The 57671-nt window shown below is 71.4% G+C and carries 17 protein-coding genes (1 of these 17 running past the window's edge); 12 read left to right on the forward strand and 5 right to left on the reverse strand.

All coding sequences use genetic code 11. The annotated features are described in order from the left end of the window. Positions 1–607: 607 nt before the first annotated feature. Positions 608–1003 (reverse strand): hypothetical protein, encoded by a 396-nt coding sequence (locus tag U8525_RS25950; RefSeq protein WP_374269089.1) that lies wholly within the window; start codon positions 1001–1003, stop codon positions 608–610. 216 nt (positions 1004–1219) lie between these two features. Here U8525_RS25950 and U8525_RS25955 point away from each other — a divergent pair, with 216 nt between their 5' ends. After that, positions 1220–5536, forward strand: coding sequence for a protein NO VEIN domain-containing protein (locus U8525_RS25955; protein WP_374269090.1), 4317 nt, complete (start codon positions 1220–1222; stop codon positions 5534–5536). Between the two features lie 603 nt (positions 5537–6139). Here the strand turns inward: U8525_RS25955 and U8525_RS25960 are convergent. From U8525_RS25960 to U8525_RS25975, 4 genes are all read right to left on the reverse strand, one after another. Beyond that, positions 6140–7330: a hypothetical protein gene (locus U8525_RS25960; RefSeq protein WP_374269092.1), complete on the reverse strand. Its 1191-nt coding sequence runs from the start codon at positions 7328–7330 to the stop codon at positions 6140–6142. 321 nt (positions 7331–7651) lie between these two features. Further along, on the reverse strand, positions 7652–8029 hold the full coding sequence (locus tag U8525_RS25965; RefSeq protein WP_374269093.1) for a DUF2019 domain-containing protein: 378 nt from the start codon (positions 8027–8029) through the stop codon (positions 7652–7654). Continuing rightward, entirely contained in the window at positions 8026–9582 is a 1557-nt protein-coding gene (locus U8525_RS25970) for a hypothetical protein (RefSeq protein ID WP_374269095.1), read from the reverse strand. The genes U8525_RS25965 and U8525_RS25970 overlap by 4 nt, the downstream gene beginning before the upstream one ends. Further along, positions 9572–10954, reverse strand: coding sequence for a hypothetical protein (locus U8525_RS25975; RefSeq protein ID WP_374269096.1), 1383 nt, complete (start codon positions 10952–10954; stop codon positions 9572–9574). Before U8525_RS25975 ends, U8525_RS25970 begins: the two co-directional genes overlap by 11 nt. A gap of 991 nt (positions 10955–11945) precedes the next feature. Here U8525_RS25975 and U8525_RS25980 point away from each other — a divergent pair. From U8525_RS25980 to U8525_RS26030, 11 genes are all read left to right on the forward strand, one after another. After that, positions 11946–12989 (forward strand): patatin-like phospholipase family protein, encoded by a 1044-nt coding sequence (locus U8525_RS25980; protein ID WP_374269098.1) that lies wholly within the window; start codon positions 11946–11948, stop codon positions 12987–12989. 77 nt (positions 12990–13066) lie between these two features. Continuing rightward, complete coding sequence (locus U8525_RS25985; RefSeq protein ID WP_374269100.1) at positions 13067–14248, forward strand: ArsA family ATPase; 1182 nt, start codon at positions 13067–13069, stop codon at positions 14246–14248. Between the two features lie 75 nt (positions 14249–14323). Next, on the forward strand, positions 14324–14563 hold the full coding sequence (locus tag U8525_RS25990) for a hypothetical protein (RefSeq protein ID WP_374269102.1): 240 nt from the start codon (positions 14324–14326) through the stop codon (positions 14561–14563). Between the two features lie 43 nt (positions 14564–14606). Continuing rightward, on the forward strand, positions 14607–22289 hold the full coding sequence (locus tag U8525_RS25995; protein WP_374269103.1) for an SDR family NAD(P)-dependent oxidoreductase: 7683 nt from the start codon (positions 14607–14609) through the stop codon (positions 22287–22289). Further along, positions 22289–26497, forward strand: a complete 4209-nt coding sequence (locus tag U8525_RS26000) for a beta-ketoacyl synthase N-terminal-like domain-containing protein (RefSeq protein ID WP_374269104.1) — start codon at positions 22289–22291, stop codon at positions 26495–26497. Before U8525_RS25995 ends, U8525_RS26000 begins: the two co-directional genes overlap by 1 nt. Continuing rightward, a complete protein-coding gene (locus U8525_RS26005) occupies positions 26494–31323 on the forward strand; it encodes an SDR family NAD(P)-dependent oxidoreductase (protein WP_374269106.1) in 4830 nt (1609 codons plus the stop codon). Before U8525_RS26000 ends, U8525_RS26005 begins: the two co-directional genes overlap by 4 nt. A gap of 9 nt (positions 31324–31332) precedes the next feature. After that, a complete protein-coding gene (locus tag U8525_RS26010) occupies positions 31333–35958 on the forward strand; it encodes an SDR family NAD(P)-dependent oxidoreductase (RefSeq protein ID WP_374269108.1) in 4626 nt (1541 codons plus the stop codon). Positions 35959–35965: 7 nt separating this feature from the next. Further along, positions 35966–41950, forward strand: coding sequence for a type I polyketide synthase (locus U8525_RS26015; protein ID WP_374269110.1), 5985 nt, complete (start codon positions 35966–35968; stop codon positions 41948–41950). Between the two features lie 32 nt (positions 41951–41982). After that, positions 41983–46821, forward strand: a complete 4839-nt coding sequence (locus U8525_RS26020; RefSeq protein WP_374269111.1) for a type I polyketide synthase — start codon at positions 41983–41985, stop codon at positions 46819–46821. Positions 46822–46838: 17 nt separating this feature from the next. Then, positions 46839–53468: an SDR family NAD(P)-dependent oxidoreductase gene (locus tag U8525_RS26025; protein WP_374269113.1), complete on the forward strand. Its 6630-nt coding sequence runs from the start codon at positions 46839–46841 to the stop codon at positions 53466–53468. Next, positions 53465–57671, forward strand: the 5' portion of a protein-coding gene (locus U8525_RS26030; protein WP_374269114.1) for a type I polyketide synthase. Its footprint extends 1418 nt past the window's final position; only the first 4207 of its 5625 coding nucleotides appear in the window; its start codon is at positions 53465–53467; its stop codon lies off the right edge, out of view. Before U8525_RS26025 ends, U8525_RS26030 begins: the two co-directional genes overlap by 4 nt.

A 57671-nucleotide genomic window follows, 5' to 3' on the forward strand; every position in this document is an offset into this window, starting at 1 on the left:
GACCGCCGCTACCTCGACATGTCTCTGCTGAAATCACCCCCTGACACTGCCGCTGCTTGATACCGCCAAGGAGCCTCCCTCCCCCGAACCCCCTCCGAACCAACTACACAAGATTCGGGACTTGACCCGGAGCTGCGGGCCCTCCGCATAGAGGTCCACGCCCAGCGCCAGGAGCTGCTGGAACTGCGGCATCAGGTCGGGGCCCCACTCCCAGTATCCATCCCTGTCGAGGAGGCTGCTCGGCGCCTGGGTTGCGCCCGGACCCAAGTTTTCAAACTGCTGTGCCGGGGACAGCTCCAGCGTGGGAAATCCGTAGGCAGGCGAACCATGATCTCAGTGGCCAGTCTGGAGGCACTTCAGGCTGGCGAGTCCCAGACGCGGTCCCGACGGCGTACTGCCCAGCCCCGGCGAGCCCAGGACCAAGCCCAGACGCTGGCTGCCGCCATTCGTGACCTGCGCATCTAAGCCCCGGACATAGTGTCCACCCCGACCAGGAGACTGCTGAGGGGCGAGGCGATGCGTGAGCAGATCCTCGCAGCTATTCGGCGGACGCTCGCGCTACCACCAGGGGCCTGTTCCGACATGGATACAAACCACGTCCGACGGCTTAGTAGAACCCAACTCGGTAGCTGTTCTTGTCGAGCCAAGATACCCCTTGTGGATGCCGCTGGATGAACCCACGAACGGCATCGGTCGGTATGACTAAACGGGTCTGCCCCTTGGGGTGAAAGCAGTTCTTGCCGCTGTAGTAGAAGGATCCACTGCTCCCCACCCCGAAGCGACCCTTACCGAGGTAGTCCACCGAGGCTATGGTGTAGCGAAGGTGGTATCCCTGCGTCTCCCGCACCGCGACCTCAGTGCCCATCTTCACGTTGGCTCGGAGCCATGCCTCGATCTGTTCCTCGGTCTGATCGAAGCAGGGTGAGGGCTGGCGGTCATCCACGTAAGCGGGGCGAGGGTTCCTCTCGGCCTCACGCTGCATTCTCTCGATGTCACGACGCATCCACTCCTGTATCGACTCGCCACGTCGGGGTCCGTCGTGTTTGTCGGTGGGGCCGTAGCTCCTCTTGCGCCTCGGCATCGCGTGTCCTCCAATGAGGCAAGAGTCTAGCGGTGCGGCCAGCTTCCGCCACCACGTCGCCCGCGAAGGAGCCGGGACGGGGCACGCCCCGGTCGCTGGTACTGATAGAATCCACGCCCAGCAGAGGGGCCCTCAAGAATGCAGATCAATCCAACGCAGGAAGCGTTCGTCCGGCAAGTACGTGAGGAGAACGAGCGCGACTATGGTCTGAAGGCCCGTGAGATGGCGCGGACGCTCCTGTCTGCAGGCCTTCCTCACCCTTGGTTGTATGTCTTCGAACTTTCGCAGAACGCGCGAGACGCCGGCGCTCGTTGGGTGAAGTGGACCGTGACGGACACCGGCGATGTCGTGCTCCAGCACGACGGGCTTGAGCCGCTCGAAGAGCGCCACGTGCGTGGCCTCGCTTCCGTCGGAGCGTCGACCAAGGGCCTCACTTCGGTGGGGTTCATGGGGGTCGGGTTCAAGGCGGCGTTCTCCCGCTTCAAGACGGTTGGCGTCAGCGGGTTCGGCTGGAAGTTTCGCTTCGACGTGGGGACCGAGCATGGAGACCTCGGGGCGGAACGGCCTGACTTGTTCGACACGTTGCTTCCGTCGTGGGCTCCGGACCTCCCCGATCCCGAACCCGGCTTCACTACTCGGTTCGATCTCCGCGCTCCACGGGGGCCGGCCGGAGCCCCGTTCGAGGATCTCGAGCACCTGTGCTCCGTGGACGATCCGACGCCGCTTGCCGTCCTGGCGCTACGAGGACTCGAGCGCGTATCTATCGGAGAGCGGACCTGGAGTTTGCACGCAACGGACGGTATTGCCGAGGTCTACGACTCCGCCCGTGATGCTCCCTGGAGGTGGGCGTGCTTTCGGGCGAGCTACCGTCCGGACGACGCTGCCATGCGGAGATTTCTGGAGGTCCGGAAGGCTCTTCGCGACCAGACGGACAGTACGGGCGAGCGTCCATCTCGGGAAGTGATTGCCCTCCTGCCGATTGATGGCGCGGGTCGCCCCGTCCCTCCCGCCCGCGGTCACGTCTACGCGACGCTGCCTACGCAGGTGGAACTCCCGTTTCGCTTCCACCTCCAGGCGGACTGGCTCGTGAACCTGGACCGCCAGAACCTCCGGGATGTCGTCGGCGACCCGTGGCATGAGGCCATCCTGAAGCGGGTACCGGAGCTCATTCGACAGCTGCTCCTCTGGGTTGCCGAGCGGCCCGAGGTCCGACGCTCCGGGTGGGAGGCCCTGTTGGTTCCGCGCTCCGATGAGGGAACGCTTGGCGCCGCGTTTGAGAACCTCCGCTCCGCCATTGGCGCTGCGATAGGTGACCTTGCCGTTGTTCCGGTCCACGGCGCACCGGAACAGGAACTGCGCAGGCCCCCGGACGTCTGGCGCCTTCCCTCCGAGTTTCGCGCGGAGTTCGGCCGGCGGGCGGGCTGGCGCCCCGACCTGCTCTTTGATCGCGACGTCATGGACGAGGCGAAGCTGGGAGACTCCGCCACTCAGTTCTTTCTGTGGCTCGGCTACGGCCCCGAGATCGTTCCCCCCATCCACGCGTGGCCGGCGGCACTCCCCCGCTGGTGGAGCGGAGTCCCGGAGGACGAACGCCATGACGCGCTGTTCGCGCTGTGGAACTCGGTGGCGGCTCCGCCGTGGCAGGAGTCTCCGGTTGTTCGTACCGAAGACGGAGCCTGGGTTGGGGCGGGGCGGATCCGGTGGCTAAACGAGGAGCCGCCGTCGCCGGGGGAGAGGTCCGGCGAGGTCATCGCGGCCGCGCTGGCCGACTTGCTCCCCATTCCGGGGGAGCGCCTAGCTCCCGGCCTCCGGCAGGTGGTGCAGAAGGCAAGCGGTCCCGGGATTGCGTGGTTCAAGCGGCTGAGGCAGGGCGTCGAGCTCACGGCCGTCATTCAGCAGGCGCTCGCGGACAAGACCCGTCGGGAAGCCTTCCCTTTGGTCCAGCTGCTCGACTTGGCGCTCAGCCGCGGCCAGCGTGCGGACCTTGTGCCGTGGATTCTCACGGAGGAGGGACCGCGGAAGCCAGCAGATGCGCTGCTCGCAGACCCCTACGTGGAAGGCGGCATGCATCGCCGCAGCCTCTTCGGGAACATCCCTGCCATCCACCGGGACTACCTCGACGTTGCCTCGGTCGAGACGCTCGTGCCCTTCTTCCGAAAGCTCGGGGTGCGCGGCGACGTCGCGCTCCTTCCTCAGAGGACGCATTTGTATCGTCGCTCGGACGTCGCGAAGGCGCTCGATATCGAGGAGAAGCTCGTCGCGAACGCCAATCGTCAGGGCTACTCGATCGTCGACATGGTCTTTACGCCGTTGGCTCCGCGGTTCCCGGCGGCGGCGCTCGCGGACTGGCTGTCGAGGGGGTATCGCGCGCTGGACGGGAAGGGCCGCGTCTTTGCCGAGAGCGCCTACTTCGTCGAGTTGGTCACGCGCGGCGCCCGCAAGGCCAACTGGGTCCTCTTCCTGGAGGCGGTGGCCTGGGTTCCTTGCAGCGACGGGGAACGGCGGAGGCCGGCCGACGTCAGGTTGCAGGCCGATCCGGACTACGAAGGCGTTCCCATCGCTGCTCTGGACTCGGAATTCGGCAAGCGGTTGCAGCAGGAGGGCGTGGAGTTCGGCGCCAACGTGTCAAAGGCGCCAGCCCTGCGCCGGCTCGCATCCCGCGGCGCCGGTGCTCTGGAGGACAAGGTCCTCGCGCAGCTCCTCCGCGACGCCCGCGCATCCGTAGGGGCTGGAGAGGCGACAGACGCGCAGATGAACGAGGCCTTGTCAGTCATCCGGGTCCAGGCGCGCCCGCTGGAGCGGATCGTCCGACGTGCCGGAGTGGGGCCAGGCCTCAGGAGCGATCTAGACGGCTGGGTGCTCGACCTCACTTCGCTAGATCCATTTCTCCAGTACGAACTCCTGCAGGTCTGGCCGTCGATGCCCGCGACGACCACCGGGTCCCAGGCGCTCGCGTTCCTGCGCAGCATCTGGGAGGAGCGTCCGAAGCGCGTCGAAGAACGCAGACGCCATCTTGCCGCTGCGTACCGGTACGTGGCGGACGATCTCGACAACGGCCTTCTGCGGCGGGAGTGGAACGAGGCGCTTCGTGGCGCATATCTGTACGGAAGCCGAGAGTGGCACCCGCTCAGCCCGAGCCTCGCGATTGATGACGTCCAGTCGCCGCTCATCCGCAGGCACCTGCCGAGCGCCGTGTCCGTCGCGAGCGCCCACCTCGGCGATGGGCGAGAGCAGGTGAAGAGGGTGGCCGCCAAACTCGGAGTCTGCCTCCTGAGCGATCGCATCAGGCTGGTTGAGGGCCAGGGGATTGCTCGCCCAACGTTTGCGTCCCGGCTTGAACGGCTCGTCGGGATGCTCTCGACGATTGAGGACCGGCGCGTCCTCGAAGCCGTCCGGTACTGTGAGCGACTTGAGCTGAACTTGGAACGGCCGGACTTGCCCTCTGCCCGGCTCCAGGTTTCGGCCTACATCGAGCGGGCGCGGCTGGTGGTGGCGGGCAGGCCGGCGCAATTTGCGACCGAGGCGGCCGATCAGCTCGTCCAGTTCTTCCAGTTGGGGCAGCGCGGAAGCGAGGTTGCCTGGCTCACGGGTGCCCTGCATCACCTCGACGACGAAACCGACTTTGAGGTGTCGCTTCGGATGCTGGCTGAGAGCCTGGGCGTCCCGTCCCCCACCGGAGACGTCGAAGTACCGAAGCCCGATTCCGGCGATGGGCCAACTCGCGCTTCGCCGTTGCTCAAGGGCGTTAAACGAGAAGACGAACTCCAGCGGCCTGATGCGATCCTGGCGCCGTTGCTCGAGCCTGACGCCGGGGCACCCGGCACCTCGCCGTCCTCCAAGGGCAACGAGCGCGCGGAGGACCAGCCCCTTCCCGCAGGCCCTGATCCATTGCCGGTTGCCAACGGTCCGGAGTCCCGGACCGGGCGGAATATCCTCAAATTCTTGGTAGTGGATCGGAGTGACGATGCGGTCGGCAACGGAGCGAGCCGACCTCGAAAAGACGATCACGCGGCCCGAGAGGCTGTGCTCCGGTACGAAGCCGCCCGCGGGTGGAGCGCTCAGGCCATGGACGACCTCCAGCCGGGCTTCGACGTCCAGAGTGTCGATCCTGCCTCAGGGCGCTGCCGTCACATCGAGGTGAAGGGGAAGGAAGGCGTGTTCCAGGAGGATGCGAGCGTCGCTCTGAGCGCGCGGCAGTTCCGGGACGCCGTGGCCGCGGTGGGATCCGATATCGAGTACTGGCTTTACGTGGTCGACCGCACGACGACCGACGAGCCGTGCGTGTACCCGATCCCCTGGACGCGCTATCTCGACCAGCTCAAGTACGGCTTTTACGCCAACGCGTGGCTGGACGCCGTCGACCGCGCGGAGCGGGTAGCATCCGAGCCCGAACGCGCCACACCGGAAGAGCTCTCAGGCGCGCTCGCCGGAATCGCTGCTGAAACGGGACGCTGAGTACGAACGCTGAAGACGGTGCCGGGAACCAGTCCATCAGCCCGGCGCGCTTCGACGAGCGGATCGGGGCGGTCACGACGGGGCACGGCGAGCTCTTACAGATGGTTCGCGACAGCTTCAATCGCTTCGTATGGCCCAGCGTCTCCAACGAGCCGCTACAGCTGGTGTGGGTGATTGGGTCTGAGGTGAATCGAGCGCTCGCCGGCCACGAGGTGCTCCACAGAGCGAGGACGATTATCCAGCCGCAGGGGGAGCGCAGCAGCCCGGGGCGACATCGGAGGGGGCTCGGCGAGATGGTGGCGTCGCTCCGACAGCTCGTGCCGCCCCAGCCGTAGCGCCTCAAGCCAGAACGCGGCCCACCGTCCTGTCGATCAAGCGGCTTTGCAACCATCGCGGCAATGCTGGCACCCTGGGCCGTGCGTTGCCGCAAGTAGTTCACCACCCGCCCCTTGCAGCCCTGCGTGAAAGCGGTGCGTGGTCCTCGCTCCTCCATCCTCTTCCCTTTTGCCTTCAACTCCGCTGCCGTCTTCTCCAGGGCCATGACGGGGACGACTTCACGATCAGTACCTCACGTCAGGACGGGGAGCGGTGACGACGTACGGTTCAACCGGCCACGACGACGAACTTCGGGACTGGCTTCGGATCTTCTGGATGATCCAAGCGCAGCGTCAGCCTGGCCATCGGCGGGATGAACGTGCCCAAGTAGAACCGCCGCGTTGTCCGCTGCGTCTTGTGCCCGACCAGCTCAGCGATACTCGCGATGGGGATGCCGCCGTCCTTGGGCTGCACGAGCGTGCCTCCGGTCACGGCCCAGGTGATGAAGGAGTGCCGCAAGCGCTCCAGCTCGATGACCTCCAAACCGCTCTGCTGTGCGGTCTTGCGCATCGCCCTCGACAGGTAGACCCGATTCGGAGCCCGACCACGGGCCTGAAGACGTTGAGCCGCAGCCAGAGCCTGGGCATCCACCGACACGACGTGCCCCTCTCCGCTCTTGTGCGGGAAAAAGAGCGTACCTACGATCTCTCCATAGCCTTCGAGGAGGTTGATGACACCCTTCCCTTCGGCCAGGCGCTCGATCTCGGTCCCGTGCATCCCACACAAAGCCCGGAGGACGAACACGTCCCGGACCGGCTGCATGTCCACGGTCTGGAACTCACCCTCCTCCGGCTGGCGGTCAACCCGGTAGCCGGTCACGTACCGGTAGCTGCTCAGAGCCGCATAGAACTTCTGGACGTGATCCATCGTGTAGGCGCGCTCATCCATGGGGCGGGCCGGCTTGATGGTCGGCGTCTTCAAATCGAGGGTCGCATCCTGCGTGCGTGTCAGTCGGCCCTGTTCACGCAGGTATGCAGTCAGGCTCTTGAGGGCGACGATGCGCTTGTGCTCCGCCCCCTTCATCTTCGCCAGGGCCTGCCGGTACTGCTGGAGCGTGACCTGTCGCAGATCCACGGCCCCCAGTCGCTCGACCCAGTCGGCGAGATAGCTCCTGATGTAGCGGATATAGGGCTCGGTCCTGCCCTTCCGCCGCAGGTCATCAAGGAAGCCAGCGACCGTTGGGGCGTCGATGATGACGGCATCGGCCCTGGCCTTGGCGGCGGCCTCCTTGGCGGTCACGTACTGGTCGGGGTCCCGCTCGAACAGCGCGAGCTCGGCGAGGGCTTGCTTCTCACTGGTGGCATCCAGCACCTTGGTGAAGCGCCGGCCCGCGACCATGCGCTCCAGCACCCACTGGGCTCGGCCCTTTCCGTCGATCTTGGTGCGTCCGCCTGCCCACTTGCCGGTCCAGCCGCTCATCAATCACCCATTACGTACAGGTTACGTATGAGCGCTGAACCCGGGTACCAGCCAGCTTCGGAAAGGCCCATAAAGCCCAGTCGCTCCAATGACTTATAACGTAACCTCTCGCACCCCAGGACTCCAGGACGCTGGCCTTTCAAGCCGGTAACACGGGTTCGAATCCCGTCGGGGACATGTAAAAACGCGGGGTTGGACGGTGCAAACCGTCCAACCCCGTTCGTTTCTGACCGCCTGCCGCTGTTAGAACGCTGTTAGCGCCGAGTTGGCACCACTGGCTCGTCCCGCTGCCGATGTCAGAGGTGACGACGGACGGATTGCTCAGCCCTCAGTGAACTTCAGGTTCCCAGCCCGCCACTCACTGAGCGTCATCTCAGCATCAAGTCTCATCGCACCGGCTGGACCTTGAGCCAGCCGCTCCAGTTCCGCCTCCGCTAGCGCAGGGGCAAACTCCAAGACGTGGGATGCGGCCCACAGGCGGACATTCGAATTGCTGTGTTGCAGCAACTCCGTCAAGGCCGAACGTCCATCCTCCCCCCTGTCCCGCAGCTCTCGCCGTGCGGCACTGAGTCTTTCGTACTGCGCGTTTGCGCTCTTGTGGGCCCCCTTGACGGTGGCCTGCCAATGCAACTCCGCCGCCTTTACGTAGGCCGCAACCAGTTCGCTAACAGAGGCCTGCTTCGACGATTCATGCTTCATGGAGTAACCCCATAATCACGGAGGACTTTCAGACCGAATGCCCGCTGCGCCTCGAACGATTGGGGGGCGAGCCATGCGCGCACGGTCTTGCCTTGGGAGAATGAACGAACCGACGAGTAATATCCGCTGATCTGCCGGTGCACTGCCTCGTCGAGCGGGATGACATTCTCCGTGTTGTGGAGCGCCTGCGGTCCGAAGCGAGCTGCGTTCCCGTCCGTCTGCTCCACGATGTGGTGCCACTCCTTCCCCTGCCCTGCCGGCCCCATGGCACGCTTGAACGACTTGAAGGACGAGTAGCCCCGCGGCCCGCTCGACGGCACGGCGCCCTGCGCACCTCCACCACTCCCACCACCCGAGCCTGACGCATTCCCTGCCTTCTGGAGGATGATGGCCGCCCCGGGCCCTCCGCTCAACACCGACGCCGCGCGCCCTGCTGGCACCGCGACGCGCTCCAGCACCAGCACGCCCTCCGCTGACAGCGAGAGCACCGGCACCGTGGCCTCCGCCCCCACCACCAGCCCCTTCAGGGTCCGCGTCGTCGTCGAGGCCGCGCCCCAGGTGGCGAACACGCTCGTCGCCAGCCGCGCCACCTCGCGAATCTGCTCGCCCTGCGTCATGAACTGGAAGCGCTCCCAGTACGCAGGCGACGAGGAGATGAGGGCCGCCAAGCCGGCCGGGAGGTGGCGCAGCCCCGCGATGCTGTCCACGGGGCGGGACAGGAGTTGTCCCAGTGCGTGGTACAGCTCCACGAAGGCGTCCTCGGCCCCGTCCAGCGAGCGGTTGATGACGTCCGCGTCGTCGTACACCTCCGCCAGGGGCCGCCAGTCCGAAGCCTGGAGCCGCGCGTCCACGGCGCGGAAGACGCCGCCCTTGCCGCTGTAGAAGCGCCCCAACTCGAAGCCGTGCGCTCGGAAGGCGCCGTCCTTCCACTCGACGGGCGCCACCTTCTGCTGGGTGCGCCCATCGAGGGCCCACACGAGGTAGCCGTCTGGTCGGAGGACGGCCACCTGCTCGCGGCTGAAACGCTTCACCCGGCGCAGCAGCTCCTCGCGCGAGACTTCGCCGCCCTCCAGCACCTCGCGCAGCAGGAAGCCCGCCGCCATGCGCGGCGGGAAGGTGCCCAGCGTCACGGGCTTCTGCATGAGCCGGCCCAGCACCTCCACCGCATCGTCCTGGGTGAAGGGGTTGTGCCGGAGGGGCAGCTCGTCCAGGTCGTCCAGGCCCGCGAGCACCAGCAACTTCTCGAAGACGTCCACCTCCAGCAGGCCCATCTGCACGGCCAGTCGCGTCTGCTCGCCGTGGCTGGTGGTGATGAGGGCCGTCCCTGCCGATACGCGCGTGGGGCGGCGGCGGTGGGTGCGCTCGTCCTCGTCGTCCTCGTCCTCGACGGACGGCGCGGCGTGCGCGGAGCCCCTTCCGTCCGCAGGGCTTGAGTACGAGGGCACAGCCCCCGCGCGTTGCTGGAGGGTGCCCCGGCTCGCGGGCCCCACCAGTCCCATGCACCCGGTGGAGAGGAGGGCCACGCTCAGCAGCAGCCACGTGTCAGCGCGCATTGTCCACCCCCAGGCCCACCGAAGCGAAGGCCCCCGGCCGCAGCGTCCCTTCCGCCGTGGGGAACAGCAGCGTGCCCCCCTGGCCCGTCGCGTACAGCTTCCCTCCGAGGAAGCGCCACCGGGCCTCACCGGAAACGAGGTAGCGCGCTCCGGGCTGGCCCACGCCCACCGCCAGCCCCTTCAGGGCCAGCTCCACGTTCCGGCGAAGCAACTGCACGCCGAGGCGCCAGTCCGCGTCCAGGCGGCCCCAGCTGAAGGCCTCCACGCCCACCGTCATGCGAAGGTGACGGTGCAGCACCTCGTCCAGCAGCTCCGCGTCCCAGGCCACCGAGGCCTCCGTCTGCACGGAGTACCCGTCCGGGAAGGGCGCCTCCGCCAGCGGCAGGCCGGAGGTTCCCGCCGCCTGGAAGCGTGCCAACTCGTAGTCCGCGCCGAAGTAGCCCTGACGGAAGCCGCCGTGTTGCCGGCGCACCTCCAGCCGCGCCAGCAAGTCCAATTGCGGCGTCACCACGTCCAGGCCGACGCCCGCCACCGCGCCCCAGGCCCCTCCTTCCCCCGGACGCCCGCCCCACCCGGCGACGACGTGCACCTCGCGGCCCTTGCGCAGCCACAGCACCGCCGTGCCGTCCAGGTGCGCCAGCAGGGCCCGGCGCGACGTCTCGGACACCCGCGCGAAGTCATGCGCGACGGACAGCGACAGCGTGTAGTGCTTGCGCTTGCGCGGCTTGCCGAAGAGGACGTGCTGCACGTCCACTTCCACCTCCGCCGCCATGAGGCGCGCGGCCAGCACGTCCGAGGCGAAGCCCTCCACGTACAGCGGGCCCGCCATGGCCGTGAGGAGGGCGCCCGCTGGGTGGTAGTCCGGATTCGTCAGGTTGGAGTAGCGCCGCACCAGGTGCCCGGACAGCAGGTGGAAGCCCTCCATCTGCCCCACCCACAACGCCACGGGCGACGAGTCGGCCCCCAGCTTCAGCGCCCTCACCAGTTGCCCGAAGTCCGAGAGGGTGTCCCAGTCCTCTTTCCGCACCCGCCCCGCGCCTTCGCCGCCCCGGAGGCGAAAGCGCACCGGGCCTCCGAGGTTCGCGCCGAACTTCTCTCCGCCGTCCAGCACCAGCATCGGCTCCACCTGCATGAAGCCCTCGGCTTCGCCCCCGCGCTGGGGCCACAGCGCCCACGGCTCCGCCTCCACGCGCGTGAGGTAGTTCCAGGGCCGGTCCTGGGACGACGTCCGGGACACCTCCTCCGGAGTCGGAAAGGAGATGTCTTCGCCAGGAGGCGCGTCTTCCTCCACGGGCTGCACTTCCGGGACGTCCTCCGCCCACGCGCCCACGGGCCACAGCAACCCCAGCCATACCGCCCAACGTCTCGCCATTCGCATACACGCCTCCCAGCAATGCCCCAGCGAGGGGAGCAAAGGACACACGTCTGACGTTCAGCTCGGCTTGGGGCCGGCCGCGCGTCATGACTCAGGATTGAAAGGAATGGGTGCCGGCCGCCTCGGGCCAGCGGGTGCTGATGCCGCGTCAGGTGCAGGGCGCCCGGTTGCGGCTCCGTTGTCGTCTCATCCGCCCCCTCAAGGGACATCTCCTCTGGGACTGCACCCTCTCTGCCATGGAGGAACTGCGGCAGGCCCTGCTGAAGTGCTCTCACAGGCACAACGGGCACTGGCAGCTGGAACGCCACAATTTCCACTCGCCGAGTCAGGCCCAGCAAGAGCTGATGCAGTCGAGACAGGCGGCCTGACTACGACCAACCCGGTGTCTCAACAATCCGGAGCGGCACAACACCATCCACACTGCCACCGCAATGAACCGCTGAATGCCTCCACTTCCGCATCGGCAACGCTTCGAGTTCGTGTTCCTCCAGTCCGTCCAGCGTCCCACCACAGACCTTCCAGGGCCACGCGCCAGCCCCTTGAACGGAGAGGTCGCAAACCTTCGCAACGAAATCTTGTCGGATGGGCGTGCCGTGGTTGCCCAAAGGCAGCGCGTCAGGCAAGCCCACGCACCCCATCCTGACAACCCACCAGGCACGCATGCCATTGATCACGCACCAGGGCGGAAACCCTGCCCATGAGTAGTCAATGCGAAGCGCGGCGACAGCTACTCACCAAGTCTGCCTCTCGCAGTTTCCCGCCACGATTCCAGGTACTTGGCGCGCCAGACGCCTCCGCGCGGCAATGATTTACCTCGGATCCAGGTCGAACGTGCTCGCGAATCCGCGCCCTCATGCCGCGTCCACCCTGACTCAACCCATGGCGTGGTCCTGAAGGGCGCGACGCGCTGCGGACTGTTCCCCACCCTTGCATCTGGGTACGAATTCCCGGGTCGGCGCTGAAACCTCGATATCTGCAAGGACTTCCAATGGCACCCACCGGTCTCAAGGTCCTCTGCCTGGACGGAGGGGGGTTGCATACCCTTATCAGCCTGCGGCTCCTCCAGCGCCTCAACGCGATGTTCCCCTTCCTCAATGACGTGGATGCCTTTTCGGGCACGTCGGCGGGCGGCATCTCCGCGCTGATCCTCGCATCGGGGACCTCTCCGGCGGAGCAGCTCCAGGTGGCCATCGATTTCTGGTCGGACTCCCGCTACTTCACGCTGAACCTTCCCCAGCATGCGTTCAGCCCGCTGTCGACCGCGACCTACACCAACCACGAGGCGCGCAGGGCCCTGGAGGCATTGCTGGGAGACGCGACCCTGGGCCAGCTCACGCGGCAGGTCGTCATCCCCACCTTCGAGCTGGACAACCAGGGCCGCGGCGGCCGCCAGCGCAGCTGGGCACCGCGGATCTTCAGCACCCTGTCCACCCGCGACCCCAACGGCGACCACGGCGAGCTCGCTGTCGACGTGGGCCTACGGACCGCCGCCAGCCCCATGGGCTTCCCCATCTTCGAGGGCTTCGTCGACGCCGGCATCTACGCCAACAACCCGAGCATGTGCGCCCTCGCCGAGGGCCTGCGCGGCGACAAGTTCGAGCCGCCTGACATCCAGCTGTTCTCCGTGGGCGGAGGCCTGAACCGCCGCTACATCGCCTCCGAGGACGGGGACTGGGGCCCTCGCCAGTGGGTGCTCGACCTCAAGCAGCCCGGCCTGCTGCTGGAGATGGTCTTCGCCAGCGGCGTGGAGGCCGTGAGCTTCCAGTGCCTCCAGATCCTCGGCGAGCAGAACTTCTTCCGGCTCAATCCCCCGCTCCAGGACGCCGTCCCCATGACCAACGCCTGGCTGCCGGTGATCCCCGTCGACCTGATGCCAAACGTGGTGGAGAAGCTGCTCGGCATCGCGGACGACGCGGACCTGAGCGGAGCCTTGCGGTGGATGCAGCACCACTGGCTCCGTCAGTCGCGCCCGCACCAGACGCCCACCGGGGCCGGCGGCTCGCTCATCGTGACCGACCTCACCCCTCCCTGACCTCGCGCCAGAGCATCGGCGCCCGGTGGCACCTCCTTCGTCTCTTCGTCGTCTCCCGTTACCCCAGGGGTATCTGAATGGCTCGCATCATCATGATTTCAGGGAAGGGCGGCGTCGGGAAGACGACCGTTGCCGCGGCGACGGGACTGGCGGCCTCCCAGAAGGGCTCCCGCACCCTCATCCTCTCCTTCGATCTGGCGCACAGCCTCGCGGACTCCTTCAACCTGGACCTCAGCCTCTTCGACCACAACAAGGGCCGGCCCACGAAGGTGGCTGACAACCTGGAGATCCAGGAGATCGACGTCGCCGAGGAGCTCGAGCGCGAGTGGAGCACCATCTACCAGTACCTGGCCTCGCTCTTCGCCTCCGCCGGCGTCGCGGACGTGGTGGCCGAAGAGGTGGCGATCCTCCCCGGCATGGAGGACGTCGTCGCGCTCATCTTCATCAACCGCTACATCAACAAGAACCTCTACGACACCATCGTGGTGGATTGCCCTCCCACCAGCGAGTCGTTGCGCTTCGTCAACATCACCGCGACGCTCGAGTGGTACGTCAAGACGCGCTTCAGCTTCGACCGACAGGTCGGCAAGCTGGTGCGGCCCCTCCTGGGCAAGAGCTCCTCCAAGATGGGCATCCCGGAGGATGACTACTTCAACAGCCTCAAGGGGATGTTCTCCGAGCTCAATGGCATCCAGAAGCGCCTGCTGGACCCCACGCAGACGACGGTGCGCCTGGTCTGCAACCCCGAGAAGATGGTCATCCGGGAGACCCAGCGCGCCTACATGTATTTCAATCTGTATGGAATGACGACGGAGATGGTGGTCATCAACCGCGTCATGCCGGCGGCGGAGGGCTACTTCTCGCGGTGGGCGGAGAACCAGGCGCGCTACTGCCAGGAGGTGAATGAGTATTTCAGCCCCGTGCCGGTGGTCCCCGTCCCCTACTTCGCCAGCGAAGTGATGGGCATGGAAAGACTGGGCGAGGTGGTGGACGTCCTCTACAAGAAGGAGGATCCCACCCAGTGCTATGTCAGCCAGCCCTCCTATGCCTTCGCCAAGGAGGGAGATGGCTACGTGCTGAAGATGAACCTCCCGTTCGTGGACAAGCGCGAGCTGACGATGACGCGCTCGGAGAACGACCTGGTCATCCGCATCGGAAACTTCAAGCGCTACGTCCCGCTGCCGACCGCGATGCTCCATTACTCGTCGGTGACCGCGAAGAAGAACGCCAACGAATTGCAGGTCATCTTCCAGAAGTAATGGAGACTCCTCCGTTGTTAGAGCTCCACGAGTCCAGCGAGAATCCAAGACACCCCACGCAGCAAAGGAGCTGTCATGACCACGCAACGCGAGCTGCCCAAGTCGTTTGGTGCCAGGCTGATGGCGGCCGTTCAAGAGCAGCTCATCGCCAACCTCGAAGCCGAGCGCACCATCTACTTCACCCTGCGCAAGAGCGTGCTGAAGGCGAACGCGGAGATGCTCAAGGGCTTCATGGAGATCGTCGACCACCAGTTGCAACAGGTGGAAGAGGCCTCCACGCCGAAGCCGCAGAAGCTCAAGATCCAGGTCGAGTAGCGGCCCCGCCCCCCCCACCGTTCCGGCCCTCCAGGGGGAGCCCATGAGTGACAGGGCTTCTTTCCTCCTGGCCGCGGCCCGGACCGGCCTTGATCAACGCGGCTACGTCCTCCGGCATCCCGTCCTGGACGACCTCCCGGCCCTGGTGCGGCTGGAAGAGGCGTGCTGGCCGGAGCCACTGCGGATGACGGTGGAGACGCTGCACCACCGCGTGGAGCGCTCGCCCCGGGAGCACTGTGTGCTCGCGGTGGACGGTCGCGTGCTGGGGGTCCTCTACGCGCAACGCATCCGGGACGCCGCCGCGCTGCGCTCCACCACCAGCACGGAGGTGTGGCGGCTGCATGGACCGGCTCATCCGGTCGTCCAACTGCTCGCGCTCAATGTCCTCCCCGAGGCCCAGCAGCAGGGCCTGGGGGATCAGCTCCTGGAGTTCATGCTGCAATGGTGCACCGCGCGCGCGGACGTGGAGCGCGTCGTCGCGGTGACGCTCTGCCGCGACTACGGACGGCACGCGGACGTCCCCCTGGAGGACTACATCCAGCGACGGGACGCCTCCGGGCTCCCGAGTGACCCCATCCTGCGCCTGCACGTCAGCCATGGCGCGGAGGTTCGCGGGCTCGTTCACGGCTACAGACCGGGCGACCTGGCCAATCAGGGCCACGGGGTCCTCGTCGAATATGACCTCTGTCACCGCCTGGAGTCGCGCCACCGCGGTCCCTCGGGGGCCGACGCTCCTGGGGTCATGGCCGGGAGCCTGGACGAAGTATCCACGGCCATCGCGCATGCCGTTCGCGAGGTGCTCGGGGAGCGCGCACGGGATCTCACTCCGACGCGCGCCTGGGTGGAGCTGGGGCTGGACTCGTTGGATCTCCACGGCCTGCGCACGCACCTGGGCCAGCGACTGGGCGCCGAGCTCGACGTGACGAGCTTCTTCCGCTTCGGGACGCCTCGCGCCCTGGCGGAGATGCTGCACCGGGGTGCCTCGGGTGGGCCCTCCCCCGCCCGTGTCGCCGGGCCCGTGGAACCGGTGCGTCCGCGCCCGGTCCCGGAGGAGGAGCGTCCGGCGCCGAGTGCCTCGGCCACCCACGAGCCGATCGCGATCATCGGCATGGCGTTCCGGCTGCCCGGACAGGTGGATGGGCCCGAGCGCTTCTGGGAGCTGCTGCGCGACGGCGTGGACGCCATCACGGAGGTTCCCCGCGACCGCTGGGACGTCGAGCGCTTCTACGCCCCAGAGCGCGACACGCCGGGCAAGATGGTGAGCCGGTACGGCGGGTTCCTCGAGGGAGTGGATCGGTTCGACGCGCGGTTCTTCGGGATCTCTCCGCGCGAGGCCTCGGCCATGGACCCACAGCAGCGGCTGCTGCTGGAGGTGACGTGGGAGGCGCTGGAGCGGGCCGGCATCGCGCCGGGCTCGCTCGCGGGCAGCGCCACCGGCGTCTTCGTGGGCATCTCCACCCATGATTACGAGCTGCTCCAGGTGCGCGCCGGCCGCTACCAGGAGTTGGACATCCACTTCGCGACCGGCAACGCGCCTTCCATCGCAGCGGGGCGGGTGGCGTACGCGCTCGGGCTCCAGGGCCCTGCCCTCTCCATCGATACGGCGTGCTCGTCGTCGCTGGTGGCCGTCCATGCCGCGTGCCAGAGCCTTCGCGCCGGTGAGAGCCGCCTGGCGCTGGCCTCGGGCGTGAACCTGCTCCTCGCCCCGGAGCTGAGCGTCACGTTCTCCAACGCCGGCATGCTCGCGGCGGACGGACGGTGCAAGACTTTCGACAGCGCCGCGGACGGCTATGTGCGCAGCGAGGGTTGCGGCGTCGTGGTGCTCAAGCGGCTCTCCGAGGCGCTCGCGGACCGGGATCCCATCCTCGCCGTCATCCGGGGCACCGCCATCCGCCAGGACGGCGCCAGCAACGGACTCACCGCGCCCAATGGGTTGTCACAGGAGGCGGTCATCCGCAGTGCGCTCGCCATGGCGGGCGTCCGCCCGGACGAGGTCTCCTATGTGGAGGCCCACGGCACGGGGACCTCGCTGGGCGACCCCGTCGAGGTCAGGGCCCTGGCGAACGTCTATGGCGAGGGGCGCTCCTATACCGCTCCGCTGCGCATCGGCTCCGTCAAGACGAACGTCGGCCACACAGAGGCGGTCGCCGGCCTCGCGGGGCTTGGCAAGGTCATCCTGTCGTTCCAGCACCAGCGCATCCCCCCTCACCTGCACCTGGAGAACCCCAACCCGCTCCTGCGGCTCGAGACCCTTCCGGTGGAGGTCTCGCGGGAGGGCGCGGACTGGCCTCGTACCTCGGAGCGCAGGCGCCTGGCGGGGGTGAGCTCGTTTGGCTTCAGCGGGACGAATGCGCACGTCATCCTGGAGGAACCGCCGCTCCTCGTGGCCGCACCGCACAGGGAGGATCGAGCACACCACCTGCTGGTGCTGTCGGCCCGCGACGCGCAGGGGCTCCGGGAGCTCGCCGGGCACTACCAGCGCCACCTGGACGCGCACCCTGCACCGTTCGCGGACGTGTGCTTCACGGCTGGCGCCGGACGTGACCACTTCGATCACCGGCTGGCGGTGGTGGGCACATCTGCAGCGGAGGTGAGCGCCCGGCTCGGCGAGTTCGCTCGCTCGGGCCGCTGCGAGGACGCGCCCACGCCCGGCCCCGCGCTGGCCCGGAAGACAGGCCGGGAGCGGGCGAAGGTGGCCTTCCTGTTCACCGGGCAGGGCTCGCAGTACGCGGGCATGGGACAGCAGCTCTTCCAGACCCAGCAGACGTTCCGCCGCGCGCTCGAGCAGTGCGATGCGCTGCTGCGCCCGCTGCTGGAGCGTCCGCTGCTGGAGGTCCTCTTCCCCCTGGACGCACCCTCGCCCCTGCTGCACGAGACGCTCTATACCCAGCCGGCCCTCTTCGCTTTCGAGTACGCGCTCGCGACGCTATGGCGCTCCTGGGGCATCGAGCCGGACGTCGTCCTGGGTCACAGCGTGGGCGAGTACGCCGCCGCCTGCGTGGCCGGGGTGTTCAGCCTCGAAGACGGGCTGAAGCTCATCGCGACCCGCGCGAGGCTGATGCAGGCGCTGCCACCCGGCGGGGCGATGCTGGCTGTGCTCGCGGAGGAAGCGCGCGTGCGGGAGGCGCTCGCCTCCATCGGGGACACCGTCGCGATCGCCGCCGTGAACGGCCCCTCCAGCGTCGTCATCTCAGGCCCGGATGCGGCGGTGGTGGAGCTGGGGCGGGACTTCACGGCTCGCGGCGTCACCACCCGTCGGCTCCAGGTGTCTCACGCGTTCCACTCCCCGCTCATGGACGCGGTGCTCGGTCCTTTCGAGCGGGCCGCCGCCGCGCTGACCTTTTCGCCGCCGCGCATCCCGCTCGTCTCCAACCTCACGGGGGAGCTCGTCGGCGAGGAGATCACTCGCGCTGCCTACTGGCGCGACCACGTGCGCCAGCCCGTGCGGTTCAAGGCGGGAATGGAGGCGCTGGGCCGGCTGGGCTGTGAGCTGTTCCTCGAGGTCGGCCCCCAACCCGTGCTCATCCAGTTGGGCCGCGCTTGCCTCCCCGAGCCCCACCGACGCTGGCTGCCCAGCATTCGCCCCGACCGCCCGGAGTGGGAGCCGCTCCTGACCAGCCTCGGCGCGCTCTATGTTCGCGGCGCGGACATCCCCTGGGCCCGACTCGATGAAGCGTCGCGCCGCCAGAAGGTTCCGCTGCCCACCTATCCCTTCCAACGCGAGCGCTTCTGGTTCGCCCGGAAGGGCCGTGCGGACGACACGCGCTCCTTGAGCCGCGCCTCCCATCCGCTGCTCGGCCGTCCCGTGCGGTCCGCGGTGCGGCGCGAGGAGCGGATCTTCGAGAGCGCGCTCTCGTCCGAGACGCTGCCACTGCTCGCGGACCACCGTGTCTTCTCCGCGCCCGTGACTCCGGCCGCCGCATTCGTGGAGCTGGCACTCGCGGCCGGCCGCATCCACCTGGGCGTCCAGCCCCTGGAGCTGGAAGACGTCACGGTCCAGCAGGCCCTGGTGCTGCAAGAGCAGCAGCGGACGGTCCAGTGCGTGCTCCGTCCCTCCGGTGAGGGCTCCGCGTCCTTCCAGGTGTTCAGCCTGGAGGGTGACGGAGCCGAGGGCGATGGCGACGACGAAGGCCGCTGGGTGCTGCATGCCTCCGGACGGCTGCGGGCCCGCGAGGCTCCTTCCGAGGAGGTCCGGGTGGATGCCTCGGCCCTGCGCTCGCGACTCGAGGCGGAGCGCTCCGTCGCGCAGTACTACTCCCGGTGCAGCGCTCGTGGCATCGACTACGGCCCGGCGTTCCAGGCACTCGACGCGCTCTGGCACCAGTCCGGCGAAGTGCTCGGTAGGCTCCGCCTGCCCGACGTCCTTGCGGGTGAGGACGCGGCGGGGCGGCGCACCGTGCTGCTCGACGCGGCCTTCCAGGTCGTGGGCGCGGCGCTTCCCAGCGACACTGATGAAGTCACGTACCTGCCCGTCGGGCTGGAGCGGCTGCGGCTCTCGGGTCCCCTCGAACAGTCGCGGTGGTGTCACGCTCGGCTGCGCGCGGCCGGGAGTCGTGAGGCGTTCTCGGCTGACCTCCGCCTCTTCGACAGCGCGGGACTCCTGGTGGCGGAGCTGGAGGGCTTCGCACTCAAACGCGCAGCTCGTGGCGCCGTGCGCTCCGCTGAACCGGAGTGGCGGCGCTGGCTGTATCAGGTGGAGTGGCGCGCGCAGGACCGCCGCCTCATCTCACGGAAGCCGGGCGGGCTGCTTTCGCCCCCGGAGCTGGAGGCGCGACTCACGGCCGAGGCCGCCCTGGCGAGCACCGTGGCAGGTCGTGCCCTCGTGCCTCTCGCGCAGCGGATGGAGGCGCTGTGCGCCACGTTCGCCCAGCAGGCCCTCGTCCAGTTGGGTTGGACGGGCGAGCCCGAGCGGCGGTTCACCCTGGACGGGCTCGCCCGGGAGTTGGGGATTGTCGCGCGGCACCACCGGCTGCTGGGCTCCATCCTCTCGCTGCTGACCGAAGAGGGCCTCCTCACGCGCCACGGCGAGGGTTGGGCCTCGCGCGTCCCCGCCGTGCCCACCGATGCGTCCGCGGAGACCACCGCGCTCCTGCGGGACTTCCCGCAGGCCTCGACCGAGATCGAGGTGCTCTCCCGCTGTGGGAACAACCTGGCGGGCGTGCTCCGGGGCGACGTGGAGCCATTGCAGCTCCTGTTCCCCGAGGCGGACACGTCGACGCTGACGCGGCTGTACCAGGAAGCGCCCACCTTCCGGGGGATGAACGCGCTCGTCGAGCGCACCGTCCAGCTCGCCCTCTCGCGCCTGCCTCCGGGGAGGCCGCTGCGCGTGCTGGAGATCGGCGCGGGCACCGGCTCCATCACCGCTCGACTGCTGCCGCTGCTGCCCCCGGAGCAGACCACCTACGTCTTCACCGATGTCAGCACCCTCTTCACCAGCAGGGCCACGGAGCGCTTCGGCGCCTTCCCCTTCGTGCAGTACAAGCTGCTCGATATCGAGTCGGCGCCTGGCGCGCAGGGGTTCCAGCCGCACACGTTTGATCTGGTGCTGGCCGCCAACGTGCTGCACGCCACGGCGGATCTGCGCCGGACGCTGCGGCACGTCCTCCAGCTCCTGGCACCGGGCGGTGAGCTGGTCCTGCTGGAGGGCACGTCGGAGCGCCGCTGGATCGACTTCATCTTCGGACTGACCGAGGGCTGGTGGCGCTTCCAGGATCCGGAGCTGCGCGGCGCCCATCCCCTGCTGTCGGCGTCTCGCTGGACGGCGCTCCTCGAAGAAGAAGGCTTCGAGCACCCCGTGGCGCTCAGCCCGGAGGACTCCGTCCTCTTCCCCCAGTCCGTGCTCGTCGCTCGGGCTCCGGCCAGCCATGCCGACGCGGAGGCGTCACGGCGGTGGCTCATCCTCGCCGGGTCGTCGAGCACCGGCCGGGCCCTCGCGGAGCGACTGCGCGCCCGGGGTGAGCCCTGCACCCTGGCCCTGCCGGGCGCGGAGTTCGCCCGGGTCGATGCCGAGACCTTCTCCGTGTCGCCCGAGCACCCTGACGACATGCGCCGACTGCTGCGCGCGCTCGGCCCTCAAGCACCGCGCGGGGTGGTCCACCTCTGGAGCCTTGAGGCGGCCGACCCGCGGTCGCTCACGCCGGAGTCGTTGGAGGCAGCGTCGCGTCGGTCCTGCGGCAGCGCCCTGCACCTTGTCCAGGCGCTGCTGGACGCCGAGCCGACCCAGCCTCCCGCGCTCTGGCTCGTCACCCGAGGTGCCTCCGCCGCGGGACCTGCTCCGGAGCTGCCGGGGCTGGCCCAGTCGCCCCTGGCCGGCATGGCCAAGGTCATCGCACTGGAGCACCCGGAGCTGCGCTGCACCTGGGTGGATCTGGATCCGCAAGCCGATGCTTCTTCCGGCGCGGAGCAGCTCGATGGGGAGCTCCGCGCCGAGGACGGAGAGGCGCAGGTGGCGTTCCGAGGGCCTTCCCGCTTCATCTCCCGGCTGGTGCCGAGCCGCCAGCCCTGGAGCCCGGAGGGCGCGCCGCGCTTCCTGCCAGATGCGGCGTATCTCATCACCGGCGGCTCGGGCGGGCTGGGGTTGCTCGTGGCCCGGTGGCTCGTGGAGCACGGTGCTCGCCACCTGGTCCTCCTCGGGCGTCGAGACATGAGCCAGCTCCAGCCCGACGTGGCGGACCTGAGGCGGGCTGGCGCACGGATCGACCTGGTGCGCGGAGATGTGTCCGATGCCTCCACGTGCCGGAGCGTGGTGAGCCGGCTGACCCATGAGGGCATTCCCCTCCGGGGCGTCATCCACGCCGCGGGCGTGCTGGAAGATGGGGCCCTGCGACAGCAGACATGGGCGCGCTTCGCGACCGTGCTTGCCCCCAAGGTGCTGGGCGCCTTCAACCTGCATGAGGCGACCCGCGACCAGCCGCTGGACTTCTTCGTCCTCTTCTCCTCCACGGCCTCGCTCATCGGCTCCGCCGGACAGGCGAATCACTCGGCCGCCAACGCCTTCCTGGACGCGCTGGCCCACGCCCGCCGTGCCCAGGGACTGCCCGCCCTGAGCATCAACTGGGGCGCCTGGTCGGAGGTGGGCGCCGCGGCCCGCAAGCAGGTGGGGGAGCGCTGGCGGGTGAAGGGGATCGGCACCATCGCCCCGGAGCAGGGCCTCGCGGCGCTGACGCACTTCTTCCTCCAGGGCGCGGCGCAGGTGGGCATCGCGCCCATCGACTGGCCGCGCTTCCTCTCGCAGCGCGCCACCTCTCGCTTCTTCTCCGAGATGACTCCGGCGACCGCTCGCGAGGAGCCCGAGGCGCGTGGGGAGGCGCTGCGCCGGATCCAGGCCGCCGCCGCGCATGAGCGCCGGGGGCTGCTCATGCAGCACGTCCAGGCCCAGGTCGCCAAGGTGCTCGGGTGGAGCGCTTCGGAGCAGCTCCCGTCGGAGCAGGGCTTCTTCCAGCTCGGCATGGACTCGCTGACCTCGGTCGAGCTGCGCAACCGCCTCCAGTCCAGCCTCGCGTGCACCCTCGCGGCGACCCTGGTCTTCGACCACCCGACCGTGGAGGCGCTCACGGGACACCTGGCGGAGCGCGTGCTCGCGATGAAGGAGCCGTCCAGTCCCGCCCCGCGGCCCTCGCAGGAACCACACGAGGCCCCGCCGCAGCTCGCGCTGGAGACGCTCTCCCAGGATGAGCTGGCCGAGCTGTTGGCCTCGAAGCTGGCGTCGATGGAGCAGGGGGGGTGATGGAAGGCAAAGCCACGGGCCCCGACTACGGGACGCTCATCAAGAATGCCCTGCTGAAGATCGAAGGCCTCCAGGGCAAGCTCACCGAGCTCCAGCAGAGCCGCACCGAGCCCATCGCCATTGTCGGCATGGGGTGCCGCTTCCCCGGAGGCGCCGATACGCCCGAGGCCTTCTGGCGCCTGCTGCGCGATGGCGTGGACACCGTCACCGAGGTGCCCGCGACGCGCTGGCCCGTGGACACGTACTACGACCCCAACCCCGATACGCCGTCGGCCATGTACACGCGCCACGGGGCCTTCCTGGAGGGCGTGGACCGGTTCGACGCGCCGTTCTTCGGAATCGCTCCGCGCGAAGCCGCGATGATGGACCCCCAGCAGCGCCTGCTGCTGGAGGTGGGGTGGGAGGCGCTCGAGCGCAGCGGCATCTCTCCCGCGTCGCTCGCCGGGAGTCGGACCGGCGTCTTCGTCGGCCTGATGAACGTCGACTACCTCCGGCTGACGAACCAGCCAGAGCTGGTCGACCTGTACTCCGCCACCGGCTCCTATCCGAGCGTGGCCGCAGGGCGGCTCTCCTATGTGCTCGGCCTGCGGGGGCCGAGCCTCGTCGTCGACACCGCCTGCTCTTCGTCCCTGGTCGCCGTGCACCTGGCCTGCCAGAGCCTGCGGGCCAAGGAGAGCCACCTGGCGCTGGCGGGCGGGGTGAACCTCATCCTCTCTCCCCTGCCCTACCTGCTCGAGTGCCGCGCCCGGATGCTCTCACCCGACGGGCGATGCAAGACGTTCGATGCCTCGGCGGATGGCTTCTCCCGGGGCGAGGGGTGCGGCGTCATCGTCCTCAAGCGGCTCTCGGACGCGCTCGCCGATGACAACCCCATCCTGGCGTTGATCCGCGGCTCGGCGGTCAACCAGGACGGGCGCAGCAGCGGGCTGACGGTCCCCATGGGACCCGCGCAGGAAGAGGTCATCCGGGAGGCGCTCGCCAACGCAGGCGTGTCGGCCGCCGAGGTGTCGCTCGTGGAAGCCCATGGCACGGGCACGCCGCTCGGAGATCCCATCGAGCTGGGAGCGCTGGGCGCCACCTACGGCCACGAGCGCCCCGTGGAGCGTCCGCTGCTCGTGGGCTCGGTGAAGACCAACGTGGGGCATCTGGAGAGCGCGGCTGGCATCGCGGGCCTGATGAAGCTCGTGGTCTCGCTTCAGCACGAGGCCATCCCTCCCCACCTGCACCTGAGCCACCCAAATCCCCGGGTCCCCTGGAGCGAGCTTCCGCTCGAGATCCCCACGACCTTGCGTCCCTGGCCCGCGGGCTCCGGGAAGCGCCTGGCCGGCGTGAGCGCCTTCGGCTTCAGTGGCACCAACGCGCACGTGGTGATCGAGGAGGCTCCGGCTCCGAAAGCCCGGGCCGTGGCCCCGCTAGGGAAGCGCACCGAGCAGCTGTTGGTGCTGTCAGCCGCTTCCGAGCCCGCGCTGCGCGCCCAGGCGGACCAGTATGCCCGGCACCTGGAGGCCCATCCCGACCAGGACCTGGGCGATCTCTGCTTCACCGCCAGCACCGGCCGCGCGCACCTGCCCTTCCGGCTCGGCGTACTTGGGAGCACCGCGGAGGCGCTGCGGTCGAAGCTGGAGGGGCTCGCTCAGGGTCGTCCCGTGGAGGGTTCGACGCAGGGGCGCACGCAGGCAGGCGCATCACCTCGGGTCGCCTTCCAGTTCCCCGACGGAGGCGCGGACTTCGCGAGCCTCGGGCGGGAGCTGTCCGCGGCCCAGCCTGTCTGCCGCGAGACCCTCGACACGTGCGACCGGGTGCTGCGCGAGGCGACCGGGCTGTCCCTGTTCGAGACACTTCAGCCCGCCTGCTTCGCCGTCGAGGTCGCGCTGGCGCGGCTGTGGTCTTCCTGGGGCGTCCACCCCTCCTTCGCACAGGGAGATGGCGTCGGTGAGTACGCCGCGGCATGCGTGGCGGGCATCTTCAGCGTCGAGGATGGCCTGCGGCTGGTCGCCGTGCGCTCCACGCTGGAGCCACGGGCGACCGGCCTCTCCTCGGATGCCCGCGTCCCCGAGCTCGCGCGCGTCGCGGCGGGCCTCTCCTTCCAGCCACCGACGCTTGGGCTCGTGCCCTCCGGCGCGGGCAGTCCCCTGGAGCACTGGTCCCGCTATCGCCCCAGCGCGGGGCTCGGGGCGCGGGGACGTGGAGCCCTGGAGCAACAGGGCGCAGGCGTCGTCCTCCAACTCAACCCCGGGTCCTGGCCGTCGCGACTTGAGCACCTGGCGGCGCTCTATTGCCAGGGTGCCCCCATTGACTGGGCTGCGTTCCATCGCGGCGAGGCACGCCGCAGGGTCGTCCTCCCCACCTACCCGTTCCAGCGCGAGCGAAGCTGGTTCCAGGAGCCCGCGCCCGCTGCCACGCACGGCTCCGCCGGAGCGGAGTCCGCGGCCGACCGGTTCCCGGCTCCTGAAGACCTCGTCTCTCGCCTGCCCGCGGACCTGTGCGAGCCCCTTGCCTCGACCGCGGGCCCCGCCGTGGATGACGGTCCCGTGGGCCAGGCGGAGGCGCTGTGCACGCGGTACATCGTCCGCGCCTTCGAGGTCCTGGGTGCGCGGCTGGAGGCCGGACAGTCGTTCACCTCGGAGTCCTGGGCGGAGCGACTGGGCGTCGTCGAGCGCCACCGCAGGCTGTTCACGCGGTTGCTCGAGATGCTCGTCGAGGACGGTGTCGTCGAGCGCGTGGGCCCGGAGTGGACGGTGCGTCGCTCCGTGGGGCTCGCCTCCCCCGAGGAGCTGCTCGGCTCGCTGCGCTCCCGCTTCCCCGCCACCGAGCCGGAGCTGGCCCTGCTCGAGCGCAGCGGCGCACGGCTGGGCGAGGTCCTCGCGGGTCGACAGGATCCGCTGGAGCTGCTCTTCCCGGGTGGGAGCCTGGAGCTGGCCTCGCGCATCTACGAGGCCTCCGACGGCGCGCGGCGGATGAACCGGCTGGTGCAGGCGGCGCTCGCCCCGCTCCTGGAGCGCGTGAGCGCGGACACCCCGCTGCGCGTGCTCGAGATTGGAGCGGGCACTGGCGGCACGACGGCCGCGCTCCTGCCGCATCTGCCCGCCTCGGTCACGGAGTACGTGGCCACGGACGTCTCCGCGCGCTTCGCCACGCGCACACACGAGCGGTTCCACGCGTATCCCTTCCTTCGCTACGCGCCGCTGGACATCGAGCGTCCTCCCGATGAGCAGGGCGTGGCGCTCCACGCGTTCGACCTGGTGGTGGCCTCCAACGTGCTGCATGCCACGGCCGAGCTGCGGCGGACGCTCGAGCACGCCCGGACGCTCCTGGCCCCGGGTGGCGTCCTCCTGCTCATCGAGGCCACCGCGCCGCGCCGCTGGCTCGACCTGACGTTTGGCATGACGCGGGGCTGGTGGCGGTTCAACGACGCCGCGCTGCGTCCCTCGCATCCGCTCCTCACGCCCCAGCGCTGGCAGGCCCTGCTCACGGAGGTCGGCTTCGCCAGCGTCGCCGGCACGCGCCCCGCGGGCAGCTCCCAGGTGCTGCTGGAGCAGACCCTGCTCTTCGCGCGCACCGCCCCCGGCGCCCGGCGCGATGCGGCTCCCGCCCGGCTCCAGGCAGGGCTCGCTCCTGGCGGCGCTGCACGCGTGGACGTCCCGGGTGGCGCCACCACGCCGCCGCCGGAGCACCTGCTGCGCACGCTCGCCGAGGTCCCCGCTCAGAAGCGACAGGCGGCGCTCTCCGCGCATGTCCGCGAGCAGGTGGCCTCGGTCCTGGGGCTCCGCTCCGCGAGCGCCATCGACACGCGACAGGGCCTCTTCGACATGGGCATGGATTCGCTCACGGCGCTGGAGCTGAAGAGCCGGCTCGAGCGCGGCACGGGTGCAGCCCTGTCCTCCACGCTGGCCATGGATCACCCGACGATCGCCGCGCTCACGGAGCACCTGTGGACCGACGTGCTCGCGGGCCAGTTGCCGGGAGATACCCGGAGCGCCCCGACGCAGCCGGCTCCCGCGCGGCACACGAAGGTGGCGGCCCCCTCGCGGGAGGAGCCCCCCATGGCCGCCGCGCTCCCCACGGACCTGGATGCCCTGCTCTCCCAGGTCGAGCAGACCTCCGAGCGCGACCTCACGCGACAGCTCAAGACCGGGCGGCGATCCACGACGGGCCCCGAGGGCGCACCACCCCCGGCGACACCGCGAAAGGGCGGGAGCGCGCCATGAGCCGTTCGCACCGTCTCGCCGCCATGTCGTCCGTCAAGCTCGCGTTCGCGGCCGAGCAGCTCCGGCCAGGGCTCGAGTTGCTCAACGCCACGCCCATCGCGATCGTCGGCATGGCCTGCCGCTTCCCCGGAGAGGCCAACACCCCCGAGGCCTTCTGGCAGGTCCTCCGCGACGGCGTGGACACCGTCACCGAGGTGCCCCGCGACCGCTGGGACATCGACGCGTGGTACTCGCCAGACCCGGACGTGCCGGGGCGGATGCACACCCGCAAGGGCGCGTTCCTCTCCACGCGCTCGGAGTTCGACGCGGACTTCTTCGGCATCTCGCCGCGCGAGGCCGCGAGCCTGGATCCCCAGCAGCGACTGCTGCTGGAGGTGAGCTGGGAGGCGCTCGAGCGCGCGGGGATGGCTCCGGACCGACTGAGCGGTTCGCTCACCGGCGTCTACGTGGGGCTCAGCACCGGGGACTACGCGCGGCTGCTGGACACGCGGCCCCCCGAGTCCTTCGACGCGTATGCGTTCTCCGGCACCGCGCACAGCATGGCCGCCGGGCGGCTGTCGTACCACCTGGGACTCCAGGGGCCGAGCGTCGCCCTGGACGCGGCGTGCGCTTCGTCGCTCGTCGCGGTGCACCTGGCCTGTCAGGCCCTTCGCGGCGGCGGGTGTGACCTGGCGCTGGCGGGCGGGGTGAACCGGCTGCTCTCCGCCCACTTCCACCTCAACTTCTCGCAGGGCCGGATGCTGGCGCCCGATGGGCGGTGCAAGACCTTCGACGCCTCGGCGGATGGCTACGTGCGCGGCGAGGGCGCGGGCATCGTCGTCCTGAAGCGGCTCGCGGACGCGCTGAGGGATCAGGACCCCATCGTCGCGGTCATCCGCGGCTCCGCTGTGAACCAGGACGGACGCAGCAGCGGCCTGACGGTGCCCAACGGCCCCGCCCAGCAGGCCGTCATCCGGCAGGCCCTCCAGAGCGCCGGCGTGAACCCGGAGCAGGTGGACTACGTGGAGGCCCACGGCACGGGCACCTCCCTGGGGGATCCGATCGAGCTCGGGGCGCTGGGGGCCGCCTTCGGCCCGCGTCCCCCCGAGCAGCCGCTGCTCGTGGGCTCGGTCAAGACGAACATCGGACACCTCGAGGCCGCCGCTGGCATCGCGGGGCTGATCAAGGTCGCGCTCGCGCTCCAGCACGGGGAGCTCCCCGCGCACCTGCACCTGCGTCAGCCCAACCCGCACGTCCCCTGGGACAAGCTCCCCATCCGGATACCGACGCGGCACCAGCCGTGGCCCACGTCCCACGGGCGCCGCATCGCGGGGGTCAGCGCCTTCGGCTTCAGCGGCACCAACGCCCACGTGCTGCTGGAGCGCGCTCCCGACGCCGAGCCCGCCCCCCAGGACGAGGAGCAGGACCGCCCGGTGGAGCGTCCCCTCCACCTGCTCGCGCTGTCGGCGCGCAGCGCGCCCGCGCTCCAGCAGCTCGCCGCGCGCTTCGCGGGCCAGCTTCGAGCGGAACCGTCGCTGCCCCCGGGCGACGTCTGCTTCAGCGCGAACACCGGACGCGCGAGGCTTCCCCACCGGCTCTGCGCGGTCGCGGGCACGGGTGAGGCGCTGGCCGACCAGCTCGACGGAATGGCCAGGGGCGCAGGCTCCGCGCTCCTCACCGGACAGGCCCTGGCGGAACCGCCCGAGGTGGCCTTCCTCTTCACCGGCCAGGGCTCCCAGCACCCCGACATGGGCCGCGCGCTGTACGAGACCCAGCCCCTCTTCCGCGAGCGCCTGGAGCAGTGCGACGCGCTGCTGCGCCCCTACCTCGAGCGCCCCCTGCTCGACGTGCTGTACCACGCGCCCGACGCACAGCCGCTGCTGCACCAGACGGCCTATACGCAGCCGGCCCTCTTCGCGCTCGAGTACGCGCTCGCGGAGCTGTGGCGCTCCTGGGGCATCGTGCCCGGGGCGGTGCTGGGTCACAGCGTCGGTGAGTACGCGGCGGCCTGCGTGGCGGGGGTGTTCAGCCTCGACGACGGGCTGAAGCTGATCGCCGAGCGCGGGCGCCTGATGCAGGAGCTGCCCGAGCGCGGGACCATGGCCGCCGTCTCGGCGACCCCGGCGCGCGTGGAGGCAGCGCTCGGAGCGGACCGGGACGCGTGTGCCATCGCCGCGCTCAACGGTCCGGAGAGCGTGGTCATCTCCGGGAGCGAGCGCGCCGTCGAGGCCGTGCTCGCGCGGCTCACGGCGCAGGGCGTCCGCTCCGCGCGCTTGCAGGTCTCGCACGCGTTCCACTCGCCCCTGATGGAGCCGATGCTGCCCGCGTTCGAGCGCGTGCTGCGCACCGCGACGCTGTCTCCGCCGGGGCTGGAGCTGATCTCCAACGTAGCTGGAGCGGTGGCCTCGGACGAGGTCACGACGGCCGCGTACTGGTGCCGTCACGTGCGACAGCCGGTGCGGTTCGCCGAAGGCATCCAGGCCCTGGTCCAGCGCGGGTTCCGGGTGTTCGTCGAGTTGGGGCCGAAGCCGACGCTTTCGAGCCTGGGGCGGCTGTGCGCGCCCGATCCGGACCTGCTCTGGCTGGCCAGCCTGCGGGGCCGTGACGACTGGCGGACCCTGCTGGAGAGCCTCGGCACCCTGTACGTGCGCGGTGCGCCGGTGGACTGGGAGGGGTTCGACCAGGGCTACTCCCGCCGCAAGCGCGTCCTGCCCACCTACCCGTTCCAGCAGAAGTCCTTCTGGTTCGAGGCGCCCGACGGCGGCCCGGCCCACGCTCGACCTTCGCGCGACGATGGGCGACCGGCGGGACACACGCCGCTGACCTCGCTGCTCGAAACCGGCGATGTGCGTGGCCTCGCCGAGCAGCTCCGCCGCGGCGGCGCGCTCAATGGCCCGGCGCTGGAGACGCTGCCGCAAGTCGCGGAGGCGCTCGTGCGCGAGCACCAGCGGCAGCGGGCGGAGGCGGAGGTGGCGTCGACGCTGTACCGCGTCTCCTGGAGCCCCGCGCCGCGCGGTGGGGTCGCGCCCGCACGGCACGCGGGCGAGTGGTTGATCCTCGCCGACCGCGGCGGCCTGGGCCACGCGTTGGCGTCCCGGCTGGAGGCGCGTGGGGAGCGCTGCCTGATCGCCACCACCGAGGAGCTGCTGGGGCCCTCACCCCATGCGCCGGACCTGGCTGATCCCGCCGCGCTCACGCGGCTGGTCGAGGGGCTCGGGGTTCCGGGCAAGCCACCGCTCGCGGGCATCGTCTATCTGTGGGCACTGGACGCTCCCGACCCGGAGGGACTGGAGGCCGACACGTTCGACCCGGCACAGCGCGCGACGTGTGACGGGCTGCTGTGGCTGCTCCAGGCGCTCGGAGGGTGGACCCAGGCCGCGCAACCGCCGCTCTGGTGCGTGACTCGCGGCGTACATGCAGTGGGCGACGAGCCCGGCCCTCGCGCCGTGGCCCAGGCCCCGCTGTGGGGCCTCGCGGGAGTGGCCAGCACCGAGCACCCGGAGCTGCGGGTGCGTCTGGTCGATGTGGGCTCCGACGCCCACGAGGAGGTCTCCGCGTGGCTCGAAGCCGAGCTGCGATCACCGGATGACGAGGATCGCCTCGCGCTGCGGCGCGGACACCGTTACGCGGCCCGGCTGGAACCGCTCCCGTCCGAGGCCCCGCCCCCGCCTGCCTTCGAGGCCCAGGCCAGCTACCTGATCACCGGTGGGCTGGGAGGCGTCGGGCTCGCCGTGGCGGGGTGGCTGGTGCGGCAGGGGGCACGGCACCTGGTCCTCATGAGCCGCTCCGGCGTCGCCACGAAGGCGGCGCGCGAGGCCGTGGAGGCCCTGGAGCGCGCGGGGGCCCAGGTCCTCGTCGTCCAGGGCGATGTCTCGCGACCCGAGGATGTCACCGGCGTGCTCGCGGCGCTGAAGGCGCGACTCCCGTCGCTGCGCGGGGTCGTGCATGCCGCGGCCGTCCTCGATGACGGGACGCTGCGACAGCAGACGCCCGAGCGCTTCCAGCGGGTGCGGCGCCCGAAGGCCGACGGCGCCTGGAACCTGCACCTCGCCACGCGCCATGAGGCGCTGGACTTCTTCATCTGCTTCTCCTCCGCGGCGGCCCTCCTCGGCGCCCCTGGACAGGCGAACTACGCGGCCGCCAATGCCTTCCTGGACGCCCTGGCGCGCTACCGGCGCGGGCTCGGACTGCCAGCGCTGACCATCGGCTGGGGCCCCTGGAAGGACCTGGGGATGGCCGCGGGGTTGGATGCGCACAGCCGCCAGCGGTTGGCGGACGAGGGGTTCGGCGCGCTCGAGACGGAGCAGGGGCTGCGGGCGTTCGGCGCGCTGCTGTCCTCGCGCGTGCCTGACGTCGCCGTGCTGCCCATCGACTGGAGCACCTTCGCCGCGCATGCACGGCCACGGATGCCCCTGCTGCGAAAGCTCGTCGAGGGAGCGGCCCTCGGCGCAGCCTCCACGGAGCCGTCCTGGGCACAGCGCTGGGAGGCGACCCCCGCGACCGAGCGCCCGGGCTTCCTGCGCGCGTACGTGCAGGAGCAGGTGGCTCGCATCCTGCGGTGGGATCCCACACAGCCCATGGACGCGCAGCGAGGCTTCGCGGAGATGGGCATGGACTCGCTCATGGCCGTGGAGCTGCGCAACCGGCTCCAGCGGGACGTGGGCCAGCCGCTGTCCGCGGCGCTCATCTTCAACTACCCGCGCATCGAGGCCCTGGCGCAGCACCTCCAGGACGTCCTGCTCGCGACCGGAAGCGGCCCGGAGGCCCCTCTCGGCGACGAGCCCCCCACGCTCTCTCCGGAAGAGCTCATCGCGCGCATCGCCAGCAAGTACCAGACGCACGGCTAGAGGAACCCCATGGGTCAAGACTCCACGCGCGCACAGCAGAAGGCCCTGGAGCAGGCGCTCTTCGTCATCGAGAAGCTCGAGGCCAACGCGCGCGCTCGCAGCGAGCCCATCGCCATCGTGGGCATGGGCTGCCGCTTCCCCGGCGCGGACGACCCCGAGTCCTTCTGGCGGCTGCTGCACCAGGGCCGGGAGGCCGTGGGCCCCATCCCCGCCGACCGCTGGGACGTGGACGCGTACTTCGACCCCGACCCGGAACGTCCAGGGAAGATGTACACGCGGTCCGGCTCCTTCCTGAAGGACGTGGATCAATTCGACCCGCTCTTCTTCGGCATCTCCCCCCGGGAGGCCGCGAGCCTGGATCCGCAGCAGCGCTTGCTGCTGGAGGTGTGCTGGGAGGCGCTCGAGGGCGCGGCCCAGGTCCCCAGCCGCCTCGCGGGCAACCGGGTGGGGACCTTCGTCAGCATCGGCCAGAGCGACTATTCGCTGTTCCAGCTCCTCTCGTCGGACCCCACCCGGATCACCGCCTGGGCGGGGACCGGGAGCGGGCTGAGCTTCGCGGCCGGACGGCTGTCCCACACCCTGGGACTCCACGGTCCGAGCCTGGTGGTGGACACCGCCTGCTCGTCGTCGCTGGTGGCCGTCCACCTGGCCATCCAGAGCCTGCGCAGCGGCGAGTGCAGGATGGCGCTCGCGGGCGGCGTGCAGCTCGTCCTGTCTCCGGAGGTGATGCTGTTCCTGAGCCGGGCCCGCGCGCTGTCGCCTGACGGCCGGTGCAAGACGTTCGATGCCTCGGCGGATGGCTACGGACGCGGCGAGGGCTGCGGCGTGGTGGTGCTCAAGCGGCTGTCGGACGCGCTCCAGGACGAGGATGAGATCCTGGCGGTGATCCGCGGCTCCGCCGTGAACCACGACGGGCCCAGCAGCGGGCTCACGGTGCCCAACGGGCTGGCCCAGCAGGCGTTGATCCGTCAGGCGCTGGAGAGCGCCCGGGTCCGCCCCGGCGAGGTGGGTTACGTGGAAGCCCACGGCACCGGCACGCGGCTGGGGGACCCCATCGAGTTCGAGGCCCTGGGCGCAGTCTTCGGCCCGGCGCGCCCCCCGGATCAGCCGCTCTGGGTGGGCTCGGTGAAGACCAACATCGGCCACCTGGAGCCCGCGGCCGGCATCGCCAGCCTGATCAAGGTCGCCCTGGCGCTGCGCCACGCGGAGATTCCCCCGCACCCGAGCTTCGAGCGTCCGAGCGAACACATCGACTGGGGACGGTTCCCGCTCAAGGTGCCCACGGCGCCCATCCCGTGGGAGACGGTCGGCAAGCGGATCGCCGGGGTCAGCGCCTTCGGACTGAGTGGAACCAACGCGCACCTGGTGCTCGAGGAGGCACCAGCGCGGCCCGCGCGCGCGGCCCAGCCTCAACGCCCCTCCCTGTTGATGTTGTCGGCGCGGAGTCCGGAGGCCCTGGAACAGCTCTCGGCTCGCTTCCAACGCCACCTGACCGCGCACCCGGAGCTCTCCGCGCACGATGTCTGCTACAGCGCGTGCACGGGACGCCCCCACTTCCCCCACCGCCTCGCCGTCGTTGGCGCTTCCGCGATGGAGCTGGCCCAGGCGCTCGCACGGCATGCCTCGCGCGGCGACGGCTCCGCGGCCGGGCAGGACGCGTCCCGACGACACTTGTCCGAGCTGGGCGCGAGGTACGAGCGCGGACAGGAGGTCTCCTGGGCCTCCGCGCAGGGCGAGACGAAGGGCCGGCGGATCCCGCTCCCCACCTACCCCTTCCAGCGCATGCGGTACTGGTGCGATCCGCCCACGCGGTCCGCGACACCTCCCGTCGCTCGTGCGTCCAGCGGGGCGTCCGTCATTCCTGGCCGGCGCGTGCACTCGCCGTTGATCGGCCAGACCCTGTTCGAGAGCGGCATCGGCGTGGCGGCGCTGCCCTTCCTCCAGGACCACGTCGTCTTTGGCGAGGTCACGGTCCCTGGCGCCAGCCACCTGACCCACGTGCTCGCCGTCTCGGAGCAGGTGCACGGCGGGCAGGGCAGCGTGCTCGAGAATGTCTCCTTTCCCCAGGCCCTCGTCCTGCCCGAAGGCACGAGCCTCGAGTTGCAGGTCGTGCTGAGTCCCGAGGGAGCCGGGAAGGACTCTTTCACCGTCCTCACGCTCGATCCCGACGCGGCCGGCGCGCGTGTGGAGTGGACCTCGCACGCGACGGGCGGGGTCCGGTCGGCCAGCGCACGGGACGCCGAGGGGACCGCGCTCGAACGCCTTCCGCTCGGGGCACTCCGCGCGGGCTTCACGGAAGCCCTCGATGCCAGCTCGTTCTTCCGGTCCATCAGCCGCCGTGGGATCGACCTGGGGCCCGCCTTCCAATGGCACCAGGAGCTGTGGCGGCGCGAGGCGGAGGCCCTCAGCCGGATGGAGGTGCCCGAGTCCCTGACGCGTGACGAGCGGTATCCGCTCCACCCGGCCCTCCTGGACTCCTGCTTCCAGCTCCTGCTGGCGGCGCTGCCACCGGACGACTCCGGCGAGCTCCCGACGTTCGTTCCCTTCAGCATCGAGCGCCTCCGCCTCCACGCCCGCCCCGCGCGCTTCCCCCTCTGGTGCCACGTGCGGCTGCGCCGGACGGAGGGCGGATCGGAGGACACGCTGCTCGGCGACCTCCGCCTCATGGACGCGCAGGGCCAGGAGGTCGCCGACGTGGAGGGCTTCGTCGGACGCCGGGTGAGCCCCGAGCTGCTGCACGGGCTCCAGGGCCGGGAGCGTGACTGGCTCCAGGAGCTGACCTGGGAGCCCGTGGCGCCGTCACCGCGACCGACCTCCCTTCGCGAGCCCGGCCGCTGGGTGCTCCTCGCGGATCAGGGCGGTGTCGGCCTCCGGCTCGCGGATGCGCTGCGGGCGCGGGGTGGGTCGTGCGTGCTGCTCTTTGACTCCGCGGGCGCTCACGCCGAGGGGCCCGATCGACATGTGCTCGACCTTTCAGAGCCCCAGGCAGCCGGCCAGCTCCTGCGGCGCCTCCTGAGCGAGACCCCGGTGAGGGGCGTCGTCCACCTCTGGAGCCTGGATGCCCACGTCGACGAGATGACCTCGATCGACACCCTGCGCGCGCTGCACCTGCGCACCTGCGGGAGCGTGCTCCAGTTGCTGCGCCTCCTGGTCGCGGGAGAGGGTCCCCCCCTGCCGAAGCTGTGGCTGGGCACGTGCGGCGCGCAGCCCGTGGGCACCATGGAGGCGCCCGTGGAGCCGGCCCAGGCCTCCGTGTGGGGACTCGGACGCGTCCTCTCCCTTGAGCATCCTGACCTGCGGTGCTCGCTCTTCGACCTGGGCCCCACACGCGCCGAGGAGGACCTGACCGCGCTGGCGCTGGCGCTCGTGGACCAGGACGAAGCAGGTCCGCTCGCCCTGCGCCAGGGCAAGCGCTACGTGGCCCGGCTCTCGCCCGTCGCCACTGCCACCACCGCGCGGACCGTGGAGCTTCGCCCGGAGGCGGGATACCTCATCACGGGCGGCCTGGGCGCGCTGGGGCTGCATGTCGCGCGCTGGCTGGTGGAGCGCGGCGCCCGACACCTGGCGTTGGTGGGCCGTCGTGCCTCGACGCCTTCGGCGGAGCAGCAGCAGGCGCTCGATGCGCTCGCGGTGGCGGGCGCCACCGTGCGGCTCTTCGACGCGGACATCTCCCGACCGGACGCCACGCAGGACCTCTTCACCCGACTGGCGACATCCTTCCCGGCGCTGCGCGGGGTCGTGCATGCCGCTGGCGTCAACGACGACGGCGTGTTGCTGCACCTGCCTTGGGAGCGCTTCGAGCGCGCGCTGGCCCCCAAGGTGATGGGGAGCTGGCTGCTGCACACCGCGACGCGGTCGATGCCGCTCGACTTCTTCGCCTGCTTCTCGTCGGCGGCCTCGCTCCTGGGCAACGCCGGCCAGGGCAACTACGCGGCGGCGAACGCCTTCCTCGATGGCCTCGTGGCCTACCGCCGTTCGCTCGGGCTGCCGGGGCTCGGCATCAACTGGGGGCCCTGGGCCGGCGCGGGCATGGCCGCGAACCTGGGCGTCCGCGACCGCGCCCGCTGGGAGCACCTGGGCATCCGCGCCCTGACGCCCACCGAAGGCATGCGCGCCTTCGAGGTGCTGCTCGCGTCGGAGCGAGCCCAGGTCGCGGTGCTGCCTCGCCAGCGGCGCCCGGCGCAGGTGCCGCGCGGCACCGCCTCGTCGCAGCCGACGCGAACGCTCGAAGCACAGCTCGCGGGCCTCGCGCCGCAGGAGGCGGAGCGGGAGCTGATGGAGGTGCTCCAGGCCGAAGCGGCGCGGGTGCTCGCGCTGTCGCCGGGCCAGGCCGCGCCCACGGACCAGAGCCTCTTCGAGCTGGGCCTGGATTCGCTGATGGCGCTCGAGCTGCGCAACCACCTCCAGGCCCGCGCCGGCAAGCCGCTCTCCTCCACCCTGCTCTTCGATCACCCGTCCCTCGACGAGCTGATGACCCACTTGAAGGAGCGGCTCCTCACGCCGGAGCCCAGGGCCGCTCCTCCGCCGGCTTCGAGAGCCCCTGCCGCGCCGCGAGAGGACGTCACGCGGCTCTCCGAGGCGGAGCTGGAGGCCGTCCTCCTCAAGAAGCTCGCGTCGCTGGAGCGAAAGAGATGAGTCGTCCGTGAACGCCCCTTCCCCCTTGCTGAAGGCCTATCTGGCCATCGAGGAGCTCGAGGCCCGGCTCGCCGCTGTCGAGCAGGCCCGGCGCGAGCCCATCGCCCTGGTGGGCATCGGCTGCCGCTTCCCCGGCGGCGCGGTGGATCCCGCCTCGTTCTGGGAGCTGCTCCGCGACGGGCGCGACGCGACGTCCGAGGTGCCCGCGGATCGCTGGCGCATCGACGACTACTTCGACGCGGACCCCGACGCGCCGGGGAAGATGTACACGCGCCGGGGCGCGTTCCTCGACCGGGTGGACGCGTTCGACGCCGCGTTCTTCGGCATCTCGCCCCGTGAGGCGGCGAGCATGGATCCACAGCAGCGGCTCCTGCTGGAGGTGGCGTGGGAGGCGCTCGAGCACGCGGGCATCGCGCCGGACCGGCTCTCGGGCACCCGGACCGGGGTCTACGTGGGGTTGATGGCCACGGACTACACCCGGCTCCAGGCGCAGCAGGTGGCGACCGTGGCGCTCGACCCCTACGGGGGCACGGGCACGGAGCTGAGCTTCCCCGCGGGCCGGCTCTCGTACCACCTGGGGCTCCAGGGACCGAGCATGGTGGTGGCCACGGCGTGCTCCAGCTCGCTGGTGTCGGTGCACCTGGCCTGTCAGGCGCTGCGCGCCGGCGAGTGCGACCTCGCGCTGGCCGGCGGCGTCAACCTCATGCTGTCGCCGGACATCTCCCTGCTGCTCTCCCGGATGCGGGCCCTGTCCGCGGATGGGCGGTGCAGGACCTTCGACGCGTCGGCGGACGGCTATGGCCGTGGCGAGGGCTGCGGCGTGGTGGTGCTCAAGCGCCTCTCGGACGCGGTGGCCGCCCGCGATCCAATCCTGGCGGTGATCCGCGGCTCGGCGGTGAACCATGACGGACGGAGCGCCGGGCTGACGGTGCCCAGCGGCCCCGCCCAGGAGCGCGTGCTCCGGCAGGCGCTGGACGCCGCGGGGCTCGGCCCCACCGAGGTCGACTACGTCGAGGCGCACGGGACGGGCACGTCGTTGGGTGACCCCATCGAGGTCCGGGTCCTGGCGGACGTGCTGTGCTCCGGGCGCGACGCGGCGCAGCCCCTGCTGCTCGGCTCGGTGAAGACGAACGTCGGGCACCTCGAGGCGGCGGCGGGCATCGCGGGGTTGATCAAGGTCGTCCTCTCCCTGCGGCACGGCGAGCTCCCCGCGCACCTGCACCTCCAACAGCCCAACCCGCACATCCCCTGGGACACGCTCCCGCTGCGCGTCCCCGTCCAGCGCACGGCCTGGCCCCAGCGGGACCGGCCCCGCACCGCCGCCGTGGCGTCGTTCGGCATGAGCGGCATCAACGCGCACGTCCTCGTGGAGGAGGCGCCAGCCCCCGCGCCCCGGCCTCCCGCCCCCGAGCGGCCGTACCACCTGCTGACGCTGTCGGCGCACTCCGAGGAGGGGCTGCGGCAGCTTGCGGACCGCTACGCGCGGCACCTGGCCTCGCCCAACCACCCGCTGGGGGAGGTGGCCTCCACCACCCGGACCGGCCGCGCGCATCTGCCGCAGCGCCTGGCGCTCGTCGCGGCATCCCGCGAGGAGGCGGCACGAAAGCTCGCGGACATCGCGACGGGAGCCCTTCCACCGGACGCACGTGCCCGGCGCACGTCGAGCGCCGACCGCCCGAAGATCGCCTTCCTGTTCACGGGTCAGGGCGCCCAGTACCCGGGGATGGGCCGACAGCTGTACGAGACGCAGCCCACCTTCCGGGACGCCCTGGAGCGCTGCGCGGGGCTGCTGGAGGGACAGCTCGGGCGCTCGCTGCTGGAGGTGCTCTTCCCCGTGAACGGTGCGCGCGCGCCGCTGGATGACACGCGCTTCACGCAGCCGGCCCTGTTCGCCTTCGAGTATGCGCTGGCGGAGCTGTGGCGCTCCTGGGGCGTGGTCCCTTCGGCCGTGCTCGGACACAGCGTCGGTGAGTACGTCGCCGCCTGCGTGGCGGGCGTCTTCTCGCTGGAGGACGGCCTGCGGCTCATCGCCGGGCGGGCGCGGCTGATGGGGGAGCTGCCACGCGACGGAGAGATGGTGTCGGTGCAGGCCTCCGTGGAGGAGCTGACGCCGAGGCTCGCCCCGCATGCGCACGCCGTCTCCATCGCCGCCATCAACGGCCCTCGCAGCGTGGTGGTCTCGGGAGAGCGCGAGGTGGTGCGCGCGCTCGCGGCGCAGTGGGAGTCCGAGGGCGTGCGCACCCGGCGCCTGGAGGTCTCCCATGCCTTCCACTCACCGCGACAGGAGCCGATCCTGCGGGAGCTCCGGCGACTCGCGGCCCAGGTCTCCTTGTCGGCGCCGCGGCTGCGGCTCGTCTCCAACCTGACCGGAGCGCTGGCGGGCCAGGAGCTCACCTCTCCGGACTACTGGGCACGCCACGCCCGCGAGGCCGTTCAGTTCGCCGCCGGTGTCCGGACGCTGCACCAGCAGGGCTGCCGCGTCTTCGTGGAGCTGGGCCCGGCGCCCGTGCTCGCAGGGCTGGGCGCAGGCTGCCTGGACGATGCCACCGTCGCGTGGCTGCCCTCCGTGAACCCGAAGCGTCCGGACTGGCAACAACTGCTGGAGAGCGTGGCGGAGCTCTACGTCCGGGGCGCGCCCCTCGACTGGGCTGGCTTCGAGCAGGATCCCGCGCCCCGCCGGGTGGCGCTGCCCACCTATCCCTTCCAACGGCAGCGCTACTGGCTCTGCCCTTCCGTGGGGGCCACCCGGAGCGCCCCGACGGACGGCGCCGGGGCTGCCTCGCAGGTCGTGCGGCTGCTCGAAGCAGGGGACGTCGCGCGGCTGGCGCGCATGGTCGAGGCGGATCAGGTCCTCGCTCCCGAGGAGCGCGGCCTGCTGCCCAGGGTCCTCGAAGCCCTGGTCGCGAAGCACCGCGAACAGCGCTCCGCGCCGGCCTTCCAGGACTGGCTGTACGAGGTGCGCTGGAAGCTCCAGGCGCTCCCGGGGACGCTGCCGCCCCCCGACTTCCTCCCGCCCATCGAGGAGCTGCGAGCGCGACTGGGCGCACAGGTGTCCACGCTCCTGGCGCAGCCGGAGATCGCGCCCTACGAGTCCGGGCTGCGAGCGCTGGAGTCGCTGAGCGCCGTCCTCATCAGCGAAGCCCTGCGCAAGCTGAGCTGGCAGCCAGCCGCTGACGTTCCGGTTCCCGCGGCGGCCCTGGCGGAGCGGCTGGGAGTGATCCCCGCCCAGCGCCGCCTCTTCGAGCGCTTGATCGACATCCTCGCCGAGGAGGGCCCCCTGCCCTCGCGCTCCGACGCGCGCGAGCAGCTCGAAGCCACAGCGTCACGGCACCCCTCGGTGGGGGCTGAGCTGGACCTGCTCAGGCGCTGCGGAACCCAGTTGGCGGAGGTGCTCCAGGGACGCGTCGATCCCCTGCACCTGCTGTTCCCCGGAGGCGACTCGCGCCAGTTGGCGGAGCTGTATCGGAAGACCCCTGCCTCGCGGACGATCCACGCGCTGGTGCAGGGTGCGCTCACCGCGGCGCTCGAACGGCTGCCCCCGGGACGCAAGCTGCGGATCCTCGAAGTGGGCGCGGGCACCGGCGCGACGACCTCCTACGTGCTGCCGCTGCTGCCCGCGGACCGCAGCGAGTACACGTTCACGGATCTGTCGCCGCTCCTGACCGCGCGGGCCTCGGAGGAGTTCGCGGCGTATCCATTCGTGCGCTACCAGGCGCTGGACCTGGAGAAGGAGCCATCGGCCCAGGGACTCGACGCGGGCGGCTACGACCTGGTGCTCGCCTCCAACGTCCTGCACGCCACGCGAGACCTCCGCGAGTCCCTGCGCCACGTGCGCACGCTGCTGAGCCCGGGAGGTCTGCTGGTGGCGCTCGAAGCCACCGAGCCGACGCGGTGGATCGACCTGACCTTCGGCCTCACCGGCGGCTGGAACGGCTTCGTCGACACCGACCTGCGCTCGCGCCACCCGCTGCTCTCCTCCGAGCAGTGGTGCAAGGTCCTGCGCGAGTGTGGGTTCTCCGAGGCTGCGGCGCTCCCCCTGGAGCACGAAGGTCTCGCCGTCCTCTCCAGGCAGGCGGCGCTCCTGGCCCGGGCCGACGCGCGGGTGGATTCAACGGTGACGCCACGGCGGCGCTGGCTGCTGTTGGTGGAGGAGGGCCCGCTCGGAGAGAACCTGGCGGCGCGGCTGCGGCAGCACGGCGACGCGTGCCTGTTCGCGCGTCCCGGTGAGCGCTTCGAGCAGGTGGCGCCAGACGTGTTCCGCGTGGACCCCACCCGTCCCGCGGACCTGCGGCGCCTCATCGAGCTCGCCCGGACAGGCCGGCCTGGCGAAGCGTCGCCCACGCCGCTGGCGGGCGTGGTGCATCTCTGGAGCCTGGAGGTCGCTTCCGTCGCGACCCTGGATGCGGCCTCGCTCGACGCGGCGGCGACCCGGTCGTTTGCGAGCACCCTGCATCTGGTGCAGGCCCTGGCTGCCCTGCGTGAGGGGACACCGCCCGCGCTGTGGCTGGTGACTCGCGGCGCGGTCCCGGCGGGCCCGTCGACGGACGTCCCGGGGCTGGCGCAATCCCCCCTCTGGGCGCTGGGCCGAGCCATCGCGCTCGAACACCCGGAGCTGCGCTGCACCCGCGTCGACCTGCGGCCGGGCGAAGCGCCTCCGGAGGAGGACGCCCAGGCGCTGTTCGACGAGCTCTTCTCGGTCCAGGACGAGGACCAGGTGGCCCGCCGCGCCGAGGGACGCTACGTGTCCCGGTTGTCCCGCCACGCCCTCGCGCCGGCCGCGACCGTGCGCTTCCGCGAGGACGCCACGTATCTCATCACGGGCGGACTGGGTGGGCTGGGGCCACTCGTGGCGCGGTGGATGGCGGAGCGCGGGGCACGGCACCTGGTGCTCGTCGGGCGCCGCGCCACCGGCCCCGAGGCGGACGCGGCCGTGGCGGCGCTGGCGCTCGCGGGCGCGCAGGCGCACCTCCTCCAGGCCGACATCTCCCGCGAGGAGGAGGTCCGCCGCGTGCTGGAGCACGTCCGGACGAACCTCCCCCCGCTGCGCGGCGTGATGCACGCGGCCGGCGTGCTCGACAACGGGCTCTTGAGCCAGCTCACCTGGGAGCGCTTCGCCCAGGTGCTCGCGCCCAAGGTCCGGGGCGCCTGGCACCTGCACGCGCTCACGCGCGAGCTGCCCCTGGACTGCTTCGTGCTGTTCTCCGCGTCGGCGGCCCTGCTGGCCAATCCCGGCCAGGGCAACCACGGCGCCGCCAACACCTTCCTCGACATGCTGGCCTGGCACCGGCGCGCACTGGGACTGCCAGCGCTGAGCATCAACTGGGGCGGCTGGTCCGAAGTGGGCGCCGCGTCCTCGGCCGAAGCGGTGGCGCTGTTGCGCAAGAAGGGGCTGGGGATGATTCCGCCAGCACAGGGGCTCGCCGTGCTGGAGCGGCTGTTCTCGTGCCCCGTGCCCCAGGTGGGCGTGGTGCCCGTGGACTGGCGGAAGTTCATCGAGGGCGCGGGCCGGCTGCCGCTGATCCGTGACTTCGCGGAGCTGGCGCCCGCCCCCGTGGGAGCACCGGTCGGGCTCCTCGAGCAGCTCCAGTCCGCTCCGCCGCACCGCCGACGCACGCTCCTCGCGGAGCACGTCCGCGGACAGCTCGCCCACGTCCTGGGCCTGGAGAGCCACCGGGTGGTTGCCGCGGATACGGGCTTCTTCGACCTCGGGATGGACTCGCTCACGTCGCTGGAGTTGCGCAACCGCCTCCAGCGCGGCCTGGGCCAGCCGCTGCCAGCGACGCTGACCCTGGACTACCCGACGCTCGACGCGTTGACGGACTTCCTGGCGTCGCTGCCTGGCGCTCCTGGGGCCGTGGCGAAGCCCCCGCCCGAGGAGCGACGTGAGGCGCATGCCGCCCCGGAGCCCGGCCCCCGGCTCGAGGTGGAGGCGCTCTCCGAGGAAGAAGCCGAGGCGTTGCTCTTGAAGCAGTTGGAGACGTTGCGGTTCTGACGCGAGCCCCGGGACGAATGAGGTCGGAGGACATGGTCGAACGAGCCAAGAAGAGCGGTGCGCTGTCTCCCGTGAAGCGGGCGCTGGGCGCCCTGGAGGACATGCGCGCGAAGCTCGACGCCGTCGAAGCGGCACGCCGCGAGCCCATCGCCATCATCGGCATGGGCTGCCGCTTCCCGGGCGGGGCGCGCTCTCCCGAGGCGTACTGGCGCCTGCTGCGCGACGGGGTCGACGCCATCACCGAGGTCCCCCCGGAGCGCTGGGACGCCGAGGCCTGGTACGACCCGGATCCGGAGACGCCGGGAAGAATCTCCACCCGCTTCGGCGGCTTCGTCGACGGCATCCAGGACTTCGACGCCCCGTTCTTCGGCGTCTCCCTGCGGGAGGCGCGGAGCCTGGATCCCCAGCAGCGCCTGCTGTTGGAGGTGACGTGGGAAGCGCTGGAGGACGCGGGCGTGCCGCCGGACTCGCTGGCGGGCAGCGCCACGGGCGTCTTCGTCGGCATTGGCGGCACTGACTACGGACAGCTGCTGCTGGCGCGCGGCCCTGAGGAGCTCGACGCGTACCTGGGCACCGGCAATGCGCACGCGGTCGCTTCGGGCCGGCTCTCGTACTGGCTCGGCTTGCAGGGGCCCAGCCTCTCCGTGGACACCGCGTGCTCCTCCTCGCTCGTCGCGGTGCACCTGGCCTGTCAGAGCCTGCGCGCGGGCGAGTGCCGGATGGCGCTCGTGGGCGGGGCGAGCCTTCAGCTCCTGCCGGAGTTCTCCGTCAACTTCTCCAAGGCCCGGATGCTGGCACCGGACGGGCGCTGCAAGACCTTCGACGCCGCGGCCGATGGCTACGTCCGCTCCGAGGGCTGCGGCGTCATCATCTGCAAGCGACTGTCCGATGCCCGGGCGGACGGAGACACCATCCTCGCGATCATCCGAGGCTCGGCGGTGAACCAGGACGGACGCAGCAGCGGGTTGACGGTCCCCAACGGGCCCGCCCAGCAGGCCGTCATCCGCAAGGCGCTCGAGAACGCGGCGGTCCCGGCCACGGCGGTGTCCTACGTGGAGGCGCACGGCACAGGCACCTCGCTGGGCGATCCCATCGAGGTGCAGGCGCTGGCCTCCGTCTTCGCGGAGCGCCCTCGCGAGGAGCCGCTGTGGGTGGGCTCGGTGAAGACCAACCTCGGACACCTGGAGGCCGCGGCCGGGATGGCGGGGCTCCTCAAGGTGGTGCTCGCGCTGCGGCACCGCGAGCTTCCTCCGCACCTGCACCTCCATCGCCCCAATCCCCTCATCGGCGCGTGGGAGCAACTGCCCCTGACGGTGCCGACCCGGCTCACGCCCTGGCGCGCCGGTGACGGCCCGCGCGTGGCCGGGGTGAGCGCCTTCGGGTTCAGCGGAACCAATGCCCACGTGGTGCTCGCGGAGGCCGGCTCGACGGAGACGCCCGCGCCGGAGGACGCGTCGCGCCCCCTCCACCTGCTGACCCTCTCCGCCCGCTCCGACGAGGCGCTCAGCGCCCTGGCGGACCGTTACGCGCGCCACCTGGACGCGCACCCCGAGCAGTCCCTGGCCGACGTGTGCTTCTCCGCCAACACGGGCCGCGCGCGCCTGTCCCACCGCGCGGCGCTGACAGCCGCGTCGCCGGCGGAAGCGCGGGAGCAGCTCGCCGCGCTCGCCCGGGGGCAGGTGCCCGTCCATGCCAGCCGCGGTCCGAGCGGGAGCCGCCCCCTCGTGGCCTTCCTCTTCACAGGCCAGGGCTCGCAGTGCGAGGGCATGGGACGCCAGCTCTACGAGACGCATCCCGTCTTCCGGAGGGCGCTCGAACACTGCGCCACGCTGTTGGAGGGACAGCTCTCCCGGCCATTGCTCGAAGTGCTCTACCCCGCCCCCGGGGAGCGCTCGCCGCTCCACGAGACCGCGTTCACCCAGCCCTCGCTGTTCTCGCTCGAGTACGCGCTGGCGGAGGTCTGGCGCTCCTGGGGCGTGAGGCCCACCGCGGTGATGGGCCACAGCCTGGGCGAGTACGTGGCGGCCTGCGTGGCCGGCGTGTTCAGCCTGGAGGACGCGCTGCGGCTCGTGGTCGCGCGAGGCCGCCTGATGCAGGCGCTCCCGGACGATGGAGACATGGTGGCGGTGGCGACCGATGCCGCGCGTGCCGCGTCCTTGCTCGAAGGATGGAAGGACTCGGTGTCCATCGCCGCGATCAACGCGCCCGCCAGTGTCGTGCTGTCGGGGCGTCGACAGGCCGTCCAAGCCCTCACCGCCGAGCTGCGAGCCCAGGGCATCCAGAGCCAGCCGCTTGCTGTCTCGCACGCGTTCCACTCGCCGCTGATGGAGCCGATGCTCGCGGCCTTCGAAGAGGTGGCGCGCGGTGTCCACTACGCCCAGCCCACCCTCGACGTCATCTCCAACCTCACCGGAGCGCTGGCGGGTCCGGAGCTCGCCACGCCCGCCTACTGGACGCGCCACGTGCGCGAGCCGGTGCTGTTCGCCGACGGAATGCGCACCCTGCACCAGCAGGGCTCCCAGGTCTTCGTGGAGGTGGGCCCCAAGCCCACGCTGCTGGGGATGGGGCGCCAGTGCCTGCCCGAAGCAGCGGACGCGCTCTGGCTCCCCAGCCTTCGTCCGGACCGCGACGACTGGCGCCAACTGCTCACCAGCCTGGGAGCGCTGCACACGCGCGGAGCGGAGGTGGACTGGCGAGGCTTCGACCAGGGCCGCGCGCGGCGCCGGGTGCCACTCCCCACCTATCCGTTCCAGCGGCAGCGGTGCTGGTACGAGGAGTCCGAGCGCCCCCGAAGACGTGAAGCCAAGGGCACGCCGCGCGCGCCTTCCTCCTCGCGCGTCGTGGCGCTGCTGGATCGCCAAGACGTGGACGGCCTGGGGCGCGAGCTGGAGCGGACCGGCCCCCTCACGCCAGAGCAGCGCGCGCTGCTCCCCGACCTCTTGCGGCTGCTCATCCAGCGGCATCACCAGCAGCAGGCCGGTGATGTCCTGGGCGACAGTTGCTACCGCACGAGCTGGCGGGAGTCCGCGCGTCCCACCGACGTCGCAGCCGCCAGCGTCCCCACGCAGTGGCTCATCCTCGCGGATCGCGCGGGCCTCGGCGAGGCGCTCGCCGACGTGCTCCAGGCCCAGGGACACGCCTGCATCCTGGCCTGGCAGCCCCCACCCGACGCCGCCGTCGAGGAGCTCGAACGGCTGCTGGCCGGGGCGCTCCAGCCCGGTCGCCCTCCCCTCGTCGGCGTCCTCCACCTCTGGAGCCTGGATGCGCCAGGACTCGACGAAGCGGGCACGACGCCGGAGGAAGACTTCGGGCAGTGCGGCGCCCGGGTCTTCGAGCTCGTGCGCGCGCTCGTCAGCGCGAAGGGCCTCGGCGTCCCTCCTCGGCTCTGGCTGCTGACACGGGGGGCCGTGTCGCCTGTGGAGCCCTCCAGGCTCTCGCTGTCGCAGTCGCCGCTGTGGGGCATCGGCCAGGTCCTCTCGCGCGAGCACCCGGAGCTGTGGGGCGGTCTCGTGGATCTGGATCCCGCGGCGCCGGCAGACGAACCGCACACCGTGTGGACGGAGGTGCAGCGCCCCAGCGGAGAGGACCAGCTCGCGTTCCGCCAGGGTCGCCGCTACGTCCGTCGGCTGGAGCGCATCCCCACGTCCGAGTCCCGCGCGCGCGCCCTGCGTGCGGATGGCACCTATCTCATCTCCGGCGGGCTCGGAGCCCTGGGGCTGCGCGTCGCGCGGTGGATGAGCGAGCGGGGCGCCGGAGCCCTCGTCCTGCTGGGCCGGGGGGCCCCTGCCGCCGCCGCCCAGGAGACCCTGGAGCGGCTGCGCGAGGCCGGCACCCGGGTGCACGTGGCGCAGGTGGACGTCAGCGATGCCGGCGCCGTGGAGCACCTCCTGGAGTCGGTGCGCGCCACCCTGCCGCCCCTGCGCGGGGTCGTCCATGCAGCAGGCATCGTGGACGACGGGATCCTCCTCCATCAGTCGGAGGAGCGACTCGCGCGGGTGATGGCGCCCAAGGCTCGCGGCGCGTGGAACCTGCATCGCCTGACGCGCGGCGATCCGCTCGACGCCTTCATCCTGTTCGCCGCGGGCTCCGCGCTGCTCGGTTCACCCGGACAGGGCAGCTACGCGGCGGCCAACACCTTCCTGGACGCGCTCGCGTGGCATCGCCGTGCACTCGGCCTGCCCGCGCTGAGCCTGGACTGGGGCCCGTGGGCGGAGGCGGGCATGGCGGTCGATGCGCGCTACCGCGCACGGCTGGAGGCCCACGGCCTCACGCCGCTGTCCACGGAGGAGGGCCTCGGCGCGCTCGAACGACTCTGGGACGAGACGGCACCCCAGGTGGCCGTGCTGCGGGTGGACTGGTCCACCTTCCGGCGACAGCTCCCCTCGGGCGGGCGCATGCCCCTGCTCGCGGCGCTGGACGCCGCCGTGCCCGGGGAGACGCCCCGCCAGGACACGCTCCTGGAGCGGCTCGAGCAGGCGCCCGACAGCGAGCGGCTCGCGCTGCTGACCCGTCACGTCCGCGAGCTCGCGGCGCGGACCCTGGGGCGCGAGCCCTCCCATCCCCTCGAGTTGGAGCGAGGCTTCACCGACCTGGGCATGGACTCCCTGCTCGCGCTCGAGCTGCGCAAGGGGCTCGAAGTCAGCCTGGGACGCTCGCTGCCGCCCACCCTTGTCTTCGAGCACCCCACCATCTCGCTGCTGGCCGCCCACCTCCATCGCGAGCTGCGGGCCAGCGCTCCGCCCTCCTCCCCCCCCGCGCCCCCTCTCCCCGCGCCGCGCGCGAGCACGCCCGCCGCCTCCGCCGCCGTCGTCGAGCAGCTGTCCGAAGAGGAAGTCGAACGGCTCCTCCTCGCGAAGCTGGCCAGGCTTTGAACTCCGAGACCCACCCCATGTCGCCACCGCAAGGCAACCTCTCGCCGCTGAAGCAGGCCTACCTGGCCCTCGAGCAGCTCCAGGGCCGGCTCGACGCCGCCGAGCGCGCTCGGACGGAGCCCATCGCCATCATCGGCATGGGCTGCCGCTTTCCCGGCGGCGCGGACACGCCGGAGCGGTTCTGGCGGCTGCTCCACGAAGGGGTGGACGCGGTCGGTGAGATTCCCCCGGACCGCTGGGACGTAGACGCGTACTACGACCCCAACCCGGAGGCGCCCGGGAAGATCTACACGCGGCAGGGCGCGTTCGTGCCCGAGCCCGGCCTCTTCGACGCCGCGTTCTTCGGCCTCTCGCCGCGCGAGGCCAACAGCCTGGACCCACAGCAGCGGCTCCTGCTGGAGGTGACGTGGGAGGCGCTGGAGGACGCGGGGTACGCGCCCCAGCAGCTCGCGCGCAGCCGGACGGGTGTCTTCATCGGCATCGGCCAGAACGACTACACGCACCTGCAACTGCTCGCGGGGGACCCGACGCGCATCAGCGCCTACGCGGGCACGGGCAACGGCTTCTGCTTCGCCTCCGGCCGCCTGTCCCACGTGCTGGGCCTCCAGGGCCCCAACATGGCCGTGGACACCGCCTGCTCGTCGTCACTGGTGGCCGTGCACCTGGCCAGCCAGAGCCTGCGCACCGGTGAGTGCGAGCTGGCCATCGTGGGAGGCGTGCAGCGGATCCTCGCTCCGGAGATCACCGTCTTCCTGTCACGGACGCGGGCGCTCGCTCCCGACGGCCGGTGCAAGACGTTCGACGCCGCCGCGGATGGGTACGGCCGTGGCGAGGGCTGCGGCATCGTCGTGCTCAAGCGACTGTCCCGGGCGCTCGAAGCCGGGGACCGCATCCTCGGCGTCATCCGGGGCTCCGCCGTCAACCATGACGGCCCGAGCAGCGGCTTCACCGTCCCCAATGGCGAGGCCCAGCAGGCGCTCATCCGCGAGGCGCTGCGGAGCGCGGGCGTCCAGCCCTCGCAGGTGTCCTACGTCGAAGCCCACGGGACGGGCACCTCGCTGGGAGACCCCATCGAGGTCCGCGCGCTGGCGGCGGCGCTGGGCGAGGGACGCTCGCTGGACCAGCCGCTGCTCATCGGTTCGGTGAAGACGAACATCGGCCACCTGGAGGCCGCGGCCGGCGTGGCGGGGCTCATCAAGGTCGTGCTGGGACTTCAGCACCAGCTCATCCCCCCGCACCTCCACCTGAAGCAGCCGACGCCGCACCTGCCCTGGAACGAGCTCCCCATCCGGGTCCCCACCACGCCCACCCACTTCCCCGTGAATGGGGAGCGGCGCGTGGCCGGCGTCAGCTCGTTCGGCATCAGCGGCACCAACGCGCACCTCGTCCTCGAGGAGCCTCCGGAGCAGGCCGCCCCGCCGCCGGGCCCCGAGCGGCCCCTGCACTTGCTGACCCTGTCGGCCCGGAGCGGGCCCGCGCTGGACGCGCTCGTCGCGCGATACGCGAGCCACCTGGAGCACGCGCCCCAGGCGGAGCTGGGTGACCTCTGCTTCACCGCCAACGCCGGACGCGCGCACTTCCGCCACCGCCTGAGCGTGGTGGTGGGCGCGTCCTCGGAGCTGCGCTCCCGGCTCTCGGAGCTGGCGCGCGGGGAGTCCGCGCCGGGCAGCCTGCGGACGCACGCCCCGGAGACCGGAGCGCCTCGGGTGGCCTTCCTGTTCACCGGACAGGGGTCGCAGTCCCCGGGCATGGGACGGGAGCTGTACGAGACACAGCCTGTCTTCCGGCGGACGCTCGAGCACTGCCAGGAGGTGCTCCGGAGCGAGCTGGAGCCGCCGCTGCTCGAAGTGCTCTACCCCGCCAACGGCGTGCCCTCGCCGATCGACGAGACGGCCTCCGCGCAGCCGGCCCTCTTCGCGCTCGAGTACGCGCTGGCGACGCTCTGGCGGTCGTGGGGCGTCGAGCCGACCGAGGTAGCGGGCCACAGCGTGGGCGAGTACGTGGCCGCCTGTGTCGCGGGGGTGTTCAGCCTGGAGGACGGGCTGCGCCTGGTGGCCCGGCGCGGGCGGCTGATGCAGGCGCTGCCCAGGGATGGGGCCATGGCCGCGGTGTTCACGGACGAGGCCACGGTGGCCGAGGCCGTCCGGCCCCACGCCCGCGAGCTGGCGATCGCCGCCGTGAATGGCACCCGCGACGTGGTCCTCTCGGGCCGCCGCGAGACGCTCCAACAGGTGCTCGTGGAGCTCGATCGTCGCGGGGTGCGCTCGCAGCCGCTGAACACCTCTCACGCCTTCCACTCGCCGCTGATGGAGCCGATGCTGGCGGCCTTCGAGCAGGCAGCGGCGCAGGTGGCGTTCTCGCCGCCGCGCATCACGCTCATCTCCAATCTCACGGGCCTGCCAGCGACGAAGCACCAGCTGGGCCGCGACTACTGGGTCCAGCACGTGAGGGCACCGGTCCGCTTCGCGGAGAGCGTGGCGGCCCTCCGGGAACGCGAGTGCGAGCTGTTCCTGGAGCTGGGTCCGAAGCCGGTCCTCTCGGAGCTGGGCCGGCAGTTGGCCCCAGGGGCGCGGTGCGCGTGGCTCCCCTCGCTGTCCAAGGGGAAGCACGACTGGCAGGTGACGCTCCAGAGTCTCCAGGTGCTCTACGGCCGAGGCGTACCCGTGGACTGGGCGGGCTTCGACAGCGGCTACGCGCGTCGCCGGGTGGCGTTGCCGACCTATCCCTTCCAGCGGGAGCGCTTCTGGGTGGAGTCCCCGGCCTCCACGCGCCCGGGCGCGTCCACCGCGAAGCGCAGCCGCGAAGCCGCCCACCCGCTGCTGGGCCGGCGCGTCCCCTCCGCGCTGCGGCAGCTCCTCTTCGAGTCACGGGTGGGCCCGGAGACGCCTGGGTATCTGGCGGATCACCGCGTGCTCGGGACCCCGGTGTTCCCGGGCGCGGGCTACGTCGAGCTCGCGCTGGCCGCTGGTGCCTCCTGGCTGGGCACGACCCATCTGGAGCTGGAGGAGGTCTCCTTCCAGAAGGCGCTGCACCTGGACCGGGAGGTCGCGCTCCAGCTCATCCTCACGCCCGAGAGCGGCGCGACCGCCTCCTTCCAGGTCCACAGCGCCCGCGCTGATGCGGCGGACGACGCGCCCACCTGGACGCTCCACGCCAGCGGGAGGCTGCGCGCGCTCCACGCGGCGGCGCCCGTCTCGGTGGACGTCGCGAGTTGGGAAGCAGGCGTGGAGACCCCGCTGGACGTCGACCGGTACTACCAGACGTGCCGTGAGCAGGGCCTCGACTACGGCCCGGGCTTCCAGGCGCTGGAGCGACTCGCGCGCAACGACGTGGAGGCCGTGGGACGGCTCCGGCTTCCGGAGGTGCTCGCGCTCGACGCCGCGCCCTACCTCCTGCACCCGGTGCTGCTGGATGCGTGTCTCCAGGTGCTCGGTGCACCCATGGCGGACCGGGGCGTGCACGGGACCTATCTGCCGGCAGGGATTGGACGGCTTCGGTTCCATGGTCGTCCTGGCTCCCAGTTGGTGTGCAAGGCGCGCGTCGGGAGGACGGAGGAGGCCAGCCCGGCCCGGCTCGTCGCGGACCTGCACCTGGTCGCACCGGATGGAACCCCGATCGCGGACATTGAACGGCTCTCCATCGTCCGGGTGGAGCACGACGCGCTCACGCCCCAGCGAGAAGAGACGGAGCGCTGGCTGCACGAGGTCCGCTGGCAGGAGAAGCCCTCCGAGGCGCGCATTCCCGCCCCCTCCGCGCCGGGTCGGTGGCTGCTCCTCGGCGGTGGCGCCACCGGGCTGGAGCTTCAGCGCCGGTTGGAGGCGCGAGGCGAGTCCTGTGTCCAGGTGGAGCCCGGCAACGCGGAGGAGCCCTCGGGTCCCGCGCGTGACCGCATCGACCCCTCGCGGCCGGAGGACCTCTCACGGTTGCTCGCGGAGCTGACGGCGCCCGGCCGGCCGCCGCTTCGTGGGGTGGCGTACCTCTGGCCCGTGGACGCGGGTGGTCCCGAAGCCTCCGCGCCCCACCCACCGCGAACGGGCGCCGAGGGACTGCTGCACCTGGTGCAGGCGCTCGTCTCCGGAACGCGGGCGCCTCCGCGCTTGTGGGTGGTGACGCGCGGCGCACAGCCCGTGTCCCAACCTCCCGGGGCACTGCACCCGCATCAAGCGACGCTGTGGGGCCTGGGGCGCGCGGTCGCGACCGAGCACCCGGAGCTCAAGTGCACCTGCGTCGACCTGGAGCCCGACACCGGCGGGGCACGCGAAGAGACGGCGCGAGCCCTGTTCGAAGCCCTGTGGAGCCCGGATGAAGAGGACCAGCTCGCGCTGCGCGGGGGCCGGAGGTACGTCGCGCGACTGGTGCGCCACCGGTCGGACGACGCCTCCGAGCCCACCACTCTCGGGGGAGGCCCCGTCCAGCTCCGCATCCCCCGCACGGGCGCGCTGGAGGCGCTGCGCCTGGAGCCGCTGCCCCGGCGCGCGCCGGGCCCTGGCGAGGTGGAGCTCACCGTGCGCGCCACCGGGCTCAACTTCCGGGACGTGCTCCAGGCGCTGGGCATGGTCACTCCACGCTCGGCGGAGGGGCGTCCCCTGACGGCAGGCGAGCTGCACTTCGGCTTCGAGTGCAGCGGCACCGTGGCGCGCGTCGGCGAAGGCGTCCCAGACCTTCAACCCGGCGATGAGGTCCTCGCGGCCCAGGCGATCGGCAGCCTCGGCAGCTTCGTGACGGTGAACGCCGCGTTCGTCGCCCGCAAGCCCGCGGCCCTGAGCCTCATCGACGCGGCCACCCTCCCCATCGCCTTCCTCACGGCGCATCACGGGCTGCATGGTCTGGCGCGACTTCGCGCCGGGGAGACGGTGCTCATCCACGCGGCCGCGGGTGGAGTGGGCATGGCCGCCGTCCAGCTCGCGCTGCGGGCGGGGGCCCGGGTCTTCGCCACCGCCAGCCCTGGCAAGTGGGAGGCCCTGCGCGCGCTCGGGGTGGAGCACCTGATGAGCTCGCGCACGCTCGACTTCCGCGAGCAGGTGATGGCCCTGACCGGCGGGCGCGGCGTGGACGTCGTGCTCAACAGCCTCAACGGCGAGTTCCTCTCCGCCAGCTTCGCGCTGTGCGCCCGGGGCGGTCGCTTCATCGAGATCGGCAAGCTGGGGATCCTCGATACGTCCGAGGCCCACCAGCTCAGGCCGGACGTGCGCTACCTGCCGTTCGACCTGGGACAGGTGGCGCAACAGGAGCCCGCGCGAATCACCGCCATGCTGCGCGAGCTGATGGCGGACTTCGAGGCCGGCACGCTCCAGCCCCTCCCCGCCCGCGTCTTCCCGCTGCGCGAAGCCGAGGGCGCGTTCCGCCACATGGCCCAGGCCCGCCATGTCGGCAAGGTGGTGATCGCGCAGCCCGCGGATCCGCGCGCCTCCGAGGCCCCGGGACCCACGCGGGGCATCGGCCCGGAAGGCACCTACCTGATCACCGGAGGTCGCGGCGCGCTCGGCCTGGAGGTGGCGCGGTGGCTGGTCCGCCAGGGCGCCCGCCACCTCGTGCTGGCCTCCCGCTCCGAGCCCTCGGACCCGACACGGGAGTGGGTGGCCCGGCTGGCACGAGACGGCGTCACCGTGCGGCTGGAGCGGATGGACGTGGCCGTGCGCTCGGAGGTCGACCGCGCCCTGGAGTCCATCCGCGCGTCGCTGCCTCCGCTCCGGGGCGTGCTCCACGCAGCGGGCGTTCTCTCGGACGGCGTCCTGGGACAGCAGGACGCCGAACGGCTGGGCCGCGTGCTCGCCCCCAAGGTGGCCGGAGGATGGAACCTCCACCAGGCGACGCTGGGAGAGCGGCTCGACTTCTTCGTCTGCTTCTCGTCCGCCGCGGCCCTGCTCGGCTCACCGGGCCAGGGGCTCTACGCCGCGGCCAATGCCTTCCTGGATGCCCTGGCCTGGTCGCGGCGCGCGCAGGGCCTCCCGGCGCTGAGCATCAACTGGGGCCCGTGGGCCCAGGTGGGCATGGCGGCGGGCGTGGCGGACTCCCAGCAGGAGCGTTGGAGGAGCCATGGCCTGGGGACCATTCCTCCCGAGCAGGGACTCGCCGTGCTGGAGCGGCTGCTGAAACAAGGGACACCCCAGGTGGCGGTGCTGCCCATGGACTGGGCGAGGTTCGCGCAAGCGGTGCCCCACCGCGCCCGTGCGCCCTTCCTGGAGCCCCTCACCCGGGGCTCCAGGCCCGCGGAGGCGCCGCGTCCCAGGCTGCTGGAGCAGCTCTCCCAGACGCCGTCGCACGAGCGCCGCTCGCTGTTGATGACCTACGTCCGCGTGCAGGTGGCCCGCGTCCTCGGCCTGGGGGAGCGGACCGTCATCGAGCCACGCCAGCGCCTGTTCGACCTGGGGCTCGACTCGCTCACCGCGGTGGAGCTGAAGAACACGCTGGAGGGCGACGCGGGTCAGCACCTCGGCGCCACCCTGCTCTTCGACCACCCCACCGTCGAGGCCCTGACGGAGCACCTCTCCGGGTTGCTCGGGCTGAAGCCCGAGCCGGCCCCCAGGCAGTCGGCCTCGGCCCATGAAGAGCTGGATGCCTTCCTGGATGGGCTCGAGGACCTGTCGGAGCAGGAGATCTCGCAACGACTCCTCGCGCGCGGCGCGCACGAGAAGGGGACGCCATGAGCAGCCTCACCCAACGCATCTCGCAGATGTCCCCGCTGAAGCTCGCCTTCGCGGCCCGGGAGCTGCGCTCCAAGGCCGCGCTGCTCAACGCCGAGCCCATCGCCATCACCGGCGCCTCGTGCCGGCTCCCCGGCGCCAGGAACCTGGAGGCCTTCTGGGGCCTGCTGCGCGACGGGGTCGACGCCATCCGCGAGGTGCCCGAGGACCGCTGGGACCTCGACGCCTGGTACGACCCGGATCCGGACGCGCCCGGGAAGATGAGCAGCCGCCACGGCGGGTTCCTCGAGCGGATCGACGGCTTCGATCCCCAGTTCTTCGGCATCACGCCTCGCGAGGCGGTGAGCCTGGATCCCCAGCAGCGGCTGCTGCTGGAGGTGACGTGGGAGGCGCTCGAACACGCGGGGCAGGCCCCCTCCCGGCTCTTCAAGAGCCAGACGGGCGTCTTCGTGGGCATCGGCAACTCGGAGTACGCGCAGCGGCTGCTGGGCACGCAGGACCCTTCGCGCATCGACGCCTACCTGAGCACGGGCAACGCGCTCAGCGTCGCGGCGGGGCGCCTGTCCTACACGCTCGGGTTGGTGGGCCCGTGCATGGCGGTGGACACCGCGTGCTCGTCCGCGCTGGTGACCGTGCACCTCGCCTGCCAGAGCCTGCGCAGCGGCGAGTGTGACCTGGCCCTGGCCGGCGGGGTGAACCTGCTCTTGTCGCCCCAGCTCTTCGTCAACTTCTCGCGGGCCCGCATGCTGGCCCCGGACGGCCGCTGCAAGCCCTTCGACGCCGCGGCGAACGGCTACGTGCGCAGCGAGGGCTGCGGGATGGTCGTGCTCAAGCGGCTGTCGGACGCCCTGGCGGATGGCAGCCCCATCCTGGCCCTCATCCGAGGCTCCGCCGTCAACCAGGACGGCCCCAGCGGAGGCATCACCGTCCCGAGCGGCCCGGCGCAGCAGGCCGTCATCCGCGGAGCCCTGGAGAACGGCGGGGTGGAGCCGGCGCAGGTGCGCTTCGTGGAGACGCACGGCACGGGCACGGCGCTGGGAGACCCCATCGAAGCGGGGGCCCTGGGCGCGGTGTTCGGCGCGAGCCACGCCCGGAGCCGGCCGCTGGTGATCGGCTCGGTGAAGAGCAACGTCGGGCACCTGGAGAACGCCGCGGGCATCGCGGGCCTGCTCAAGGTCGTGCTGGCCCTGAAGCACGAGGCGCTCCCGCCGAGCCTGCACTTCCAGCGGCCCAGCCCGCACATCCCCTGGGAGCGGCTGCCCCTGGAGGTCGCCACCGGGCTGCTGCCCTGGCCCGCCGGGCAGGGACGCCGGCTCGCGGGCGTGAGCTCGTTCGGGTTCAGCGGCACCAACGTCCACGTGGTGCTCGAGGAAGCGCCCTCCACCGATGCCCTTCCGGCGCGCCCGGGGGCGGTCTCCACCAGCGGGGAGCCACCACGAGCACGCCCCGCGCACCTGCTGCCCCTGTCGGCGCGCACCGAGCCGGCGCTGCGCGAGCTGGCACGGTCCTACGCGGCCCACCTCGACGCGCACCCGACCGTGCCCCTCCCGGACGTCTGCTACTCCGCGGGCACGGGCCGCTCCCCGTTTCCGCATCGGCTGGCCGTCACGGCGGCGACCCCCTCCGAGGCCCGGGAGGCGCTGTCCGCGTTCAGTGAAGGGCGGGAGTCCACCGCCGCGGTCGCGGGCGATGGCGCGACGCCGCCCAAGCTCGCGTTCCTCTTCACCGGCCAGGGCTCCCAGTCCGCGAGGATGGGCCAGCAGCTCTTCGACGCCGAGCCCGCGTTCCGCCGGACCGTGGAGGAGTGCGACGCCCTGCTGCGGCCCCACCTGGGGGAGTCACTCCTGCCGGTGCTCTTCGCGCAAGGAGCGGAGGCCTCGCGGCTGGACGACACGCGCTTCACCCAGCCCGCCCTCTTCGTCGTGGAGTACGCGCTGGCCTCGCTGCTGAAGTCCTGGGGGTTGGAGCCAGCGTTCGTCATGGGCCACAGCGTGGGCGAGTACGCCGCCGCGTGCCTCGCGGGCGTGTTCAGCCTCGAGGACGGCCTGAAGCTGATCGCGGCCCGAGGGCGGCTGATGCAGGCCCTGCCTCGCGATGGCGCGATGGTCTCCGTGGCGGCCAGCGTCCAGCGCGTGCTGCCCGCGCTGCGAGACGTCGCGGACCGCGTGTCCCTCGCCGCGATCAACGGTCCTGACAGCACCGTCCTCTCGGGAGACGCCCGTGCCATGCGGCAGGTGGTCGCCGCGCTCCAGGCGGAGGGCGTGCGGGTGGCGCCGCTCAACGTGTCCCACGCCTTCCACTCGCCCCTGATGGAGCCGATGCTGGAGGACTTCGCCCGCGTCGCCCGCCAGGTGCGCTACGCGGCGCCGCGCCTCGGCTGGGTCTCCAACCTGACCGGCGCGCTGCTGCCGGCGGAGCCTCCCTCCGCCGACGCCTGGGTCCGCCACGCGCGCGAGCCCGTCCGCTTCGCCGAGGGCATGGCGGCCCTGGAGCAGCTCGGCTGCGACACGTTCGTGGAGATCGGCCCCCGGCCCACGCTGCTGGGGATGGGGCGGGCCTGCCTGCCGGACTCGCGTCACCGCTGGGTGCCGACGTTGCGCCCGGGCCAGCCGGAGTGGACGTCCCTGCTGCGCGCCGTGGGCGAGCTGTATGCCCGGGGGGCCTCCGTGGACTGGGAGTCCATCGAGTCGCGAGCGCAGCGCCGACGGGTGCCGCTGCCGACCTACCCCTTCCAGCGTGAGCGCTACTGGCTAGAGCTCCCGACCGGCCCCGACCGCGCCGAGGGGCCGTCCACGGGGGGCACCGCGCTCCACCCGCTGCTGCACCGCGCGCTGCGCTCGCCGCTCGTGAAGGAGCTCGGCTTCGAGTCCCGCCTGGGCGTCGACACGCTGCCCTACATGGACGACCACCGCATCCACGGCATCGTGGTCGTGCCCAGCGCCAGCCATGTGTCGATGCTCGTGGCGGCGGCGGAGCTGGCCTTCGGAGCCGCGTCCTGCACCCTGCGCGACGTCCTGTTCCCCCAGGCGCTGGCGCTGCCCGACGCCGGTCAGCGCACGGTCCAGGTGATCCTCACACCGGGGACCGGGAGCGAAGCCACCTTCAAGCTGATCAGCCTTAAGGGAGACAGCCTGACGGGTGACGAGTCCTTCTCCGTCCACGCCACCGGAAGCCTGGGCTGGCCGGACCGGGGCGCGGCGGGAGCGCAGCCCCACGCGTCGCTCGAAGAGGTCCGGGCCCGCTGTGGAGAGGAGCGCACCGGAGCCGCCTTCTACGAAGTGATGGGCCAGCACGAGGCCCGGCTCGGTGAGCGCTTCCAGGTCATCCAGGCGCTGTGGCGGGGGAACGACGAGGCCGTGTGCGAGCTGCGGCTGCCCGCGACCCTGGGGGACGCGCGCGACCACCAGCTCCACCCCATCCTGCTGGACGGATGCTTCCAGGTCCTCGGCGGGATGATCCCCGGCGGGAACGAGGGCACCTACGTCCCCTTCGGCATCGAGCGGTTCCGCTTCCTGACGAAGCCCGTGGGCGAACGGTTCTGGTGTCACGCGCGCATGCGGCGCGGCCAGGGAACGAACGTCTTCCTCGACGTGCGCCTGCTCGGCGACGCAGGCGAGGAGATCGCGGTCATTGAAGGGCTCCAGTACCAGCAGGCAAGCCTCGGGGCACTGGAGCGCGCCTTGCGCCCGAGCCACGCGGAGTGGCTGTACGCCCCCACCTGGGAGCCCCGGCCCCTGGCGCCCGCGGCCCGCAAGGCGCCCGCGCTCGGCGGTGCCCAACCCTGGCTGGTCTTCACGTCCGAAGGCGTGCTCGGAGATGGGCTCGCCCGCTACGCGGAGGACAGGGGCGAGCCGTGCATCCGGGTGAGCGTGGGTGAAGCCCATGCGCGACTCGACGAGACCCACTTCCAGCTCGACCCCTCGCGCCCCGAGGACTTCGCACGGCTGTTCGAGGACCTGGCCCTCCAGGGAAGGACCCTCGCGGGCGTCGTCCACCTCTGGAGCCTCGCCGCGCCTTCCGTGCGCGAGGAGGCGCCCGACGCGCGCTCGGCGCTGGAGCGCGCGCAGCAGCTCGGCTGTGCCAGCGTCCTGCACCTCGTGCAGGCCCTGGCGCGGGCGGGGCTCGCTCGCGCCCCGCGCCTCTGGCTGGTGACGCGCGGCACCCAGGCGGTCGGCGACGCTTCGCCACCCCCGCATGCCGAACATG

Origin of the sequence: Corallococcus sp. RDP092CA, assembly GCF_041903675.1 — a bacterium.
In the GTDB taxonomy this organism is placed as follows: domain Bacteria; phylum Myxococcota; class Myxococcia; order Myxococcales; family Myxococcaceae; genus Corallococcus.

Excerpts from the sequence above, each read along its gene's own strand:
- U8525_RS25950 (WP_374269089.1), bottom strand. The coding sequence starts at position 1,003 with ATGCGTCGTGACATCGAGAGAATGCAGCGTGAGGCCGAGAGGAACCCT.
- U8525_RS25955 (WP_374269090.1), top strand. The coding sequence starts at position 1,220 with ATGCAGATCAATCCAACGCAGGAAGCGTTCGTCCGGCAAGTACGTGAG.
- U8525_RS25960 (WP_374269092.1), bottom strand. The coding sequence starts at position 7,330 with ATGAGCGGCTGGACCGGCAAGTGGGCAGGCGGACGCACCAAGATCGAC.
- U8525_RS25965 (WP_374269093.1), bottom strand. The coding sequence starts at position 8,029 with ATGAAGCATGAATCGTCGAAGCAGGCCTCTGTTAGCGAACTGGTTGCG.
- U8525_RS25970 (WP_374269095.1), bottom strand. The coding sequence starts at position 9,582 with ATGCGCGCTGACACGTGGCTGCTGCTGAGCGTGGCCCTCCTCTCCACC.
- U8525_RS25975 (WP_374269096.1), bottom strand. The coding sequence starts at position 10,954 with ATGGCGAGACGTTGGGCGGTATGGCTGGGGTTGCTGTGGCCCGTGGGC.
- U8525_RS25980 (WP_374269098.1), top strand. The coding sequence starts at position 11,946 with ATGGCACCCACCGGTCTCAAGGTCCTCTGCCTGGACGGAGGGGGGTTG.
- U8525_RS25985 (WP_374269100.1), top strand. The coding sequence starts at position 13,067 with ATGGCTCGCATCATCATGATTTCAGGGAAGGGCGGCGTCGGGAAGACG.
- U8525_RS25990 (WP_374269102.1), top strand. The coding sequence starts at position 14,324 with ATGACCACGCAACGCGAGCTGCCCAAGTCGTTTGGTGCCAGGCTGATG.
- U8525_RS25995 (WP_374269103.1), top strand. The coding sequence starts at position 14,607 with ATGAGTGACAGGGCTTCTTTCCTCCTGGCCGCGGCCCGGACCGGCCTT.
- U8525_RS26000 (WP_374269104.1), top strand. The coding sequence starts at position 22,289 with ATGGAAGGCAAAGCCACGGGCCCCGACTACGGGACGCTCATCAAGAAT.
- U8525_RS26005 (WP_374269106.1), top strand. The coding sequence starts at position 26,494 with ATGAGCCGTTCGCACCGTCTCGCCGCCATGTCGTCCGTCAAGCTCGCG.
- U8525_RS26010 (WP_374269108.1), top strand. The coding sequence starts at position 31,333 with ATGGGTCAAGACTCCACGCGCGCACAGCAGAAGGCCCTGGAGCAGGCG.
- U8525_RS26020 (WP_374269111.1), top strand. The coding sequence starts at position 41,983 with ATGGTCGAACGAGCCAAGAAGAGCGGTGCGCTGTCTCCCGTGAAGCGG.
- U8525_RS26025 (WP_374269113.1), top strand. The coding sequence starts at position 46,839 with ATGTCGCCACCGCAAGGCAACCTCTCGCCGCTGAAGCAGGCCTACCTG.